At 72.1% G+C, this 55,000-nt stretch carries 54 protein-coding genes; 34 read left to right on the top strand and 20 right to left on the bottom strand.

What is annotated here, in order from left to right; all coding sequences use genetic code 11:
- Positions 1–300: 300 nt before the first annotated feature.
- The 5 genes from BLW82_RS04535 (at position 301) to BLW82_RS04515 (ending at position 5,074) form a co-directional block, all read left to right on the top strand.
- Positions 301–1,698, top strand: a complete 1,398-nt coding sequence (locus tag BLW82_RS04535; RefSeq protein ID WP_093497581.1) for a DUF6421 family protein — start codon at positions 301–303, stop codon at positions 1,696–1,698.
- Positions 1,699–1,757: 59 nt separating this feature from the next.
- Positions 1,758–2,507, top strand: a complete 750-nt coding sequence (locus tag BLW82_RS04530; protein ID WP_177232833.1) for an SDR family NAD(P)-dependent oxidoreductase — start codon at positions 1,758–1,760, stop codon at positions 2,505–2,507.
- Positions 2,504–3,574 (top strand): threonine aldolase family protein, encoded by a 1,071-nt coding sequence (locus tag BLW82_RS04525; RefSeq protein ID WP_093497579.1) that lies wholly within the window; start codon positions 2,504–2,506, stop codon positions 3,572–3,574. The genes BLW82_RS04530 and BLW82_RS04525 overlap by 4 nt, the downstream gene beginning before the upstream one ends.
- Before the next feature lie 191 nt (positions 3,575–3,765).
- Entirely contained in the window at positions 3,766–4,362 is a 597-nt protein-coding gene (locus BLW82_RS04520) for a transglutaminase domain-containing protein (protein ID WP_093497578.1), read from the top strand.
- 10 nt (positions 4,363–4,372) lie between these two features.
- On the top strand, positions 4,373–5,074 hold the full coding sequence (locus tag BLW82_RS04515; RefSeq protein ID WP_093497577.1) for a B3/B4 domain-containing protein: 702 nt from the start codon (positions 4,373–4,375) through the stop codon (positions 5,072–5,074).
- A 3-nt stretch (positions 5,075–5,077) separates the two neighbouring features.
- Here the strand turns inward: BLW82_RS04515 and BLW82_RS04510 are convergent, their stop codons facing one another.
- Positions 5,078–5,806 carry a lysophospholipid acyltransferase family protein gene (locus BLW82_RS04510; RefSeq protein ID WP_093497576.1) on the bottom strand — a complete coding sequence of 243 codons (729 nt, stop codon included), beginning with the start codon at positions 5,804–5,806 and terminating at the stop codon, positions 5,078–5,080.
- A 188-nt stretch (positions 5,807–5,994) separates the two neighbouring features.
- Complete coding sequence (locus tag BLW82_RS04505; protein WP_093497575.1) at positions 5,995–6,411, bottom strand: DUF4395 domain-containing protein; 417 nt, start codon at positions 6,409–6,411, stop codon at positions 5,995–5,997.
- Positions 6,412–6,516: 105 nt separating this feature from the next.
- Here BLW82_RS04505 and BLW82_RS04500 point away from each other — a divergent pair, with 105 nt between their 5' ends.
- From BLW82_RS04500 to BLW82_RS04485, 4 genes are all read left to right on the top strand, one after another.
- Positions 6,517–6,930, top strand: a complete 414-nt coding sequence (locus BLW82_RS04500) for a TlpA family protein disulfide reductase (RefSeq protein ID WP_093497574.1) — start codon at positions 6,517–6,519, stop codon at positions 6,928–6,930.
- Positions 6,931–7,138: 208 nt separating this feature from the next.
- Positions 7,139–7,648 carry a flavin reductase family protein gene (locus BLW82_RS04495; RefSeq protein ID WP_093497573.1) on the top strand — a complete coding sequence of 170 codons (510 nt, stop codon included), beginning with the start codon at positions 7,139–7,141 and terminating at the stop codon, positions 7,646–7,648.
- A gap of 241 nt (positions 7,649–7,889) precedes the next feature.
- Positions 7,890–8,678: an electron transfer flavoprotein subunit beta/FixA family protein gene (locus tag BLW82_RS04490; protein WP_093497572.1), complete on the top strand. Its 789-nt coding sequence runs from the start codon at positions 7,890–7,892 to the stop codon at positions 8,676–8,678.
- A gap of 52 nt (positions 8,679–8,730) precedes the next feature.
- Complete coding sequence (locus BLW82_RS04485; RefSeq protein WP_093497571.1) at positions 8,731–9,693, top strand: electron transfer flavoprotein subunit alpha/FixB family protein; 963 nt, start codon at positions 8,731–8,733, stop codon at positions 9,691–9,693.
- Between the two features lie 77 nt (positions 9,694–9,770).
- On the opposite strand, the gene BLW82_RS04480 is transcribed toward BLW82_RS04485, so the two are convergent.
- Positions 9,771–10,733: an endonuclease/exonuclease/phosphatase family protein gene (locus BLW82_RS04480; RefSeq protein ID WP_093497570.1), complete on the bottom strand. Its 963-nt coding sequence runs from the start codon at positions 10,731–10,733 to the stop codon at positions 9,771–9,773.
- A 196-nt stretch (positions 10,734–10,929) separates the two neighbouring features.
- On the opposite strand from BLW82_RS04480, the gene BLW82_RS04475 reads away from it, so the two are divergent.
- Both BLW82_RS04475 and BLW82_RS04470 read left to right on the top strand, forming a co-directional pair.
- Entirely contained in the window at positions 10,930–12,234 is a 1,305-nt protein-coding gene (locus tag BLW82_RS04475) for a DUF6986 family protein (RefSeq protein ID WP_093497569.1), read from the top strand.
- Between the two features lie 166 nt (positions 12,235–12,400).
- On the top strand, positions 12,401–14,179 hold the full coding sequence (locus BLW82_RS04470; protein WP_093507852.1) for a serine/threonine-protein kinase: 1,779 nt from the start codon (positions 12,401–12,403) through the stop codon (positions 14,177–14,179).
- On the opposite strand, the gene BLW82_RS04465 is transcribed toward BLW82_RS04470, so the two are convergent.
- Complete coding sequence (locus BLW82_RS04465; protein ID WP_093497568.1) at positions 14,125–14,922, bottom strand: hypothetical protein; 798 nt, start codon at positions 14,920–14,922, stop codon at positions 14,125–14,127. The genes BLW82_RS04470 and BLW82_RS04465 overlap by 55 nt on opposite strands.
- Before the next feature lie 189 nt (positions 14,923–15,111).
- Positions 15,112–16,197, bottom strand: coding sequence for a LacI family DNA-binding transcriptional regulator (locus BLW82_RS04455; protein WP_177232832.1), 1,086 nt, complete (start codon positions 16,195–16,197; stop codon positions 15,112–15,114).
- Between the two features lie 213 nt (positions 16,198–16,410).
- Between BLW82_RS04455 and BLW82_RS04450 the strand changes: the two genes are divergently transcribed.
- Positions 16,411–17,364: an ROK family protein gene (locus tag BLW82_RS04450; RefSeq protein ID WP_093497566.1), complete on the top strand. Its 954-nt coding sequence runs from the start codon at positions 16,411–16,413 to the stop codon at positions 17,362–17,364.
- A 101-nt stretch (positions 17,365–17,465) separates the two neighbouring features.
- On the opposite strand, the gene BLW82_RS04445 is transcribed toward BLW82_RS04450, so the two are convergent.
- Complete coding sequence (locus BLW82_RS04445; protein WP_177232831.1) at positions 17,466–19,484, bottom strand: NPCBM/NEW2 domain-containing protein; 2,019 nt, start codon at positions 19,482–19,484, stop codon at positions 17,466–17,468.
- Between the two features lie 255 nt (positions 19,485–19,739).
- Here BLW82_RS04445 and BLW82_RS04440 point away from each other — a divergent pair, with 255 nt between their 5' ends.
- The 7 genes from BLW82_RS04440 to BLW82_RS04410 all read left to right on the top strand — a co-directional run bounded on the left by BLW82_RS04440 (position 19,740) and on the right by BLW82_RS04410 (position 27,329).
- A complete protein-coding gene (locus BLW82_RS04440) occupies positions 19,740–19,931 on the top strand; it encodes a hypothetical protein (RefSeq protein ID WP_093497564.1) in 192 nt (63 codons plus the stop codon).
- Positions 19,932–20,075: 144 nt separating this feature from the next.
- A complete protein-coding gene (locus BLW82_RS04435; RefSeq protein WP_093497563.1) occupies positions 20,076–21,116 on the top strand; it encodes an NUDIX hydrolase in 1,041 nt (346 codons plus the stop codon).
- 257 nt (positions 21,117–21,373) lie between these two features.
- Entirely contained in the window at positions 21,374–23,191 is a 1,818-nt protein-coding gene (locus BLW82_RS04430; protein ID WP_093497562.1) for an ABC transporter family substrate-binding protein, read from the top strand.
- A gap of 71 nt (positions 23,192–23,262) precedes the next feature.
- A complete protein-coding gene (locus BLW82_RS04425) occupies positions 23,263–24,249 on the top strand; it encodes an ABC transporter permease (RefSeq protein WP_093497561.1) in 987 nt (328 codons plus the stop codon).
- Positions 24,242–25,162, top strand: a complete 921-nt coding sequence (locus tag BLW82_RS04420; protein ID WP_093497560.1) for an ABC transporter permease — start codon at positions 24,242–24,244, stop codon at positions 25,160–25,162. The genes BLW82_RS04425 and BLW82_RS04420 overlap by 8 nt, the downstream gene beginning before the upstream one ends.
- Entirely contained in the window at positions 25,159–26,280 is a 1,122-nt protein-coding gene (locus tag BLW82_RS04415) for an ABC transporter ATP-binding protein (RefSeq protein ID WP_256215630.1), read from the top strand. The genes BLW82_RS04420 and BLW82_RS04415 overlap by 4 nt, the downstream gene beginning before the upstream one ends.
- Positions 26,277–27,329 (top strand): ABC transporter ATP-binding protein, encoded by a 1,053-nt coding sequence (locus BLW82_RS04410; protein ID WP_093497559.1) that lies wholly within the window; start codon positions 26,277–26,279, stop codon positions 27,327–27,329. The genes BLW82_RS04415 and BLW82_RS04410 overlap by 4 nt, the downstream gene beginning before the upstream one ends.
- On the opposite strand, the gene BLW82_RS04405 is transcribed toward BLW82_RS04410, so the two are convergent.
- Positions 27,302–28,357, bottom strand: coding sequence for a BUD32 family EKC/KEOPS complex subunit (locus BLW82_RS04405; protein ID WP_093497558.1), 1,056 nt, complete (start codon positions 28,355–28,357; stop codon positions 27,302–27,304). The two genes, BLW82_RS04410 and BLW82_RS04405, sit on opposite strands and share 28 nt — an antisense overlap.
- A 196-nt stretch (positions 28,358–28,553) precedes the next feature.
- The gene (locus BLW82_RS04400; protein ID WP_093497557.1) at positions 28,554–29,909 is read right to left on the bottom strand and encodes a dipeptidase; all 1,356 of its coding nucleotides are present in this window, start codon (positions 29,907–29,909) and stop codon (positions 28,554–28,556) included.
- Positions 29,910–30,142: 233 nt separating this feature from the next.
- Between BLW82_RS04400 and BLW82_RS04395 the strand changes: the two genes are divergently transcribed.
- Entirely contained in the window at positions 30,143–31,429 is a 1,287-nt protein-coding gene (locus tag BLW82_RS04395; RefSeq protein ID WP_093497556.1) for a geranylgeranyl reductase family protein, read from the top strand.
- 12 nt (positions 31,430–31,441) lie between these two features.
- On the opposite strand, the gene BLW82_RS04390 is transcribed toward BLW82_RS04395, so the two are convergent.
- Positions 31,442–31,945, bottom strand: a complete 504-nt coding sequence (locus BLW82_RS04390; RefSeq protein ID WP_093507849.1) for a nitroreductase family deazaflavin-dependent oxidoreductase — start codon at positions 31,943–31,945, stop codon at positions 31,442–31,444.
- A gap of 215 nt (positions 31,946–32,160) precedes the next feature.
- On the opposite strand from BLW82_RS04390, the gene BLW82_RS04385 reads away from it, so the two are divergent.
- Complete coding sequence (locus BLW82_RS04385; RefSeq protein ID WP_093497555.1) at positions 32,161–32,865, top strand: TetR/AcrR family transcriptional regulator; 705 nt, start codon at positions 32,161–32,163, stop codon at positions 32,863–32,865.
- A 103-nt stretch (positions 32,866–32,968) separates the two neighbouring features.
- Here BLW82_RS04385 and BLW82_RS04380 read toward each other — a convergent pair whose 3' ends face one another.
- Positions 32,969–33,463, bottom strand: a complete 495-nt coding sequence (locus tag BLW82_RS04380; protein WP_093497554.1) for an FBP domain-containing protein — start codon at positions 33,461–33,463, stop codon at positions 32,969–32,971.
- Between the two features lie 88 nt (positions 33,464–33,551).
- Between BLW82_RS04380 and BLW82_RS04375 the strand changes: the two genes are divergently transcribed.
- Both BLW82_RS04375 and BLW82_RS04370 read left to right on the top strand, forming a co-directional pair.
- Positions 33,552–34,124 carry a TetR/AcrR family transcriptional regulator gene (locus BLW82_RS04375; protein WP_093497553.1) on the top strand — a complete coding sequence of 191 codons (573 nt, stop codon included), beginning with the start codon at positions 33,552–33,554 and terminating at the stop codon, positions 34,122–34,124.
- Between the two features lie 52 nt (positions 34,125–34,176).
- Complete coding sequence (locus tag BLW82_RS04370; RefSeq protein WP_093497552.1) at positions 34,177–35,397, top strand: GDSL-type esterase/lipase family protein; 1,221 nt, start codon at positions 34,177–34,179, stop codon at positions 35,395–35,397.
- Positions 35,398–35,557: 160 nt separating this feature from the next.
- Here the strand turns inward: BLW82_RS04370 and BLW82_RS04365 are convergent, their stop codons facing one another.
- Positions 35,558–36,679 carry a medium chain dehydrogenase/reductase family protein gene (locus tag BLW82_RS04365; protein WP_371131474.1) on the bottom strand — a complete coding sequence of 374 codons (1,122 nt, stop codon included), beginning with the start codon at positions 36,677–36,679 and terminating at the stop codon, positions 35,558–35,560.
- Positions 36,680–36,893: 214 nt separating this feature from the next.
- On the opposite strand from BLW82_RS04365, the gene BLW82_RS04360 reads away from it, so the two are divergent.
- From BLW82_RS04360 to BLW82_RS04350, 3 genes are all read left to right on the top strand, one after another.
- A complete protein-coding gene (locus tag BLW82_RS04360; RefSeq protein ID WP_093497550.1) occupies positions 36,894–37,556 on the top strand; it encodes a TetR/AcrR family transcriptional regulator in 663 nt (220 codons plus the stop codon).
- Between the two features lie 108 nt (positions 37,557–37,664).
- A complete protein-coding gene (locus BLW82_RS04355) occupies positions 37,665–39,008 on the top strand; it encodes a sensor histidine kinase (RefSeq protein WP_093507848.1) in 1,344 nt (447 codons plus the stop codon).
- Positions 39,005–39,670, top strand: coding sequence for a response regulator transcription factor (locus tag BLW82_RS04350; RefSeq protein ID WP_093497549.1), 666 nt, complete (start codon positions 39,005–39,007; stop codon positions 39,668–39,670). The genes BLW82_RS04355 and BLW82_RS04350 overlap by 4 nt, the downstream gene beginning before the upstream one ends.
- Here the strand turns inward: BLW82_RS04350 and BLW82_RS04345 are convergent.
- Positions 39,631–39,816, bottom strand: a complete 186-nt coding sequence (locus tag BLW82_RS04345) for a DUF6332 family protein (RefSeq protein WP_093497548.1) — start codon at positions 39,814–39,816, stop codon at positions 39,631–39,633. The two genes, BLW82_RS04350 and BLW82_RS04345, sit on opposite strands and share 40 nt — an antisense overlap.
- A gap of 74 nt (positions 39,817–39,890) precedes the next feature.
- Positions 39,891–41,378 carry an MFS transporter gene (locus BLW82_RS04340; RefSeq protein WP_093497547.1) on the bottom strand — a complete coding sequence of 496 codons (1,488 nt, stop codon included), beginning with the start codon at positions 41,376–41,378 and terminating at the stop codon, positions 39,891–39,893.
- Positions 41,379–41,464: 86 nt separating this feature from the next.
- Between BLW82_RS04340 and BLW82_RS04335 the strand changes: the two genes are divergently transcribed.
- Positions 41,465–41,866, top strand: coding sequence for a MarR family winged helix-turn-helix transcriptional regulator (locus BLW82_RS04335; protein ID WP_093497546.1), 402 nt, complete (start codon positions 41,465–41,467; stop codon positions 41,864–41,866).
- Positions 41,867–41,881: 15 nt separating this feature from the next.
- Here BLW82_RS04335 and BLW82_RS04330 read toward each other — a convergent pair whose 3' ends face one another.
- The 3 genes from BLW82_RS04330 to BLW82_RS44835 all read right to left on the bottom strand — a co-directional run bounded on the left by BLW82_RS04330 (position 41,882) and on the right by BLW82_RS44835 (position 43,627).
- Entirely contained in the window at positions 41,882–42,616 is a 735-nt protein-coding gene (locus BLW82_RS04330; RefSeq protein WP_093497545.1) for a maleylpyruvate isomerase family mycothiol-dependent enzyme, read from the bottom strand.
- 140 nt (positions 42,617–42,756) lie between these two features.
- Positions 42,757–43,470: a CPBP family intramembrane glutamic endopeptidase gene (locus tag BLW82_RS04325; protein WP_256215628.1), complete on the bottom strand. Its 714-nt coding sequence runs from the start codon at positions 43,468–43,470 to the stop codon at positions 42,757–42,759.
- A gap of 13 nt (positions 43,471–43,483) precedes the next feature.
- Positions 43,484–43,627, bottom strand: a complete 144-nt coding sequence (locus BLW82_RS44835) for a hypothetical protein (protein WP_218162351.1) — start codon at positions 43,625–43,627, stop codon at positions 43,484–43,486.
- A gap of 91 nt (positions 43,628–43,718) precedes the next feature.
- Between BLW82_RS44835 and BLW82_RS46035 the strand changes: the two genes are divergently transcribed.
- Positions 43,719–45,464, top strand: a complete 1,746-nt coding sequence (locus BLW82_RS46035; RefSeq protein WP_218162350.1) for an alpha/beta hydrolase — start codon at positions 43,719–43,721, stop codon at positions 45,462–45,464.
- A 173-nt stretch (positions 45,465–45,637) separates the two neighbouring features.
- Here BLW82_RS46035 and BLW82_RS04315 read toward each other — a convergent pair whose 3' ends face one another.
- Positions 45,638–46,750: an MFS transporter gene (locus tag BLW82_RS04315; protein WP_093507847.1), complete on the bottom strand. Its 1,113-nt coding sequence runs from the start codon at positions 46,748–46,750 to the stop codon at positions 45,638–45,640.
- Between the two features lie 230 nt (positions 46,751–46,980).
- Positions 46,981–48,375, bottom strand: a complete 1,395-nt coding sequence (locus BLW82_RS04310) for an aminotransferase-like domain-containing protein (RefSeq protein WP_093497542.1) — start codon at positions 48,373–48,375, stop codon at positions 46,981–46,983.
- A 153-nt stretch (positions 48,376–48,528) separates the two neighbouring features.
- Between BLW82_RS04310 and BLW82_RS04305 the strand changes: the two genes are divergently transcribed.
- The 3 genes from BLW82_RS04305 to BLW82_RS04295 all read left to right on the top strand — a co-directional run bounded on the left by BLW82_RS04305 (position 48,529) and on the right by BLW82_RS04295 (position 51,175).
- Entirely contained in the window at positions 48,529–49,752 is a 1,224-nt protein-coding gene (locus BLW82_RS04305) for a Tm-1-like ATP-binding domain-containing protein (protein ID WP_093497541.1), read from the top strand.
- Positions 49,753–49,799: 47 nt separating this feature from the next.
- Positions 49,800–50,624, top strand: a complete 825-nt coding sequence (locus BLW82_RS04300; RefSeq protein ID WP_093497540.1) for a phosphoenolpyruvate hydrolase family protein — start codon at positions 49,800–49,802, stop codon at positions 50,622–50,624.
- Positions 50,625–50,743: 119 nt separating this feature from the next.
- On the top strand, positions 50,744–51,175 hold the full coding sequence (locus tag BLW82_RS04295) for a cupin domain-containing protein (RefSeq protein ID WP_218162349.1): 432 nt from the start codon (positions 50,744–50,746) through the stop codon (positions 51,173–51,175).
- Here BLW82_RS04295 and BLW82_RS04290 read toward each other — a convergent pair.
- The gene (locus BLW82_RS04290) at positions 51,126–51,872 is read right to left on the bottom strand and encodes a TetR/AcrR family transcriptional regulator (RefSeq protein ID WP_093497538.1); all 747 of its coding nucleotides are present in this window, start codon (positions 51,870–51,872) and stop codon (positions 51,126–51,128) included. The genes BLW82_RS04295 and BLW82_RS04290 overlap by 50 nt on opposite strands.
- Before the next feature lie 58 nt (positions 51,873–51,930).
- Between BLW82_RS04290 and BLW82_RS04285 the strand changes: the two genes are divergently transcribed.
- The 3 genes from BLW82_RS04285 (at position 51,931) to BLW82_RS04275 (ending at position 54,134) form a co-directional block, all read left to right on the top strand.
- Complete coding sequence (locus BLW82_RS04285) at positions 51,931–52,608, top strand: class II aldolase/adducin family protein (RefSeq protein ID WP_093497537.1); 678 nt, start codon at positions 51,931–51,933, stop codon at positions 52,606–52,608.
- The gene (locus tag BLW82_RS04280) at positions 52,605–53,534 is read left to right on the top strand and encodes a carbohydrate kinase family protein (protein WP_093497536.1); all 930 of its coding nucleotides are present in this window, start codon (positions 52,605–52,607) and stop codon (positions 53,532–53,534) included. The genes BLW82_RS04285 and BLW82_RS04280 overlap by 4 nt, the downstream gene beginning before the upstream one ends.
- A 204-nt stretch (positions 53,535–53,738) precedes the next feature.
- Positions 53,739–54,134 (top strand): luciferase domain-containing protein, encoded by a 396-nt coding sequence (locus tag BLW82_RS04275; protein WP_177232830.1) that lies wholly within the window; start codon positions 53,739–53,741, stop codon positions 54,132–54,134.
- Between the two features lie 37 nt (positions 54,135–54,171).
- Here the strand turns inward: BLW82_RS04275 and BLW82_RS04270 are convergent, their stop codons facing one another.
- Positions 54,172–54,951, bottom strand: a complete 780-nt coding sequence (locus BLW82_RS04270; protein ID WP_093497535.1) for a DeoR/GlpR family DNA-binding transcription regulator — start codon at positions 54,949–54,951, stop codon at positions 54,172–54,174.
- Positions 54,952–55,000: the final 49 nt, after the last annotated feature.

Genomic DNA, 55,000 nt, shown 5'->3' with positions numbered 1-55,000 from the left:
CCCGTACGTACGCGGGGGATTGGTGTGCCGGGCGCGCGGCGCCTGGCCCGTGCCCCGGTCGGCGGTCACCCGGTGGTGGGCGCGTCCCCCCGCTCATTGACCGGCCGGATCCGTGCGGTCCGCCGGAGCTGACGCCTCGTCACGGGCCGTAGTGAATGTGAGCGCCTTCACGGTTTCGCACAGGAAAAAGCGCGGTGAAGGAGGGATGCCACAGGATAATTTCCCGAGAGCCCCCTTGCTGGGAGAAACCCCGTACGCATACGGTGTGCTTACGGAAGCTTCTCCCGTGGAGGATGGGTCATGACGGAAATTCTTGTGCAGGCGGGTTCGGAGGGACAGGTCTCTCCCGTGACCAGGGTGGTCGAGCACCCGGCGTGGCCCGTGCTCAAGGATGCCGTGGAACGGATCCGGCCATGGCAGTCGAAGGACGGATCGATCGACTTCGAGGCCGAGGGCGCGCCCGCACGGGCCGAGGCCGACGCGGCCGTAGGGCGTGTCGTCGAAGCCGTGGAAGAGCTGTCCCCGCTGCTCCCGCACGACGCCGGCTACCACCAGGCGCTGGTGACGGACCTGCGGCGCTGGGCCGTCGGCGGCTTCCAGGTGCCCGACTTCCTCGACTCGCTGCTCGCCTTCCAGCCCGCCGCGGGCCGCGCGGACGGCCTCCAGCACCTGGTCGTCTTCCCGATGTACACGCAGAACGGCAACCCGGACCGCAACCTGGAGGCGGTCGTGCTCCGCATGGTCTGGCCGGACTGGCTGGCCGAGCTGGAGCGCACCCGGTACGACAACCCGCTCTTCTGCGGCATCAAGTTCGAGGACTTCACGGCCGGCTACGACACCAACTCCGCCGTCCTCTTCCCCGAGACCATCGCCGTACGCGAAGCGCCGGAACGATTCTCCTGGGGCGGCATCTTCTGCGACCGCGAGGCCGCCCGCTTCCGCCGGGTCACCGACGCCGCCGTCGGCATCCTGGGCCTCGAGCTCCCCGAGGACATCGCCGCGATGGTCCACGACCAGAAGCGCTGCGAGGAGGCCTTCGTCCTGTGGGACATGGTCCACGACCGCACCCACAGCCACGGGGACCTGCCGTTCGACCCGTTCATGATCAAGCAGCGCCAGCCGTTCTGGATGTACGGCCTGGAGGAACTGCGCTGCGACCTCACCGCCTTCAAGGAGGCCGTGAAGCTGGCGGCCGACGGCGTCCCGCAGGCCCGGGACGTGCAGTACGCGGTGCTCTTCGACCGCATGTTCCGTTTCCCGGTCACCGGCGACCGGGTCCGCAACTACGACGGGCTCGGCGGCCAGCTGCTCTTCGCCTACCTGCACAAGCACGACGTGGTCCGCTGGACCGACAACAAGCTCGCCATCGACTGGGAGCGCGCCCCGCAGGTCACCAACCAGCTGTGCGCCGAGATCGAGAAGCTGTACAAGGACGGCATCGACCGTCCGAAGCTCGTCCACTGGTTCGCCGGCTACGAGCTGGTCGCCACCTACCTCGCGCCGCACCCGGGCTCCAAGTGGGCCAAGGGCCCGGACGCCCTGGACCTGACCCTGCCGCCGCGCAAGCTCGTGGACGACGTGCTTCCCGACGAGTTTCCGCTGAGCATGTTCTACGAGGCCCTGTCCAAGAAGCTGAAGAACGTGATCGCCGAGACCAAGGGCATCACCGCGGACAGCGCCGAGCCGGTCGCCGCGTGAGCGACCTGCTGCGGAACACTGTTCAGGATCTGCGGAACACTGCTCAAGAGGGGAAGCACATGGCGGGCAACGGGTCTCTCAGTGGTGCGGTGATCGCGGTGGCCGGGGCGGGCGGACCCGCCGGGCACGCGACGCTGGTCAGGCTGGCGGAGGCGGGCGCGACCGTCGTCGGCGCCGACAACAGCCCCGAGCGGCTCGCGGAGGCCGTGGACGCGGCGCGCTACGCGGGCGGCGGCGCCGTGGTCACCGGCGAGACGGTCGACCTGCTCGACCTGGAATCGACCCGGGCCTGGGCCGACCGCATCGAGAAGGACCACGGCCGGATCGACGGCCTGGTCCACCTGGTCGGCGGCTGGCGCGGCAGCGCCACCTTCGCCGAGACCGACCTCGCCGACTGGGACCTGCTGGAGAAGCTGCTGATCCGCACCGTCCAGCACACCTCCCTGGCCTTCTACGACGGCCTGCAGCGCAGCGAGCGCGGCCGGTACGTGCTGATCAGCGCCGCCGGCGCGGCGAAGCCCACCGCCGGCAACGCCGCCTACTCCGCGGCCAAGGCGGCCGCCGAGGCCTGGACGCTCGCCATGGCCGACGGCTTCCGCAAGGCCGGGGGCGAGGCGGGCCCCACCTCCGCTGCTGCCATCCTGGTGGTGAAGGCGTTGGTGCACGACGCGATGCGCGCCGAGCGTCCCAACGCGAAGTTCGCGGGCTTCACGGACGTCAAGGACCTCGCCGAGGCCGTCGAGGGCGTCTGGAGCAGGTCCGCCGCCGAAGTGAACGGAAACCGTCTGTGGCTGACCGAGAAGCCGTGAACCCTCCCAGGACCGACGCGCGTCGCCACCACGACCCGCAGGTCCGCGGTTTCGCCAGTGACAACTACGCCGGAGCCCACCCCGAGGTACTGGCCGCCCTGGCCCTCGCCAACGGCGGCCACCAGGTGGCGTACGGCGAGGACGAGTACACGGAGAACCTCCAGCGGATCGTCCGCAGCCACTTCGGGGCCACGGCGGAGGCCTTCCCGGTCTTCAACGGCACCGGCGCCAACGTCGTCGCGCTCCAGGCGGTCACCGACCGCTGGGGCGCGGTGATCTGCGCCGAGAGCGCGCACATCAACGTCGACGAGGGCGGCGCCCCCGAGCGCATGGGCGGCCTCAAGCTGCTCACCGTGCCCACCCCCGACGGCAAGCTCACCCCGGACCTCATCGACCGGCAGGCGTACGGCTGGGACGACGAGCACCGCGCCATGCCCCAGGTGGTGTCCATCACCCAGAGCACCGAGCTGGGCACCCTGTACACGCCCGACGAGATCCGCGCGATCTGCGAGCACGCCCACGCGCACGGCATGAAGGTGCACCTGGACGGCTCCCGGATAGCCAACGCGGCGGCCTCCCTTGACGTCCCGATGCGTACGTTCACCAACGCCGTCGGCGTGGACATCCTCTCCCTGGGCGGCACCAAGAACGGCGCGATCTTCGGCGAGGCCGTCGTGGTGATCAACCAGGACGCCGTCAGCCACATGAAGCACCTGCGCAAGCTGTCCATGCAGCTCGCCTCCAAGATGCGCTTCGTGTCGGTCCAGTTGGAGGCCCTGCTCGCCAAGGACCTGTGGCTGCGCAACGCCCGGCACGCCAACGAGATGGCCCAGCGGCTCGCCGAGGGCGTACGGGCCGTGCACGGCGTGGAGATCCTCCACCCGGTGCAGGCCAACGGCGTCTTCGCGCGGCTCCCGCACGACGTGAGCCTGCGGCTCCAGAAGCGTTTCCGGTTCTACTTCTGGGACGAGGCGGCCGGGGACGTGCGCTGGATGTGCGCGTTCGACACGACCGAGGAGGACGTGGACGCGTTCGTGGCGGCGCTCAAGGAGGAGATGGCGCGCTGAGGGCTCCGCCGGGGTGACGTGATCTTCCGGCTGCGGCGCCGTCGTGGCTGGTCGCGGCCACGCGGCGGAGCCGCATGTCGACACAGCCCCGCGCCCTTGACGGGGCATCACAGACCCGCTCGCTGCATAGCTATGCGATCACCTGAAAATTCATTGACTCTCGGGTGATCGCATTCCTATGCTCTGCGGGCATGGAGCCGATCCAGAAGTCCGCCGACCTGTCCGCCTACTTGGCCGCTGACGAGGCCATCGACCATCGCCATCCGCTGGTCCTGGATACGGCCGCCCGGCTGGCTGCGGGAGTCGACGACTCGTATGGCTATGCACGCGCCGCATACGAGTTCGTGCGGGACGCCATCCCGCACTCGCAGGACACCGGAGACCTGCGTGTGACCTGGCGGGCCTCGGACGTGCTGGAGCGGCGCACGGGTATCTGTCACGCCAAGGCCCATGCGCTGGCGGCGCTGCTGCGCGCCGAGGACATTCCCACGGCCCTGTGCTACCAGCGCCTCGCGCACGACGATGACGCCGGCGGTCACGTCGTGCACGGTCTGGTCGCCGTCCGCTTCCACGGTGCCTGGCACCGGCAGGACCCGCGCGGCAACACGTCGGGCGTGGACGCGCAGTTCTCCCTCGCCGGCGAACGGCTGGCCTGGGTCCCCGACCCGCAGTCCAATGAGATGGACTATCCGGTCCTGTACGCTGAACCTCACCCGGCCGTGCTCGGCGCGCTCAAGGCGGCGCCCGACCGTCCGTATCTCTGGAAGACGCTCCCCACCGCACTCTGAGGCAACGCCCATGACTCTCACGCTCACCGTGTCCGACGAGGTGCGCGCTCTCGCGCCCGGCTTCACGCACGTCGTCATCGAGGCTCACGGCCTGGTCAACGGGCCCAGCACGGAGGCGAGTTCGGCGCTCCTCGACGACGCGGCCCGTCGGCTGGCCGGACGCCTCGACGGACGTGCCCCGCACGAGGACCCGCACATGGTGGCCTGGCGGGCCGCCTACACGGCCTTCGGCTCCAAGCCGTCCCGCACCCGCAACTCGGCCGAGGCGCTGGCCAAGCGGGCCCTCGCGGACGGCGGCCTGCCCCGGATCAACCTGCTCGTGGACCTCTACAACGCCATCAGCGTCGCCCACCTGATCCCGGTCGGCGGTGAGGACCTCGACCTCGTGCAGGGTGGGATGCGGCTGGTGCGCGCCACGGGCGAGGAGGACTTCGTCACCGTGACCGGGGGCGAGGAGACCGTCGAGCACCCCGATGCCGGCGAGGTCGTGTGGTGCGACGACGCGGGAGTCACCTGCCGCCGGTGGAACTGGCGCCAGGGCCCGCGCACCCGCCTCACGGAGCGGACCACCTCGGCGGTCTTTCTACTGGAGAGCCTCGCCCCGATGCCGGTGCCGGAGGTGGTGGCGGCGGGCGCCGAACTCGCCGAACTGCTGGCGAAGTTCAGCCCGGGCGCCCGTGTCGAGGTGCGCGCGCCGGAGCCGGCGGGCTGAGACTCAGACGGCCTCGGCGGCCTTCAGCTGGTCCAGCGTCGGAGCCGTGCCGCCCAGGTGGGCCGGGAGCCACCAGCTGTCGGACGCGTCCTTCGGGCGGCCGGGGTAGGCACGCTGGGCGGCGTCGAGGAGCTCCTGGACGCGCTCGCGCAGCCGGCGGGTGATGGCGCCCGCGTACTGGTCCCGGGGCGCGTCGACCGGCTCGCCGACCCGGACGGTGATGGGCAGGTGGTCGCGCTTGAAGTTGCGCGGCTGGCCCTTGGTCCAGATGCGCTGGGTGCCCCACAGGGCCATCGGCACGAGCGGGACACCGGCCTCCTGCGCGAGGCGCGCGGCACCCGACTTGAAGCTCTTCAGCGTGAAGGACTGGGAGATCGTGGCCTCCGGGAAGACCCCCACGATCTCACCGGACTTCAGCGAGTCCAGCGCGTGCTGGTAGGCGGCCTCGCCCTGCTTGCGGTCCACCGGGATGTGCTTCATCCCGCGCATCAGCGGGCCGGAGATCCGGTGCCGGAACACCGACTCCTTCGCCATGAACCGCACCAGGCGCTTCTGCGGCAGCGCCGCCAGGCCGTCGAAGACGAAGTCCAGGTAGCTGATGTGATTGCTCACCAGCACGGCGCCGCCCGAGCGCGGGATGTTCTCCGAACCCTGGCAGTCGATCTTGAGGTCCCAGACCTTGAACAGCGTCTTGGCGAAACCGATGACGGGACGGTAGACCAGCTCTGCCATGGGCGGGGCGGACCCTTTCTGCTCTGCCTGGGAAAGGGGCTCCCGGCGGGAAGTTACGGAGCCGTAGGTTTACGGCGTCTCGCAGATCGTGCCCGAAGAACGGACGGGTAGCCAGCCCTGGTGCCCGGGCGTGGCGAGATCCTCGTCACGTTGGGCCCCTTGATCCACCTCGCGCTTTTAACGCTCCTTTACTCCGGGCGGGCCGTCAACCGCCGCATGAGCAGGAACATCTCGCACCCCAGGCAGTACCCGAACGCCGCATTGAGGAAGGCCGCGGCGAGCGCGAGCCCGGTCGCCGCGAGGCCCAACCACGCCGGGCCGAGCGCGAATCCGACCAGACCGAGCCCCGCGAAGACCAGTCCGACCGCCTGTGCGAACCGCGGGGGCTCCGGCGGTTCGAACTCGCTCGGGGCGCCGAGGCGCGGTCGTACGAGCGTCCGGAACGCCCAGCCGTAAGGTGATTTGGTCACTCCGCCGGCCGCGCCGAGCGCGAACGCCAGCGTCTGCCAGGCGAGGATCCAGGGGCTTCGGGTGATGAGGGCGGCGGCCAGTACGACCGTCGTCACGGTCGCCGCGAACCGCGGCCCACGTGCGTCAATGTCCATGAACCAAGGATTCCGCCCCGCGGGCCGGCAGGGGAGTCGGGAATCTTTGCAGTCTCGTGAACGCTTTTCCCTTCGGTGAGCCGTCTCGTGGATCCTTGTCCGGTGATGACCGGACTGGTGGTGTGCGTGGCGGTGCTCGCGGCGGCGAGTGTGTACGGAGTGCTGCACAGGCGGCGGAGCGGGAGGGTACGGGTGCGCGGGCGCGACGACGGCAAACGGCTCGGGGCGGCCGAACTCGGCGGCGAACTGGGCGAACGGGCCACGCTGGTGCAGTTCTCCAGTGCCTTCTGCGCCCCCTGCCGGGCCACCCGGCGGGTGCTGGGCGAGGTCGCCGGGATGGTCCCCGGCGTCACCCACGTCGAGATCGACGCCGAGGCCCGCCTGGACCTCGTACGCGAGCTGGAGATCCTCAAGACCCCCACCGTGCTGGTGCTCGACGCGACCGGCCGGGTGGTGCGCCGGGCCACCGGACAGCCCCGCAAGGCGGACGTCATCGCCGCGCTGGGCGAGGCGGTCTGACGGCCATGACGATGACGGTGAGGCACCTCCCATATCGCGGAACGTACTTGACTGGGCGCACCACCTATCGTCAGCCTGACCGTATGCCTCAGGAACTCCTTCTCTTCGGACGGGTCCACGTGGACCTGGCCCGCACCGCGAGCGCGCGCTGTCCGGGCTGTTGAGCAGCCCCGGACCCGACGATCGCCTCCCGCAGAAGGACAACTCCATGACGGCCATACCCGACCTCGGCGCCCTCCGGCTCGCCTCTCCCGACCTGCTCCGCTCCGCCTTCAGGCGGCACGCGGCCGGTGTGGCGGTGATCACCGCACGCGGCGCCCACGGCCCGGTCGGCTTCACCGCCACCTCCCTCACCTCCGTCTCCGCCGAGCCCCCGATGCTCTCCTTCGGCGTCGGTACGGGCGCCTCCAGCTGGCCCGCGATATCCACCGCCGAGCACATCGGCGTCCACATCCTCGGCGAGCACCAGGCGGAGCTCGCGGCCACCTTCGCGCGCAGCGGCGCCGACCGGTTCGGGTCGCCCACCAGCTGGCGGGACGGCCACGAGGGCGTCCCGGTCCTCGACGACGTGCTGGTGTGGCTGGTGTGCCGGGTCGTGGCGCGGGTGCCGGCCGGTGACCACCGGATCGTGCTCGCCGAGGTGCTCGTAGGCGATCCCTCCCGCGCCGGCCGGCCGCTCCTGTATCACCAGGGCGCCTTCAACGGGCTGCGGGACTGATCACGCGCCACCGGTTCCGCGGATCACGTGCCGCTCGTTCTGCGAACGCGTCGAGTTCCGGTTACGCTGCGTTGCGAAGGTCACAGTTCAAAGCGCTTGCTTAGCGGGAACGAACTGGGTGTACTGATGAGTAATATTTCGTTCGGAGCGCGCGGCCGCCCCGACCGGGATGAGCCGCTTGGGGCGCCTATGCTGCCTGCAAGAGGCAGCCCAGAAAAGACGATGCAGTAGGAGAGCCGGCGTGAGCCTGAGGATCGTTGTCACTGTGAAGTACGTGCCCGACGCCACTGGCGACCGGCACTTCGCCGATGACCTGACCGTCGACCGTGACGACGTGGACGGTCTCCTCTCCGAGCTGGACGAGTACGCGGTCGAGCAGGCGCTGCAGATCGCGGAGAACTCGGACGACGACGTCGAGGTCACCGTGCTGACCGTGGGTCCCGAGGACGCCAAGGACGCGCTCCGCAAGGCGCTGTCCATGGGCGCGGACAAGGCGATCCACGTCGAGGACGACGACCTGCACGGCACCGACGCCATCGGCACCTCGCTGGTGCTGGCCAAGGCGATCGAGAAGGCCGGCTTCGACCTGGTGGTCTCCGGCATGGCCTCCACCGACGGCACCGCCGGCATCGTGCCGGCCCTGCTCGCCGAGCGCCTCGGCGTCCCGCAGGTCACCCTGCTCTCCGAGGTCTCGGTCGAGGACGGCACGGTCAAGGGCCGCCGCGACGGCGACGCCGCGAGCGAGCAGCTGGAGGCCTCCCTGCCGGCGGTCGTGTCCGTCACCGACCAGTCGGGTGAGGCGCGTTACCCGTCCTTCAAGGGCATCATGGCCGCCAAGAAGAAGCCGGTTCAGTCCTGGGACCTGTCCGACCTCGACCTCGAGGCGGAGGAGGTCGGCCTGGAGGGTGCCTGGACCGCGGTCCAGGACGCCACCGCGCGTCCGGCCCGCACCGCGGGCACGATCGTCAAGGACGAGGGCGAGGGCGGCAAGCAGCTCGCCGAGTTCCTCGCGGGCCAGAAGTTCATCTGAGCCCCGCACGCGCCGACCGTCCCTCAACTGATCCAAGCAGGAGAGCATTCCCATGGCTGAAGTCCTCGTCTACGTCGACCACGTGGACGGTGCCGTCCGCAAGCCCACCCTGGAGCTGCTGACCCTCGCCCGCCGCATCGGCGAGCCCGTCGCCGTCGCGCTCGGCAACGGCGCCGCCGACACCGCCGCCGCGCTGGCCGAGCACGGCGCGGTCAAGGTCCTCACTCACGACGCGTCCGAGTACGCCGACTACCTGGTCGTCCCGAAGGTCGACGCCCTGCAGGCCGCCGTCGAGGTCGTCTCCCCGGCCGCCGTGCTGGTGCCGTCCTCCGCGGAGGGCAAGGAGATCGCCGCCCGCCTCGCGCTGCGCATCGGCTCCGGCATCATCACCGACGCCGTCGACCTGGAGGCCGGTGACGAGGGTCCGGTGGCCACCCAGTCGGTGTTCGCCGCGTCCTTCACCACCAAGTCCCGCGTCTCCAAGGGCACCCCGGTCATCACGGTCAAGCCCAACAGCGCCGCCGTCGAGGCCGCCCCGGCCGCCGGCGCGGTCGAGGCCCTCGCGGTGACCTTCTCGGACAAGGCGACCGGCACCAAGGTGACCGGCCGTACCCCGCGCGAGTCGACCGGGCGTCCGGAGCTGACCGAGGCCGCGATCGTGGTCTCCGGCGGCCGCGGCGTCAACGGCGCCGAGAACTTCGCGATCATCGAGGCCCTCGCCGACTCCCTCGGCGCGGCCGTCGGTGCCTCGCGTGCCGCCGTCGACGCCGGCTGGTACCCGCACACCAACCAGGTCGGCCAGACCGGCAAGTCCGTCTCCCCGCAGCTGTACATCGCCAACGGCATCTCCGGCGCGATCCAGCACCGCGCGGGCATGCAGACCTCGAAGACCATCGTCGCCGTCAACAAGGACGCCGAGGCCCCGATCTTCGAGCTGGTCGACTTCGGCGTGGTCGGCGACCTCTTCGACGTCGTCCCGCAGCTGACCGAGGAGGTCAAGGCCCGCAAGGGCTGATCACCGCCGCAGGGCAGTCGAGGCCCCCGCGACCGGCACCGGTCGCGGGGGCCTCGTCGTGCGCGAGCGGCCCCGGTTCAGCGCAGGCTCAGCGAGACCTGCACGGGCAGGTGGTCGCTCGGGAACTGGCCGTGCATCGAGAAGGTGTCCATCGTCGCCCGGTGCGTGGTCACGCCCGGCGAGGTCAGGACCCAGTCGATCCGCTCGCCGTCGGGCTTGAGGCGGTGGTAGCCGTGGAAGGTCGCGTACTGCGGGCCGCGGTGCTCCGCCGCGTCCCAGGTGTCGAGGAGCCCCGAGTCCACCAGGGTGTCGTAGGCCCGGTTCTTGTGGGCGTAGGCGTTGAAGTCGCCGGTCACCACCACGGGCAGCCTCCGGTCGAACTCCGCGATCCGCCTGACCAGGAGCGTGGCGCTGCGCTCGCGGGCGTACTGGCTCTTCTGGTCGAAGTGGGTGTTGGCGACGTAGAACTCCCGCCCGTCGTCGGCCAGGTCGCGGAAGCGGACCCAGGTGACGATGCGGGGGAAGGCGGCGCCCCAGGTGTTGGAGCGGATGACCTCCGGGGTGTCGGAGAGCCAGAAGGTGTAGTGCTCCAGCGGTTCCAGGCGCCGCAGGTCGTAGTAGACGGCCGACGACTCGTCGCGGCTGCCGCCCTCGCGGCCGGTGCCGACCCAGTCGTAGTGCGGTCCGAGGTCGCTGTCGATGTTGCGCAGCTGCTGGTAGAGGCCCTCCTGGGTGCCCATGACCTGGGGCTGTGCGCGGCGCAGGAGTTCGGCCATCACCGGGCGGCGGTCGGCCCAGCTGTTGGGCTCGGCGGTGCCGGCGTACCGCAGGTTGAAGGTCATGACGTCGAGCCGGGGGGCCGGCCGCGCCGGTGCCGCGAGGGTGGCGGCCCGGCGGGCCCGCGAGCCGACGGAGGAGGCGGAGGAGGCGGACGAGGCGGACGAGGTGGTGATCGCGGCGCTGGAGAGGGGCACGGTGACCGCTGCGGCCAACAGGGTCTGCAGTCCCAGCCGGCGGGTGACTCGACGCTGGTTCGGCACGACGGCTCCTTCAGGGAGGCACAAGCCGGACGGGCGGGCGTTGAGCAGTGTGATACCCACGGGTGTGACGAGCGTGAACGTGCCCAGACGGGGGCGTGTCGCCCCGTGGACACGGTGTTGACCGCCCGCGAGACGCCCGGATACCTTCATTCAACGGATTGTTGATTCCGTACAGTGGAAAACAGGAGGGTGTGGGATGGGTCAGGGCCGGCAGGAGAAGGTGGAGACGAGCCTCGCGGGCGCCGTCAGTGAGGAGATCAGCGCCTCCCTCGCACCCGTCGACGCCGAACTGGAGCGCCGCTATCCGGGTGATCCGGGGACCCGTCAGCCCGTCCACACCGTGTACGTCCCCGGCGACGCCTTCACGGCCGGCACGATCCGCTCCTGGGGCGACCGGGCCCTCGCCGCCCTCGACGAACACGCCCCCGACGCCGCCGCCTTCGCCGCCGTCCTCGGCCTGCCCGAAGAGCTCGCCGAGCCCGTCCACTCCCGGGTCCGCGCCAAACTGGAGCGGGAGCCGGTGGAAGACCTGCGCGTCGACTTCGAGGACGGCTACGGCCCCCGCCCCGACGCCGAGGAGGACGAGACCGCCGCCCGCGCCGCCCGGCTCATCGCCGAGGCGTACGCCGAGGGCACCGCGGCGCCGTACATGGGCATCCGGATGAAGTGCATGGAGGCACCGGTGCGCGACCGGGGCATCCGCACCCTCGACATCTTCCTCACCGGGCTGATCGCGGCCGGGGGACTGCCCGCCGGGCTCGTGCTCACCCTGCCCAAGGTGACCTACCCCGAACAGGTCACCGCGATGGCCCGGATCCTGGAGGCCTTCGAGAAGATCCACGGGCTGGAGTCCGGCCGGATCGGGTTCGAGATCCAGATCGAGACCAGCCAGTCCATCCTCGCCACCGACGGCACCGCCACCGTCGCCCGGATGATCCAGGCCGCCGAAGGCCGCGCCACCGGGCTCCACTACGGCACCTTCGACTACAGCGCCTGCCTCGGGGTCTCCGCCGCCCACCAGGCGAGCGACCACCCGGCCGCCGACCACGCCAAGGCGGTCATGCAGGTCGCCGCCGCCGGTACGGGCGTACGCGTCTCGGACGGCTCCACCAACGTCCTGCCGGTCGGCCCGACGGCCCGGGTGCACGACGCCTGGCGGCTGCACTACGGCCTCACCCGGCGCGCCCTCGCCCGCGCCTACTACCAGGGCTGGGACATGCACCCCGGACATCTGCCGACCCGGTACGCGGCCGTGTTCGCCTTCTACCGCGAGGGCCTGGAGCAGGCGGCCGCCCGGCTCGCCCGGTACGTCAACCGCGCCGGGGGCGACGTCATGGACGAGCCCGCCACCGCCAAGGCCCTCAGCGGCTACCTGCTGCGCGGCCTGGACTGCGGCGCCCTCGACAACGGCGAGGTGGCCCGGCTGACCGGCCTGACCCGGGCCGACCTGGAGGCCTTCGCGATGCCCAGGCGCGGCGGTCTGACGGCCTCCGGGAAGTAGCGCGTACCGGTCAAGTCACAGCTTTTCCAGCCGACTTGAACTGACCCTGTCACCGACCCGTACTCTGGTGCGCCATTCACGGACGTTCAGGAACGGGGCTGCGGTGTCGGGTTCGTACGGACAGGCTGACGGGACCGGTCGCCTGCTGGCAGGGCGGTACCGGGTCGTGGCCAGGCTCGGGCGCGGTGGCATGGGTGTGGTGTGGCGCGCCGTCGACGAGGTCCTCGGCCGCGAGGTCGCCGTGAAGGAACTGCGCGCCTACACCGACAGCGCCGCACCCGAACTCGCCGACCTGCGGCTGCGAATGCAGCGCGAGGCGCGGGCCGCCGCCCGGGTACGCCACCCCGGGGTGGTCGTCGTGCACGACATAGCCGAGGTCGACGGCCGCCCGCTCATCGTCATGGAACTGGTCGACGGACCCTCCCTGGACGACCTGCTGCGCGAGCGCGGCACGCTCGGGGCGCAGGAGGCCGCCCGCGTCGGCACCGAGGTCATGGACGCCCTGGCCGCGGCCCACCGGGTCGGCGTCCTGCACCGCGACGTCAAGCCCGGCAACATCCTCCTCGACCGCTCGGGCCGGGTCGTCCTCACCGACTTCGGCATCGCCACCATGGCGGATCCCGGCGACGGCTCGGCCACCCAGCTGACCGGCAGCGGCGAACTCGTGGGTTCCCTGGACTATTTGGCGCCCGAGCGGGCCAAGGGCGCGTCCCCCGGCCCGGCCTCCGACATCTGGGCCCTCGGCGCCGCCCTGTACGCGGCCGTGGAGGGCGCCTCGCCGTTCGGCCGTACGTCCACCTTCTCGACGCTCACCGCGATCGTCGACGAGCCCCTCCCGGAGCCCCGCAGGGCCGGCCCGCTCGCGCCCGTGCTCCGGCGCCTGATGGACAAGGTTCCCGATGCCCGCCCGGACGCCGAGGAGGCCTGCGCGCTGCTCCGGGCGGTGGCGCGGGAAACGGTCCCGGACACGCCGACGACGGCCCTGCGGGAGCGCGCGCCCGAGCGGCCGGAGACCGGCGCCGGGTCGGCGGTACCGCCGGAGGAGGGGCCTGACCCGGGAACCGGGCGGGAGGCCGGTGCGGGGGCCGGCGACGGGCGGGTCCGGAAGTCCGCGGAGGGGCCCCTCCCGGAGCACGCCGGACAGCTCGCCCCGGTGCCCGCCGCCGGACTCGCCACGGGAGCCGGCACCCCGGGCGCCGGGCTGGTGCCCGCCCGAGGATTAGCGCCCGCGCCCCTGACCGGCGCCCCGGACGCACCGACGAGACCCGTCCGGCCGGGCCCCACCCGCCGCCGGGCCCGGGTGCTCGTCGTGGTGGCCGTCGCCGTCGTCCTCACGGCGACCGGGCTCACGGTCGCGTTACGGAACGACAGGGGGCAGTCGGCGAGGACGGACGCCGGGCCGTCCGCCCCGGCGCCGGCCGGCGCCTCCAAGAGCGCCCGCGGCACCGGTGCCAGGCACCCGGACGGCGCCGACCCCCTGGGACAGGGCGCGGAGACGGGCGCCGTACCGGCCGGCAGCGCCACGCACGCCGCCGGGGGCGCACCGACCGGACCGGCGGACGGCGCCTCCGCCACACCCTCCGGAGCACAGACCTCCGGCCCCAGCCCCTCCGACACCGCCTCCGCCACCGCGACGGCCACCGCCCCCGCCACCCCCGTCCCGGTCTGCGCGTCCGCGGGAGACGGCACGTACACCTGCCAGGTGAGCAGCGGCGGCGCCAAGGCCTACACCGCCGACGGCGCCAAGGCCGGCAAGGTCCGCCAGGGCGTCCACGCGTTCTCCTGCCAGACCGACCTGGGCCGCCGGGAGACCCATGGCCGGCGGACCAACGTCTGGTGGGCCCGTACCGACGACGACAAGGGCAACACCGGCGTGTACATCAGCGACGTCTACATCGAGGGCGGCACGAACGACGAGCCGCTCCCCGGACTTCCCGTCTGCTGAGCACGCACGTACCGCTCCAGCCCCGACGCGACCGCCCACTTCCGTTCCGCGAACAGCCGGGTGCCCCGCCCGCACAGCGCCGCGTCGGCTCGCGCCCGCGCGCAGAACTGCTCGGGCGTGCCACCGAACAGCTCTCTCAACTCGGCCGACTCCGCCAGGAGTTCGGTGAGCAGGGCGTGCTCGCCTGGGTGACGGCGGGGCGCGCCGGTGCCGTCGTGCAGCACGCCGTGCCGGTTGACGTACGCGTGCACACCGGGGAGCGTCGTGCCGTCCGCGAGGGTGGCGCGGACGGCCGGGGCGGGCAGCCAGGCCCGCCTGAAGTTCCCGTTCGGCAGCGGTACGCCCTCGCTCGCGTCGATCACCTCCAGCTGCCTCCCGTCCAGCCAGAGGACGAACAACTCCCTTACCGCCGAAGGGGACGCGACCGGGGACGCGGAGACGTAGCCGAGGCGGCTGACGTGCGCGGAGACGCCGACGTCGAGGCCGCACACCCGGGCGCGCACCATGGGAATGGCCCCGGTGACACCGAACTCGGCCATCTTGTGCTGGAGCTGGGCGGGTGAGGCGTTGGAGCCGACCGCGAGCACCGGTACCCGGTCCTCGTCGTGCACCAGACGTCCGAGCGGCAGCAGCCGGTCGCCGTCGAGAAGCCCGGAGTCGGCCGGCCAGGCACCGGGGTAGGTCAGCGGACGGTCCCGGGGTGCCTCGTCGAGACCCAGCTCCGCGAGCGTGCGGCCGGTCACGGGCGGCTCGCACCGGCGTGCGGGCGGCAGTCCGTCGTGCGGCTCGGCGCGGCCGGCCTCCGTCCGGTCGCCGGGCGGCTCGGCGCCGCCTGCGTCCGGCCGGTCTTCCCGCGGCTCGCCTCGGTGAAATCCCGGTCGGGGGCCGTGCGGTGGCGCGGTTCCGTGCGCGTCCGGTCCGTCATGCGCGGCTCAGTCCGCCGGGGCCAGTTCGCCCGAGCCGCGCATGATCAGTCTGGTCGGCAGCTCGATGCGCTCGGGTGCCATGAGGGTGCCGTCCAGCTGACGGAAGAGCCGTTCGGCGGCCGTGCGGCCGAGCAGGGCCGCGTCCTGGGCGACGACCGTGAGGCCCGGGTGCAGCAGTTCGGCGAGTTCGATGTCGTCGAAGCCGACGAGCGCGACCGGGCGGGCCTGCTCGGCGAGGACGCGGATCACGGTGACGGTGACCCGGTTGTTGCCGGCGAAGATCGCCGTGATCGGCTCCGGCCCCGAGAGCATCTCCTCGGCGGCCCGGCGCACCCGCTCCGGGTCCGTCACGCCGAGGGAGGTCCACGCGGCCTCGACGGCTATCCCGGCGTCCTCCATCGCCGCCTGGTAGCCGCGCAACCGCTCGGCCGCCGTGTGGATGTGGGGCATGTCGCCGATGAACCCGATCCGGCGGTGGCCGTGCGCGATCAGGTGGGCGACCCCGTCCCGGGCGCCGCCGTAGCTGTCGGAGAGCACCACGTCGGCCTCGATCCTCCCGGCCGGGCGGTCCACGAACACCGTCGCCACGCCCGCCCTGATCTCGGGCTCCAGGTAGCGGTGGTCGTCCCCGGCCGGGATCACCACCAGGCCGTCCACCCGCCGCGCGCACAGCGCGAGCGCCAGCTCCTGCTCCCGCTCCGGGTCCTCGGCGCTGGAGCCGTTGATGAGCAACGCCCCGTGCGCGCGGGCCACTTCCTCCACCGCGCGGCTGAGCGGGCCGTAGAACGGGTCGGCGAGATCCTCCAGGACCAGGCCGATGCTCGCGGTACGGCCCTTGCGCAGCACCCGCGCGCTGTCGTTGCGGCGGAAGCCCAGCGCGTCGATCGCCTCCTGGACCCGGCGCTCGGTGTCCGGGGTCACCCCGGGCTCGCCGTTGACCACCCGGGACACCGTCTTGAGGCCCACACCGGCCCGCGCCGCCACGTCCTTCATCGTCGGCCGGGTCCCGTAACGGGAGCCGGGGAGACGGTCTGCGCGGCGGGAGGTCTCGGGCACGATGCGGCGTCCTGTCCTGTCGTCCACGGGATGCATGGGCTCACGGATTGTGTCTGGGCTCCTGGGTTTGTATCAGGGATACACAGACTCGTGGGTTTGTATGAGGATGTGGCGTCGAGCATAGAGCCTGGACAACGTTGTCAGATGCAAGGGAGACTGTCCACCGCAATCTCCGGCCTGCGTCCCCACCGCTTGACCGGCCTGTTGTGTCACTCGGCTACTCATGGTTGACGGGGAGAACTGACTCTGATGCACACCGACCTCGTGGCGGCCCTCGACATCGGCGGCACCAAGATCGCCGGCGCGCTGGTGGACGGTCACGGACGGATCCAGGCGCGCGCCCAGCGCGCGACGCCCGCCCAGCAGGACGGCGAGACGGTCATGGGGGCCGTCGAGGAGGTGGTCGGCGAACTCGCCGGTTCACCGCTGTGGGGGCGCGCCCGCTCGCTCGGGATCGGCAGCGCGGGCCCGGTGGACGCCTCCGCCGGCACCGTGAGCCCGGTCAACGTGCCCGGCTGGCGGGATTATCCGCTCGTCGAGCGGGTGCGGGCGGCCGCCGGCGGGCTGCCGGTCGAGCTGATCGGCGACGGCGTCGCCATCACGGCCGCCGAGCACTGGCAGGGCGCGGCCCGCGGCCACGACAACGCGCTGTGCATGGTGGTCTCGACGGGCGTCGGCGGCGGCCTGGTGCTCGGCGGCAGGCTGCACCCCGGCCCGACCGGCAACGCCGGCCACATCGGCCACATCAGCGTCGACCTCGACGGGGACCCCTGCCCCTGCGGGTCGCGCGGCTGTGTCGAGCGCATCGCGAGCGGCCCCAACATCGCCCGGCGCGCGCTGGAGGGCGGCTGGCTGCCCGGTCCGGACGGCGACACCTCGGCGGCGGCGGTGGCGGCCGCGGCCCGGGCCGGCGACCCCGTCGCGGTGGCCTCCTTCGAGCGGGCCGCGCAGGCGCTCGCGGCGGGGATCGCGGCCACCGCGACCCTGGTCGAGATCGACATCGCGGTGATCGGCGGGGGCGTCGGCAAGGCGGGGGACATCCTCTTGACGCCCCTGCGCAAGGCCCTCACCGACTACGCGACGCTCTCCTTCGTCCAGCGCCTCACGGTCGTACCGGCCCAGATGGGCACGGACGCGGGCCTGGTGGGTGCCGCCGCGGCCGCGCTGGCCGCGAGGCCGGACGCGGAGGCGGCGGGGGTCTGACGGCGGTCCGACGGCTTTCGTCGGGCCCTGCAGGAACGTTCAGGTCCGGTCGGCCGGGGTTCAGGCCCGGCCGACCGGACCGGGGACGGACGCGCGGGCACTCAGCAGGTGATGCGCGCGTTCGCCCAGTCCCCGTGGTCGGAGGTGATGCCGTCACCGCCGTCGGTGACGACGAGACGGACCACCTCGGCGCCGGTCACGTCCGCGGTGAGCGGCTGGGCGGCCATGTCGGTGGTGAGCACGCCGGTCGAGGCGACCTCGGTGCCGTCCGCCCAGACCTCGAAGGAGACGGTGCCGTTGGCCGCTTCCTCGTCGTCCACCCCGACGTCCGCGGTGACCTTCTCGCACGCCTTCCCGGTGTAGTAGTCGACCTCGCTCTGCGCGTGGGTGCCGAGCCCCTTGGCGTACACCACCCCGCCGACGGTGATCGGATGTCCGTCGCCCGCGGCGGTCTCCCCGTTGCTCATGTCGCGCTCCACCGGTCCCCAGCCGTTGCTCGTCGACAGCCAGGGCAGGTCGCTGAGGTAGGAGCTTCCGGCCGGCGGTGGGTCCGCGACGGTCAGCGTGAGCGTCGCCGCGCTCTCGGCCCGCGTTCCCGTCGGCGACCGGTAACTCGCCTTCAGGGTGAGGTCGTACGCCCCCCTCGGTGTCCCTTCGGGTGCGCTCACCTTCCAACTGGTGCGCAGGGCACGGCCGGTCGTCAGCGCGGGGGCCTTCGTCGGCGAGGTCGCCCGGACGGTCCAGCCCGCGGGGCCGGTGAGGGACACCGAGACCTTCCCGGCCGCGGTACGGCCGAGGTCGGTGACCGACGTGGTGAGCGCGGACGTGCTGCCCGGCTCGGTGAACGGGCTGCCGTCCAGACCCAGTTCGACGGCCGGCGGGTTGGCTGCCCAGTGCCGGTCGGCCGCGACCCGCACCAGGACCGTGCCGTGCGCCGGGACCAGTGCGGAGATGGTGCCCGCGGTGTTGTAGCTCCGGTGCTGCCACAGGTCGCGCAGGGTGTAGGCGGGGGCCTTCGGCAGGCCGACGGCCCCCGCCGAGGTCGCGATGCGCCGGGGTGAGCCGGACTCGTTGAACAGGGCGACCGCGCGGCTGCCGTCCGCCATCTCCTTGGCGACGACCCAACGCCCGTCCTCCGTGGAGACCACCGTGCCCTGCTTGCCGAGCGGGTCCTGGTCGACGGCGATGACCTCCTTGTTGTCCAGGATGTCGAAGGTCGCAGGAGACGCCTTGCGCAGGTCGGTCCCGATGAGCAGCGGGGCGGCCATGACCGACCACATCGAGAAGTGCGAGCGGTACTCGGTGTCGGTCATCCCGCCGTTGCCGACCTCCAGCATGTCCGGGTCGTTCCAGTGCCCGGGGCCCGCGTACGGCGCGAGCGGCAGGTTCTGCTTCAGGATCGACACCATCGAGCCCCAGCTGTCGCTGATGTCCCCGGTGGTCCGCCACAGCTGGCCGACGTCGGCGGCCCACTCCCAGGGCTTGTTCTCGCCCCATTCACAGATGCTGAGGACGATGGGGCGGCCGGTCGCCCGGAGCGCGTCGCGCATGGTGGTGTACCGCTGTCTTGCGTCCACACCCTGGTTGTTGCAGTTGTCGTACTTGAGGTAGTCGACGCCCCAGTCGGCGAACTGCTGCGCGTCGCTGTACTCGTGCCCGAGGCCGCCCGGGAAGCCGGCCTCGTTGCAGGTCTTGGTGCCGGCGCTGGTGTAGATGCCGAGCTTGAGGCCTTTGCCGTGCACGTAGTCGGCCACGGCCTTGATGCCGTCCGGGAACCGGGCGGGGTCCGGGACCAGCTTGCCGTCGGCGTCCCGTTCGGGCAGCGCCCAGCAGTCGTCGAGGTTGACGTACCGGTAGCCGGCGGCCTTGAGGCCCTTCGCCACGAAGAGGTCGGCGATGCCCTTCACCATGGCCTCGTCGAAGTCCGCGCCGCAGTGCGTGGAGTTCCAGTTGTTGAAACCCATCGGCGGGGTGAGCGCGAGGCCGTCGGCCGGGGCGGGAGAGGTGGGCTTCGGGGCGGCGACGGCGGGTGCGGCGAGGCCCGCCGTACACAGCAGGGCCGCGGCCAGTGCTCCGATCACTTTTCGGCGGGTCGTGCGGGTGTGAGGGTGACGCGTCATTACGTTCCTCCGACTCGCGCATGGTGCGATGACGCCATGTACGCGTCATTGCTCTGTGCGATTACGTTAGAACCCGTCTGACTGTGTTGGAAAGGGAGCGGTGATGATGATTCGATGTTTCGTCGGGAGCCGGCTCGGCCCGGACCTGCTCGGCCCGGATGGTCCGATGTCCAGCCGGTGACCGCCGGGGCTTACCGCTTGCTCCCCTCGCGGGTAAGCCCGTGACCCCCGGCCGTCGGCGCAGTTGAGACGGGCATGAAGAAGCGCAGCATGCTCGCCATCGCCAGCCTGGCCACCGGATTCGTCGTGGCCGCCATCACCCCGTCCCACGCGGCCGACGACGGCCCGCTCGGCGACCTGTACGTGTCGGATGCCCTGGACCACGTCGGCCATGTCGTCGGCGAGGACAGCTTCCAGACCGACCCGGACTTCCTGGGTCAGGAGTAGCCCGGCGAAGACCGAGGGGACGGCAGTGCCGGTGTTCCGGGCGACGGACACCGGCACCGTCGCTTGCGCGCCCTCAACGGGAACTGGTTTCCGTGGCAGTGTGGAGCGGGCAAGCCACAGGGGCCAACAGAAGAGGGGGAGTCCGTGATCGTCTGGGTCAACGGCGCGTTCGGTGCGGGTAAGACCACCGCCGCACGTGAACTGATCGAACTGATCCCGAACAGCACGCTCTTCGACCCCGAGCTCATCGGCGGGGCGCTGACACACCTGCTGCCGGCCAAGCATCTCGCGGAGGTCGGGGACTTCCAGGATCTGCCGATCTGGCGCCGGCTGGTGATCGACACCGCGGCCGCGCTGCTCGCGGAGCTGGGCGGAACCCTGGTGGTACCGATGACGCTGCTGCGCCAGGAGTATCGCGACGAGATCTTCGGTGGCCTCGCCGCCCGCCGGATCCCGGTCCGGCACCTGTGCCTCACCCCGGCGGAAACGATCCTGCGCGAGCGGATAGCCGGCCGGGCGATCCCGTCCGACCTGCCCGACGGGGAGATGCGGATCCGCCAGTGGTCGTACGACCAGATCGAGCCCTACCGCACCGCCCTCGCCTCCTGGATCAGTGCCGACGCGCATCTCGTCGACAGCAGCGCGCTCAGCCCGTACGAGACGGCGGTGCGGGTGGCGGAGGCGGTGGGCAGTGGCGAAGCCGCGGTATGTGACATAGTGCAAACCCCCGAACCCACCGCCGAGACCGTCGCCGCCGGCGTCCTCCTCTTCGACGAGCACAACCGGTTCCTCCTCGTGGACCCCACCTACAAGGCCGGCTGGGAGTTCCCGGGCGGTGTCGTCGAGCCCGGTGAGGCCCCCGCCCGGGCGGGCGTGCGGGAGGTCGAGGAGGAGACCGGGATACGGCTGGAGGAGCTGCCGGGGCTGCTCGTCGTCGACTGGGAGCAGCCCGCGCCGCCCCGCTACGGCGGCCTGCGCCTGCTCTTCGACGGCGGCCGGCTCGACTCCGCCGAGGCGCGGCGGCTGGTGCTGCCGGGGCCGGAGCTGCGGGACTGGCGGTTCGTCACCGAGCAGGAGGCCGCCGACCTGCTGCCCCCGGTGCGTTACGAGCGGCTGCGCTGGGCTCTGCGGGCCCGCGAACGCGGAGCCGCGTTCTATCTGGAGGCCGGTGTCCCGGTCGGTTGACATTCCCTGAGAGTCCGTCAAGTTGCTGCCGCACCAGTGAGGTTGGCGGGGACTTTGGCATTTCGGGGGCGTGTGTAGGGGATTTTGCGCGGGGGGGAAGGTTCCTGGGGGGAAACGAGGGTGAATTGTCGCCGTCCCGGTATGAACAAGAACGTGATGCAGGTACACAGACGTTCTACCGTCGGTGCGCAGCTCAACTTCCTCGCGGCCGCTGGCCGCCGTGCACAAGCCGGCCAACGACCGGCTGAAGGAGGGACATGCGCGCGCACTCTTCGGCCCTCACGAGGGGCCTCGCACTGACCGCCGGGCTCGTCCTGGCGCTCGCCGCCTGCAGCAGCGGAGGAGGCGGCGGTCGCAGCGGCGGGAAGGGCACCTCCGCCGACCTCACCTCCTGCGCCACCCAGGGCAAGGCCGACACCTGCAACTCCGGCGCCACCAAGGCCGGCGGCACGTTCACCTACGTCATCGAGAAGAACATCCAGCAGTGGAATGTGCAGGACACCAACGGGAACACCTTCGAGAACGCCGAAGCGCTGACCCCCGTGCTGCCCCAGATCTACGTCCCGCAGCCGGACTTCGGCGTCAAGCTCAATACCGACCTGGTCACCTCGGCGACCCAGACGAGCGCCGGCCCGCAGACGCTCGTCTACAAGATCAACCCCAAGGCGTCCTGGAACGACGGGACCCCCATCACCGCCGACGACTTCGTCTACTACTGGCGCACCAACGACGGCAAGGACTGCCCGCCGCCGCCCGCCAGCGACTCCACCCAGACCAAGGGCTGCCTCCCGGAGAGCACCGCCGGCTACGACCGCATCAAGTCGGTCACCGGCTCCGACAACGGCAAGACCGTCACCGTGGTGATGGCCAAGCCCTACGCCGACTGGAAGTCCCTGTTCGGCGCGGGCTACCCGTTCTACCCGGCGCACGTCGCCGAGAAGGTCTCCGGCGCCAAGGCGGGGGACGCGGCCCACATGACGGCCGCCCAGATGACCCAGGGCTGGCAGTACTTCCAGAAGAACCCGCCCACCAAGTACGCGACCGCGGGCCCCTACAGGATGACCGAGTGGGTGGACAACGACCACGCCACCTACGAGCCCGACCCGAAGTGGACGGGCAGGAAGGCCACCCTGCAACGGCTGATCTTCAAGGTGATCTCGGACGCCACCCAGGAGCCGATCGCGCTGCGCAACAACGAGGTCCAGGGCATCTACCCGCAGCCCGAGGTCGACCTCGTCAACCAGGTCAAGGCCATCCCCAACGTCACCTACACCATAGGCAGCGGACTGACCTGGGAGCACTTCGACCTCAACCTGCACAACCCGGTGATCGGCAAGTACCTGGCCCTCAGGCAGGCGATGTTCACGGCCATCAGCGTCAAGGACATCATGGCCAAGACGGTCGCCCAGTTCGATCCCGGCGTGAAGCAGCTCTACAACCACAACTTCGTCCCGGGAACGGCCGGTTACAAGGACGTGGTCAGCGCCAGCGGGCAGGGCTCGGGTGACCTCACCAAGGCCAAGAAGTACCTGACCGACGCCAGGTTCACCGGAGTCGGCACCGCACTGAAGACCCCGGACGGCAAGACGGTCGGACCCTTCAGCTGCCGCTACACCACCGGCAACCAGATCCGGCAGAGCGAGTGCCAGATCCTGCAGAGCGACCTCGCCAACCTGGGGATCAAGGTCACGATCAAGCCGATCGGCGCCGCTGACCTCGGCACGGTCCTCGCCGGCCACCAGTACGACATCGTCGTCTTCGCCTGGGTCGCCTCGCCGTTCGCGATCAGCGGTGCCCAGCAGCTGTGGACGACCGGAGCCGGCGGCAACTACGGCGGCTACAGCAACAAGCAGGTCGACTCCCTGATCAGCACGGCCATCGGCGAGACGGACCAGGCCAAGGCCGCCGCCCTGCTCAACCAGGCCGACCAGATCATGGTCAACGACGCCTACGTGCTGCCGCTCTACCAGAAGCCCACCTTCCTCGCGGTGCAGACCCGGTTCGTCAACATGCGCAACAACTCCACCAACGTCGGACCGCCGTACAACGTCGGCGAATGGGGCCTCAAGAAGTAACCCCAGCGACCACTCGGATCCGCATCCGGCCCCGGAGACCCCGGGGCCGGGCCTCCGCGAGAGAAGACCGCATGCTCGCCTACACCGTGCGCCGCATCCTCGTCTCCGTACCCGTCCTGATCGTCTCGACGTTCATCGTCTTCCTGGTCGTCGTCAACTCCGGCGACCCCGTCGCCAATTTCGCCACCTCCCGGCAGCCGCCGCCCAGCAAGGCCGCCGTGACCGCCTTCGCCCGCCACATCCACGCCGACCAGCCGGTCGTGGAACGCTACTGGAACTGGATCACCGGCGTCCTGCACGGCGACTGGGGCCCCTCCGTCCAGTCCAACCTGGACATCGGCCACGACCTGTTCACCCGCTTCCGGGTCACCGTCACCCTGGTCGCCGCCGCCATGCTGCTCGCCCTCGTGATGGCGATCGTCTTCGGCGTGTTCAGCGCGATCCGCCAGTACAGCGTCGCCGACTACACCATCACCTTCCTCGGCTTCCTGTTCCTCGCCATGCCCGTGTTCTGGTTCGCGGTCCTGCTCAAGCAGGCCGGGATCTGGTTCAACCAGGAGACCGGCAGCCAGTTCCTCGGCACCATCGGCGAGAAGTCCCCGTACCTCGAGGTCGACACCACCTGGAACGAGTTCACCGACCGCGTCGGCCACCTCATCCTGCCCACCATCACCCTGGCCCTGGTCTCCTTCGCCTCCTGGACCCGCTACACCCGCGCCGCCATGCTCGAGGTCCTGGACAGCGACTACGTGCGGCTCGCCCGCGCCAAGGGACTGCGCCGCGGCCGGGTGCTCACCCGGCACGCCCTGCGCACCGCGCTGATCCCGCTCGCCACCGTCACCGCCCTCGACATCGCGATCATCCTCGGCGGCGCGGTCATCACCGAGACGATCTTCCAGTGGCACGGCATGGGCGAGATGCTCGTCCAGGCCGCCACCACCCTCGACGTCTACCGGACCATGGCCTGGCTGCTGCTGTCCGCCGTCGTCGTCATCGTCTTCAACCTGTTCGCCGACCTGCTCTACGCCGTACTCGACCCGAGGATCCGCTATGACTGACGTCGGAGCAGTCGGGCCGGCGGCTACCCGCACGCCGGGCGACGACCACGAGTTCACCGTCGTGCAGCGCAGCCAGACACAACTCGTCCTGCGCCGCTTCCTGCGCCACCGGGCCGCCATGATCAGCCTGGTCGTGTTCGTGCTGATCGTGCTGTGGGCGTTCGTCGGCCCGCACTTCTGGCACTACTCGTACGCCAAGTTCACGCCCGACAACTCCCAACCACCCTCCTGGAAGCACCCGTTCGGCACCGACTCCTCGGGGTACGACGCCTACGCCCAAGTGATGCGCGGCACCCAGACCTCCCTGAAGATCGCCATCCTCATCGCCCTCGGCTCCACCCTGGTCGGCGCCGTGTGGGGAGCAGTGGCCGGCTTCTACCGCGGATTCGTCGACGCGTTGATGATGCGCATCGCCGACCTGGTGCTGACGCTCCCGCTGTTCGCGATCGCGCTGGTCATCTCCTCGCGCAGCGGCGGCTCCTGGTACTGGATCGCCGTGGTGATCGCCGGACTGACCTGGGCGTACGTGTCGAGGGTGGTGCGCTCGACCGTACTGTCGCTGCGCGAGAAGGAGTTCGTGGAGGCCGCCCGGGCGCTCGGCGCCTCCGACACCCGGATCATCTTCCGGCACCTGCTGCCCAACGCGCTCGGCCCGATCATCGTGAACGCCACGATCCTGGTCGCCACCGGCATCCTCACCGAGACCGCCCTGTCCTTCCTCGGCTTCGGCGTCCAGCCGCCCGACACCTCCCTCGGACTGCTGGTCGCCCAGGCACAGACCGCGGTCGACACCCGGCCCTGGCTCTTCTACATCCCCGGCGCCTTCATCATCGCCATCGCCCTGACCATCAACTTCATCGGCGACGGCCTGCGCGACGCCTTCGACCCCCGGCAGCAAAGGGTGCGACAGTGACCGACACCGGCAACGGCAAGGGCGGCATCGACAGGGTCGTGGCGAAGGGCGAGGAGTCCGGCGCGGTGCTCGAGGTCGAGGACCTGAACGTGGAGTTCCCGACCGAGGACGGTGCCGTACGCGCGGTGCGCGGCGTCGGCTACCGGCTGGAGCGCGGCGAGGCGCTGGGCATCGTCGGCGAGTCGGGGTCGGGCAAGTCGGTCACCGCCCTCGCCGTGATGGGGCTGCTGCCCGGCTCGGCCCGGGTGCGCGGCTCGGTCCGGTTCGAGGGCACCGAACTGCTCGGCATGTCCGACGCCCGGCTCTCGGACATACGGGGCAGCGGCATCGCCATGGTCTTCCAGGACCCGATGACCTCCCTCAACCCCGTCTACACGGTCGGCTACCAGATTGCCGAGACCCTCCTCAGGCACGACCCGAGGCTCGGCAAGCGCCCGGCCCGCGCCCGCGCCGTCGAACTCCTCGGCACGGTCGGCATCCCGAGCCCCGAACGGCGCGTCGACAGCTATCCGCACGAACTCTCCGGCGGCATGCGCCAGCGGGTCGTCATCGCCATCGCGATCGCCAACGACCCCGACGTGATCATCGCCGACGAGCCCACCACCGCCCTCGACGTCACCGTCCAGGCGCAGATCCTGGAGGCGTTGGAGGCCGCCCGTGCCGAGACCGGCGCCGCGCTCGTCCTGATCACCCACGACCTGGGGGTGGTCGCGGGACACACCGACCGGGTCGCCGTCATGTACGCCGGGCGGATCGTGGAGACCGGCACGGTCGAGGACATCTTCTACGCCCCGCGCATGCCCTACACCCTGGGCCTGCTCGGCTCCCTGCCCCGCCTCGACCGCGAGGAGGACCGCCTGACCCCCATCACCGGCTCCCCGCCCTCGCTGCTCAACCTGCCCCCGGGCTGCCCCTTCGCGCCCCGCTGCCCGATGCGCCGGGAGCCCTGCGACACCACCGAACCCGCCCTGCGCCCGGCCGGCGTCGGCGCGCACCACAGCGCCTGCCACTTCGCCGACGAACTCGTGGACACGGCGGCCGGCGAGGTCTTCGACGCCGTCGGCGCCGACACCGAGGCCCTGGCCCGGTTCGCCGACCTGGAGGACGATGCCCGATGACCGATCCGCTGCCCCCGCTGCCCGGTCACGGCGGCACCGGCGCCCCCGTCCTCCAGGTCCGGGACCTCGTCAAACACTTCCCGGTGATGTCGCGGGGCGTGGTCCGCCGCCGGGTCGGCGACGTGCACGCCGTCTGCGGGGTCTCCTTCGACCTGCACGAGAACGAGACGCTCGGCCTGGTCGGCGAGTCCGGCTCCGGCAAGACGACCGTCTCCCGGACCCTGCTCAACCTGGAGACCGCCACCTCGGGCACGGTGCACTACCAGGGCCGACTGCTGACCGACCTGAGCAGACGTCAGATGCGCCCGCTGCGGCGCGAGTTGCAGATCGTCTTCCAGGACCCCTACGCCTCCCTGGACCCCAGGATCTCCGTCCACGAGATCGTCGCCGAACCCCTGCGCATCCACGGCCGCTACGGGCCGGGCGGCGCCGACGAGGTACGCGAACTGCTGCGCCTGGTCGGCCTCAACCCCGAGCACGGCAACCGCTTCGCGCACGAGTTCTCCGGCGGCCAGCGCCAACGCATCGGCATCGCACGGGCGCTGGCGCTGCGCCCCAAGGTGATCGTGCTGGACGAGCCGGTCTCCGCGCTGGACGTGTCGATCCAGGCGGGCGTCCTCAACCTGCTGATGGACCTGCAGAGCGAACTGGGCCTGTCCTTCCTGTTCGTGGCGCACGACCTCTCCGTGATGCGGCACGTCGCGGGGCGGGTCGCGGTGATGTACCTGGGCCGCCTGGTGGAGATCGCCCCGGCCCGGCAGCTCTTCGCCCGCCCCGCCCACCCCTACACCCAGGCCCTGGTCTCGGCGATCCCGCTGCCTGACCCGCGCAAGGAGCGCGCCCGGAAACGGATCACCGTCCAGGGCGACGTCCCGAGCCCGGTCCGCCCGCCCAGCGGCTGCCGCTTCCGCACCCGCTGCCCCAAGTTCGCGAACCAGCTCACCGACAGCGAGCGCACTGCCTGCGTCGAGCAGGCGCCGGACCTGGTCGACCGGGGCGGCGGCAACCCGGTCGCCTGCCACTACGCGGAGAGCGTGCAGCTGCTGTGACCGTCCGGGTACGGGAACGGCGTCAGCCGGCTCTCCCGCTCCAGCCGCCGGCAGAAGACCTCCATGCCGGCGGCGAGCGGCGCGTGCCGCACCAGCAGGCCGGCGGCGGCCTGCGGGATGCCCTCGGGCCGCGTCCCGCCGGCACAGGCCCGCACGAACTCCGCGCGCTCCTCGCCCCGGTACCCGTACAGGGCGGTGACCAGCCAGATCACCAGGTGGTAGACCGTGTAGGCGCGGTCGTAGTGCCGGTGCCGGCCGAAGAACTCCCGCTCGGCCTGGTCCAGCCGGAAGCGGGAGCTGAGGGAGAGCCCGAAGTCGGTGAGGTACAGCCGCCTGCCGTCGGTGAGGATGTTGCGGAAGTGGGCGTCGAGATGCAGGAGACCGCCGCCCGAGAGGAACGCGGTGAGGTCCTCCAGCCCGCGGGCCGCGAAGGCGCAGGCCGCATCCGCGCGTTCGGTGCGCAGCTCGGCGTCCAGCCAGTCGTGCAGGGTGTGCGGGACGTGCTCCAGGAAGAGGGTGAGGCTCGCGGAGGCGTCCCGCAGGCCCTCGATGCGTGCCCGTAGGCCCGCGGATCCGCCCCAGTAGGCCACCGCCCCGTCGACGTCGGCGAGTTCGCCGGGCAGCGGGGCGGGTGGCTCGGGCAGCACCCGCCAGTGGTGCAGCAGCGGGAGACCGGGGAACCGGCCCGCCAGCACCCAACCCGTCGTCTCCTCGTGCGCGGTCAGCTCCCGCCAGGCCCCGAACCCCGGGGAGCCGATCGCGCCGATGCCGTAGTGGCAGTACGGCGGCAGGCCGAAGAGGTTCTCGGTGGAGCGGGCGTGCCGCGGTTCCCGTTCCCGGTCGGTCAGCGGGATCCGCTTCACGAACACCGGCCTGCCGTCCACCGTGAGCCGCACCGCTCTGCCGCCGATCCCGGTGCCGAGCGGTTCGCCGGCCGCGACCAGCTCGGCCAGTTCGCCGTCGCTCAGCAGGGCCAGGGAGGTCGCGATCCCGGTGTGGGCGGCGATGCGGTGCGCGGTGTCGGTCATCCCTCCATGGTCACCGCGGCGGCCCGTACCTGTCCGCGGATTCCCGCGGCGTCCGTGCCGCGTCCACGGCCACCGGATCCCCGTGGCCGAAGCACACCGTCGCCGCCTCCAGGGCGAGGTCTCTCCGCTGTGGGGGGAGCCGATTCGGCCCGCAGCGGAGGGCGGCGGACCGTGGACGTCCGCCGCCCGGGGCGCGTCAGCCCGCCGCGTAGTTCCGCAGGAACAGCGCCTCCGCCACCGACAGCCGCTCCAGCTCCTCGGGGGACACGCTCTCGTCGACGGCGTGGATCTGCGCCTCCGGCTCGCTCAGGCCGATCAGCAGGATCTCGGCCTGCGGGTAGAGGCCCGCGAGGGTGTTGCACAGCGGGATGGAGCCGCCCTGGCCGGCGTACTGCATCGTCTCGTCCGGGTAGGCGACCGCCATCGCGTCGGCCATCGCCCGGTACGCCGGGCTGGTGGCGTCCGCGCGGAACGGCTGGCCCTGGCCGACCACCTCCGTCCGCACCCGGGCGCCCCACGGCGTGTGCGCCTCCAGGTGGGCCTGCAGCAGCTTGCCGGCCTCGGCCGCGTCCACACCCGGCGGCACCCGGAGGCTGACCAGGGCGCGGGCGGCGGCCTGCACCGACGGGGTGGCGCCGACCACCGGCGGGCAGTCGATGCCCAGCACCGTGACCGCCGGACGGGCCCAGATGCGGTCCGCGACCGAACCGTCACCGATCAGCCCGACACCGTCCAGCACCTTGGCGTCCGCGCGGAACTGCTCCTCGTCGTACTCCAGACCCTCCCACCGCGACTCCGGCCCGAACCCGTCGACCGTCGTGGAACCGTCCTCGGCGCGCAACGAGTCCAGGACGCGGATCAGCGCGGCCAGGGCGTCGGGGGCGGCGCCGCCGAACTGGCCCGAGTGCAGATTGCCCCGCAGCGTGTCGATCTGGATGCGGACCATGGCCATGCCCCGCAGCGTCGTGGTCACCGTCGGCAGCCCCACCCGGAAGTTGCCCGTGTCACCGATGACGATCGCGTCCGCCGTCAGCAGTTCGGGGTGCTGCTCGGCGTACCGCTCCAGGCCGCCGGTGCCCATCTCCTCCGAGCCCTCGGCGATCACCTTGACGTTGACCGGGACGCCGCCGTTCGCCCTGAGCGCGCGCAGCGCCAGCAGGTGCATGATCACGCCGCCCTTGCAGTCGGCGGCACCGCGCCCGTACCAGCGGCCGTCCCGCTCGGTCAGCTCGAAGGGCGGGGTGGTCCAGGCGGCCTCGTCCAGCGGCGGCTGCACGTCGTAGTGCGCGTACAGCAGGACCGTTTTGGCACCCTCCGGGCCCGGCAGATAGCCGTACACCGACTGCGTGCCGTCCGGGGTGTCCAGTACGGCGACGTCCGTGAAGTCCTCGGCGCGCAGTGCGTCGGCCACCCAGTTCGCGGCGCCTTCGCTCTCGCTCTTCGGGAACTGGGCGAAGTCCGCCACCGACTTGAAGGCCACCAGCTCGGCGAGCTCCGCCTTGGCCCTGGGCAGCAGGGCGGCGACGGTCTCGGCGACCGGATTGGAGGACATGGGCACGCTCCTCGTGGGTGCGACGTTGAACTGGTGAGTGGACCGATCCTCCCACAGTGGCCTGCGGCGATCTCCGCCGTAGGATGCGGGGGGACAGGTGAGGGGCGTCGGCCCACGGGCGGACGGATCCTGACCCACGGCTTTACAGGGCCTCCACACAGGGCCTCCACGGCTTGAAACGGCCTCTACGGCTTGATATGGCTTCTACGGCTTGATCGGAGCAGCGGACCATCGTGAGCGGCGAGAATTCTTCGGCGGACGACGTGCAGGCGGACGACGCGCAGCGGGTGTGGGACGTCGTCGTGGTGGGCGCGGGACCCGCGGGTGCCTCGGCCGCCTACGCGGCGGCGGTCGCCGGACGGCGCGTGCTGTTGCTGGAGAAGGCCGAGCTGCCCCGCTACAAGACCTGCGGCGGCGGCATCATCGGCCCCTCGCGGGACGCGCTGCCGCCCGGCTTCGAGCTGCCCCTCAAGGACCGGGTGCACGCCGTCACCTTCTCCAACAACGGACGGTTCACCCGCACCCGCCGCTCCAAGCAGATGATGTTCGGGCTCATCAACCGGCCCGAGTTCGACCAGCAGCTGGTCGAGCACGCCCAGAAGGCGGGCGCCGAGCTGCGCACCGGCGCCGCCGTGCAGCGCGTCGAGCAGCACGGCTCGGCGGTCCCGGACCGACGGACGGTCGCGGTCGTGCTCCAGGGCGGCGAGACCCTGCTGGCCCGCGCGGTGGTCGGCGCCGACGGCAGCGCCAGCCGCATAGGCGCCCACGTCGGGGTGAAGGTCGACCAGGTCGATCTCGGCCTGGAGGCGGAGATCCCGGTGCCCGAGACGGTCGCCGAGGACTGGAAGGGCCGGGTCCTCATCGACTGGGGCCCGATGCCCGGCAGTTACGGCTGGGTCTTCCCCAAGGGCGACACGCTGACCGTCGGCGTCATCTCGGCCCGTGGCGAAGGCGCCGCCACCAAGCGGTACTTGGAGGACTTCATCTCCCGGCTCGGCCTCGCCGGCTTCGAGCCGAGCATCTCCTCCGGCCACCTGACCCGCTGCCGCGCCGACGACTCCCCGCTGTCCCGGGGCCGGGTGCTGGTCTGCGGCGACGCGGCGGGCCTGCTCGAACCGTGGACCCGCGAGGGCATCTCCTTCGCGCTGCGCTCGGGCCGGCTCGCGGGGGATTGGGCGGTACGGATCGCCGAGGCCCACGACGCCGTCGACACCCGCCGCCAGGCGCTCAACTACGCCTTCGCCGTCAAGGCGGGCCTCGGCGTCGAGATGAGCGTCGGCAAGCGGATGCTCGCGGTGTTCGAGCGCCGCCCCGGCCTGTTCCACGCGGCGCTGACCGGGTTCCGTCCGGCCTGGCGGGCGTTCAAGGAGATCACCCAGGGCCGCACCTCCCTCGGCGAGCTCATCCGCTCCCACCCGCTCGCCCAGCGCGCCCTCACCGCCTTCGGCCCGGAGCCTGCGGCGAAGAAGGACGCGCCCACGGAGGAGGGCGCGGCCGACGAGGAAGCCGTCACTTCGTGACCGGGGAAGCCGTCACTTCCTGACGGTGATCCGGAAGACGGGGTGGTCGGCGCCGGCCGCGAGGAGCTCGTCGTCGCAGGACCCGGCCGTCACTCCGGGGAAGTACTGCTTGACCTCCCAGCCCCACCTTTCCAGGTAGGCCCGCAGCACCGGGAGCTTCTCGGCGTCGGGAAGCTCCACCACGGTGAACTCCCGCACCTTCCGCCCCACCCGCAGCTCCCCGCCGCCGGCCGCCCGCATGTTCCGCACCCACTGGGAGTTGCCGCGCGCCGAGACCAGGTACTGGATGCCGTCGTACGTGTGCGGGTTGACCGGGACGCGCTGCATCCTGCCGCTCTTGCGGCCGCGCACGGACAGCTCGGCGCTGCCCGCGAGGCTGATCCCGTGTCGGGCGAGCCAGCCGACGAGGCTGTTCACGCGGACGGCCACCGGGTTGGCCTCGGCGTAGTACGGCTTCGGTCGCGGTTGTGCCTGCTGCTGTGGTTGCGGTTGTGGCTGCGGTTGTGACGAGGACATGGTGACCCCCACTTGGTTTGGCCCGCTTGGGAGAGCGGTGCTCTCCCTCGAGGAACAGTGTGGGCAGATCGGTGATCCAAAGCAAGAGCGGTGCTCTCTTTTTTGAGCGGTGCACTTGCATGTGAGCACCGCTCTGGTACGAGACCAGTGATCCCAAGCGTGTGCGCTGCTCCATAACGTGTGCACTGCTCCGCAGCCGTGACAGACTGCGCCCCATGACCACTCCGCAGGGCGCCCGCGCGCGAGCCAGGATGGAAGTCACCAGCGCCATCAAGGACGAGGCGCGCAGACAGCTCGCGGCCGAGGGTGCGGCCAAGCTGTCGCTGCGGGCGGTGGCGCGCGAGCTCGGCATGGTCTCCTCGGCGCTCTACCGCTACTTCCCCAGCCGCGACGACCTGCTGACCGCGTTGATCATCGACGCATACGACTCCCTCGGCGAGGCCGCCGAGTCCGCCCATGCCGCTGCCGCTGCCGCAGACACCGCGCCCGCGCACCGGTGGGTCGCCGTGTGCGAGGCGGTGCGCGGGTGGGCGCTGGCCCATCCGCACGAGTACGCGCTGATCTACGGCTCGCCGGTGCCCGGCTACTCGGCGCCGGAGACGACCATTCCGCCGGCCGCCCGGGTCGCCCTCGTCCTCGTCGGGATCCTGCGTGAGGCGTTCGAGGGGCGCGGTCTGGCCCGTACCCCCGTGCCCGCGGAACTCGCCCCCGAGGCCCGCCGGATGGCCGACGCGCTGGTGCCCGGCCTGCCGCCGGAGGTGGCGGTGGCCATGGCCGCGGCGTGGGCCCAGCTGTTCGGGCTGGTCGGGTTCGAACTGTTCGGCCAGTTCCAGGGGGTCGTGGAGGAAGCGGAACGGGAACGGTTCTTCCGGCATGCGGCCGCACGGCTCGCCCACGGCGTCGGGCTGGTCTTCCCCTGACCGCGCCAGGTCGGCCGGTCGGCGGGGCGGCCGGTCAGACCGTCACCGGGGTCATGCGGTCATCCGGTCATCGGCCATTGCTGATCGGTCATCCGGCCATCGGTCATCCGGTCACCTTCTCCAGGAACGCGGTGAGGTTTCCGACCGTCCGCCGTACCTTCTCCTCCAGCGTGAGTGACTCCGGCATCCGGCCCCCCACGCCCGCGTCCCGCTTCCCCCGCACGTACAGCGAACAGGCGAGGTCGCTGCAGAGGTAGGCGCCCACGGAGTTGCCCTGCTGCCCGGCCTTCCCCGCCTTGGCGGCGACCATCAGGGAGACGCCTCCGGTGTGCGTGGTCAGGCAGATCGAGCACATGCTGCGCCGGGTCTGCCAGGAGGTGGCGCTCGGGCAGCGCAGCGCCACCGCCCGCGGGTGACCGTCGTCCAGTTCGGTCACCAGGTAGGCGCGGTCGGGTGCCTGGGGATCGCGCCAGCCGAAGTAGTCCAGGTCGGCCCACGGGCGCTCGTCCAGGTCGTGCGGGATGTTCAGGCGTTTCGCCGCGCCCTTGGTGCAGTTCACGAAGGCGGCGCGGATCTCCTGCTCGGTCAGTTGTCGCATGTGGCGCACGCTAATTTGCCTAAAGCTTTTAGGCAAATGCATAATCGCTTCTCGATGACAGTTGAGAAGTGAAGGTGGAGGAGTGGGCGTGGCGCGAGCGGGACTGAGCACGGAGCGGCTGGTCCGGGCCGGAGCCGAGCTGGCCGACGAGGCCGGCTTCGACCAGGTGACCGTCTCGGCCCTGGCCAGACGGTTCGACGTGAAGGTCGCCAGCCTCTACTCGCACGTCAAGAGCTCCCAGGACCTGAAGACGAGGATCGCGCTGCTGGCGCTGGAGGAGCTCGCCGACCGGGCCGCCGACGCGCTGGCCGGCCGGGCCGGCAAGGACGCTCTCGTCGCGTTCGCCGAGGTCTACCGCGACTACGCCCGCACCCACCCCGGCCGCTACACAGCGGCCCGGCTGCGCCTCGACCCGGAGACGGCCGCGGCCAGTGCCGGCGTCCGGCACTCACAGATGACCCGGGCGATCCTGCGCGGCTACGACCTGGCCGAGCCCGACGAGACCCATGCCGTCCGGATGCTCGGCAGCGTCTTCCACGGCTTCGTCGACCTGGAACTGAGCGGCAGCTTCAGCCACAGTGCCCCCGACAGCCAGCAGTCCTGGACCCGCGTACTCGACGCCCTCGACACGCTCCTGCGCAACTGGCCCACACCGGCCTGACCCCCCGGATCCGGCCCCCCTCGTACGGAACGCAAGACGGAACGCAGAGGCGATGAACACCGACTCCCGCTGGATCACCACGCCGATCACCGCCGACCTCCTGCGCGGTGCCCTCGATCTGGAGCGCACGGAACACGGCGTCCTGCCGCACCGGCTCCCGGCCCGGGCCCGCGCCCAGTGCGGCGACCCGCAGCTCGCCATGGTCGAGTCCCAGCCCTCCGGCGTACGACTGGTGTTCCGCACCCGTGCCACCGCCGTCGAACTGGACACCCTCCCCACCAAGCGGCTCTACGTCGGCGCGCCGCCCCGGCCGGACGGCGTGTACGACCTGCTCGTCGACGGCACCCTGGCCGGCCAGGGCAGCGTGTCCGGCGGCACGGTCCAGGTCGTCGACATGACCACCGGGACCATGGAGCTGCGCCCCGGACCGGTCGGCACCCTCAGGTTCACCGGTCTGCCCGGGCGGGAGAAGACCGTCGAGATCTGGCTCCCGCACAACGAGACCACCGAACTGGTCGCGCTGCGCACCGACGCCCCGCTCACCGCCGCGCCCGGCGCCGGCCGCAAGGTCTGGCTGCACCACGGCAGTTCGATCAGCCACGGCTCCGACGCCGCGAGCCCCACCGCCATCTGGCCCGCGCTCGCGGCCGCGCTCGCCGGCGTGGAACTGGTCAACCTGGGGCTGGGCGGCAGTGCCCTGCTCGACCCGTTCACGGCCCGCGCCGTCCGGGACACCCCCGCCGACCTGATCAGCCTCAAGATCGGCATCAACGTCGTCAACGCGGATCTGATGCGGCTGCGCGCCTTCGGCCCCGCCGTGCACGGCTTCCTCGACACCGTCCGGGAGGGGCACCCCACCACCCCGCTGCTGGTCGTCTCGCCGATCCTGTGTCCCATGCACGAGGACACGCCGGGTCCCACCGCGATGGACCTGAGCGCCCTCGGCGCCGGCCGGCTCGCCTTCGTCGCCACCGGCGACCCGGCCGAGCGCGCGAGCGGCAAGCTCACCCTGAACGTCGTCCGGGACGAGCTGTCCCGGATCGTCGCCCAGCGCGCGGCCGAGGACCCGCACCTGCACTACCTCGACGGCCGTGCCCTCTACGGCGAGGCCGACGCCGCCGAACTCCCGCTGCCCGACGGGCTCCACCCGGACGCGGCCACCCACCGCCGGATCGGCGAACGCTTCGCCGGGCTGGCCTTCGCGGACGGCGGCGCCTTCACCGGGAGCGGTGGCGACCGCCGAGCGGGCGAAGGCCGAGCAGCCGGTCGCTGAGTCGGCGGTCGCTGAGCCGTCGGCCTCTGAGCTGGCGGTCTCTGAGTCGGCGGTTTCTGAGCCGTCGGTCGCTGAGTGGGGGTCCCTGAGTCGGCGGTCGCCGAGCGGGAGACCGCTGGGCGGCCGAGGGCGGACCCGGCGGCCGCCCGGTCTGCGGTCCTCATCGCGCCGAGTCGGCCGATGCCCCGTCTCCGGTGTCCGGGACCAGGATCACCTTTCCCGCGACGGTCCCCGACTCGGCAAGCCGCAGGGCCTCGGCGGCCTGGGTCAGGGGCAACCGGGCGGCGATGCGCGCGGTGACCTCGCCACGCTGGAAGGCCTGGAACACCTGGGTGAGGTCGGCGCGCAGCCGGGCCCGGAAGCGGTCCTTGCCGAGGGCGCGGCCCTCCCAGACGTTGAAGAAGCAGGCGTGCCGACCGTTGGGCAGCGCGTTCCACAGCCATACCCGGCCGAGGACCTTCAGCACGGGGAGCTGCTTGGAGCCGGAGTCGTCCCTGGTGGTGGCGCTGCCGTAGGCGACGAGGGTGCCGCCCGGGGCGAGGAGCCGCCAGGAGGCGACGACGCTGCGGCCGCCGAGGTGGTCGAAGACGGCGTCGACACCGCCGGGGGCCAGTTCCCGGACCCGGGCCGACACGTCCTCGGTGCGGTAGTCGACCGGGGTCACGCCCAGTTCCCGCAGTGCGGCGTGGTGACGGGCGGAGGCCGTGCCGATCACCCGAAGGCCGGCTGCCCTGGCGAGCTGGACGAGCACCGTGCCGACGCCGCCGTTGGCGCCGTGCACCAGGATCGTGCCGCCGGTGCGCACCCTGGCCTTGCGGTGCAGCATCTGCCAGGCCGTGATCCCGTTGACGACCAGCGTCTCCGCCTCCGCGGCGCCGACACCGGCGGGTACCTGCACGGCGTCGGCCGCGTCGAGCACGACGTGACTGGCCCAGCCGCCGACCTTCACCAGCGACGCCACCCGCTTGCCGACGAGCTCCGGCGCCACGCCCTCCCCGGCCGTCTGCACAGTGCCGACCAGGTCGTAGCCGGGGACGAAGGGGAACGGCGGCTGGTCGTAGTAGCGGCCGCGGCGCATCTGCTGCTCCGCGAAGGAGACGCCGGTCGCTTCCACACGGACGACGATCTGGCCGGCTGCGGGGGCCGGGATCTCCCGGCGCTCGACGCGAAGGCCGTCCGGCTCCACGACGCCCGGCAGGACGACCTCGACGAGCTGGGTGCTCCTGGCGCCGGTGCTCCCGGTGCTCCCGGTGCTCCCGGCGGTTCCTGCGGTCTCTGCGATTCCCATGACGACGGCCTCCGCGTACAGACAGTGTGGTGTGTAGATGGACTCGCAATCAAGATGCTCTCTCGCTTGCGTTAGAAGCTATAACAAACATGACTGGCCCTAGCTGAAGTGTCAAGGCGTTACTACGAATGGAGTGTTCGTCAGCGTTAGAGCCACTCTCGAAAGTGATAGGTTGAAACGAGGAAGTGCGAGAGGAGCGTGAACGGCCATGGCGGCGGACACGGACGCGACGAGCCCCCGCGAGCGGTACCGGAGCCAGGTGCGGGCGGACATCAAGGCGCGTGCCTGGGAGCAGATCGCCAGGTCGGGCGCGACGGGACTGTCCCTCAACGCGATCGCCAAGGAAGTGGGCATGAGCGGTCCGGCCCTCTACCGCTACTTCGGCAGCCGCGACGAGTTGATCACCGAGCTGATCCGGGACGCCTACCGCAGCCTGGCCGACACCTTCGGTGCCGCTGCCGCAGCCGACGCCGGTATCGACGGCCTCGCCCACGCCCTGCGCCGCTGGGCGCTCGACGACCCCCAGCGCTACTTCCTCGTCTACGGCACGCCGGTCCCCGGCTACCGAGCCCCGGACGACACCACCGGTATCGCCCGGGAGATCATGGCGGCGCTGCTCGACGTCTGTGCGGCGGCCGAGCCCGCGGCGCCCCCGCCGGCCTCCGCCGGGTTCACCGCGCACCTCTCCCAGCACCGCGAGTGGGCCGGTGACCATCCCGCGCCGCCGGGAGTACTGCGCCGGGCGCTGGCCTTCTGGACCCGGATGCACGGGGTGCTCTCCCTCGAACTCGCCGGCCACTTCACGGGCACGGGCTTCGACCCGGCCCGGCTGTTCGACGCCGAGGTGGCCGAGCTGACGGCGGTTCGCTGACACCAGGCCGCCGCCCGCCGCGCGCCACTGCCTACTACGCGGGGAGTACGCGTGATCACCTCGCCGGGCTGACGCTCGCGCGGGGCGACGGCGTCTAGCGTGGCGGTCATGGACGAGCAGCGGGTACGGGAGCGCGGCCCCGCCCGGTGGTGGCACCCGGGCCCCCCGTGGTGGAGCCACCCGGACGCCATCGGCACCAGCACCGGCACCAGCGCTGGCTCCGACACCGGCCCCGGCCCCGGCGCGGGGATTCGACGTCCCCGCCTGCCCTGGCGCTCCACGCTGCTGCTCACCGTCCTCGTGCTGGTGGGCTCGAACTTCGCCGCCCACACCCAGCCCCACCGCGAGCACCTCGACGCCTACGCCCGCCTGCTGCTCCTCGCCACCTGCGCCCTGCTGCTGTGGCGGCACCGGCAGCCGGTGACCGTGGCGTTCGGCACGGCCGGGCTCGCCCTGGCCTACCTCGCGGCGGGCTACCCGTACGGACCGGTCTTCGCGGCGGTCGCCGTGGCCTGCTTCAGCGCCGTCGTCGCCGGGCACCGCCGGGCCGCCTGGGCGGCGCTCGGGATGCTGTGGGCCGGGCATCTGCTGATCTCGCTCTGGCTGTACCGGTGGCTGCCGCCGCCGGGCGACGGGGGTGCCGGCCTCGGCCAGGAGTTGATCATCGCCACCTGGGTGCTGATCATCGTCTCGCTGGCCGAGCTGGTCCGGCTGCGGCGCGAGCAGTGGGCACGGGAACGGGCCGACCGCGCGCAGGCGGCCCGGCGGCGCGCGGACGAGGAACGGCTGCGGATCGCCCGGGAGTTGCATGACGTCCTTGCGCACAGCATCTCGGTCATCAACGTCCAGGCCGGCATGGGGCTCGCGCTCCTCGACTCCGACCCCGAGCAGGCCAGGTCGGCACTCACCACCATCAAGGCGGCCAGCAAGGAGGCACTCGGCGAGGTGCGCCAGGTGCTCGACACCCTGCGCGCCCCGGGAGACGTGCCACGGGCGCCCGCGCCCGGTCTCGGGCGGTTGCCGGAACTGGTGGAACAGGCGGCGAGCGCCGGACTCGCCGTGGACGTGACAGGGAAGCCGCCGCGCCTGGCAGCGGGCGCCGACCTGGCCGCGTTCCGCATCGTCCAGGAGGCCCTCACCAATGTCGTACGGCATTCGGGTTCGCGGCACGCGCGCGTGCGGCTCGAACACGGGGGCGGGGAGCTGCGGTTGCGGATCGACGACGACGGTCCCGCGACCGGTGCGGTCGCGGGCGGCAGCGGGAACGGGCTGGCCGGGATGCGGGAGCGGGCGGCGGCGCTGGGCGGCACGATCGAGGCGGGGCCGCGCGCCGACGGGGGCTTCCGGGTGCTCGCCGTACTCCCCTTCGGCGACCGGGACGCGAGGGGTGCCGGGGATACCGCGGGTGCCAGGGACGACACAGACGACAGGGACGAGAGGGAGGACCGATGATCCGGGTGCTGCTCGCCGACGACCAGTCGCTGGTGCGGGCCGGTTTCCGGGCGTTGCTCGACGCGCAGCCGGACATCGAGGTGACCGGTGAGGCGGCGGACGGTGAGGAGGCGCTGCGCAAGGTGCGTGAACTGCGCCCCGACGTCGTCCTGATGGACATCCGCATGCCGCGTCTGGACGGCCTCGCGGCGACCCGGCGGGTCACCGGCGAACCGGAGCTGGCGGACGTCAAGGTGGTCATGCTGACGACGTTCGAGCTCGACGAGTACGTCTTCGAGGCGATCCGGTCCGGTGCATCCGGCTTCCTGGTCAAGGACACCGAGCCGGACGAACTGGTGCGGGCCGTCAGGGCGGTGGTGGCCGGGGACGCGCTGCTCTCGCCGGGGGTGACGCGGCGGCTGATCGCGGAGTTCGCGGCCCGTTCCAAGCAGCCGGCCGCCGCCGACGTCCTCGCCCGGCTCACCGAGCGGGAGCGGGAGGTGATGGCCCTGGTCGGCATCGGCCTGTCCAACGAGGAGATCGCCCGGCGCCTGGTCGTCAGCCCCCTGACCGCCAAGACCCACGTGAGCCGTACGATGGTCAAGCTGGGCGCCCGCGACCGCGCCCAACTGGTCGTCCTGGCCTACGAGTCGGGGCTGGTACGGCCGGGCTGGCTGGGCTGAGCCGAGTTCTGGAGACGGACCAGCACGCTGACGACCCGGGCGAGGAACGGCACGGACGCGAACACCGCGCTGCAGAGCGCGTATCCGATCTCGACGGTGATCGCGTCCCGTTCGGCCTGACCGCGCCGTCCCCCGTACCTCGTCATCCCCGCAGTCCCGCTGCCGTGTGCCCGGCGGGGCAACAGGGCCCCGCCGGGCACACGTTCGGAGGAGTTCCCGTTCAGTCGCGTGCGGACACGGGCTCCGCCTCCAGGGCGGTCTCCGGAGTGGTGGACTTGGCGATCACGACCGTCTGCTGCGCGCGCCGGGTGCGCAGTCCCGTGAGGGTGATCAGCAGCCCGGCGAGGGCCACGAACGCGACCACCAGGAAGCCGGGACGGTAGCTGTCGAGCACCGCCTGCGGAGTCGCGTGGGCGGGCGCGCCCGCGGTGACCACGGCCGTGACGACCGCCAGGAGGATGGCGCCCCCCACCTGCACGGAGGTGTTGAGCAGCCCGGAGACCATGCCCTGCTCGTGGTCGTCGACGCCGTTGGTGGCCTGGATGTTGAGGGAGGGGAAGACCAGGGCGCAGGCCGCGCCGATCAGGAGCATCGACGGCAGGATCGCCGCCGCGTAGGCCGGGCTCAGGTCGACGCGGAGGAACAGGGCGTATCCGACGACCATGAAGGCGAAGCCCGCCGCGATCAGCCGCGGGGTGCCGAAGCGGTCCACGATCGCGCCGACCTTGGTCGACGACACCGCGACCAGCGCGCCCGCCGGCAGGAAGGCCAGGGCGGTGTGCAGCGCGGACCAGCCGAGCAGGGACTGCATGTAGAGGGTGGTCAGGAACTGGAAGCCGACGTACGAGCCGAAGAAGGCGATCGCGCCGAGCTGGGCGCGGAGCTGGTTGCCCGAGCGCAGCACGCCGAGGCGGATGAGCGGTCCGGGGGAACGGCGTTCGACCTGGACGAAGACGGTCAGCAGGACGGCGACCGCGAGGCAGGAGAGCAGGGTGCGGGCCGATGCCCAGCCCACCTGCGGCGCCTCCACCACGGTGAACACCAGGAGCAGCATGGAGGCGGTGCCGAGGATCGCGCCGGGGATGTCGTAGCCGTTGTGGTCGCGTTCGCGGGAGCTGCGCGGCAGCAGTTTGAGGCCGACGAGGAGCGCGATCAGGGCGATGGGCGCGGGCAGCAGCATGGTGAAGCGCCAGCTGGCCTCGGTGAGCAGGCCGGACAGCACCAGGCCCATGGAGAAGCCGGTGGCCGCGCAGGTGGTGTAGATGGAGAGCGCCCGGTTGCGCAGCGGGCCCTCCGGGAACGTGGTCGTGATGATCGAGAGGCCGGCCGGCGCGGTGAAGGCCGCGCTCAGGCCCTTGATGAAGCGGCTGGCGATCAGCAGCGGGCCCGAGTCGACGAGGCCGCCGAGCAGCGAGGCGACCGCGAAGACACCGAGGGCCACGAGGAACACCTGGCGCCGGCCGAGCAGGTCCGCGGTGCGGCCGCCGAGCAGCAGCAGGCCGCCGTATCCGAGGATGTAGCCGCTGACGATCCATTGCAGCGTCGAGGTGGACAGGTGCAGGTCGGAGCCGATCGACGGCAGGGCGACGCCGACCATGGACACGTCCAGCGCGTCCAGGAACATGGCGGCGCAGAGCACCAGGAGCGTGCCCCAGAGCCGGGGAGTCCAGCGTCCCTCGGCGGCGGGGGCGGTGAGCGGAGAGGTCATGGACCCAGACACTACATGCACATGCATCGAATGCAAACGCATTTAATTACGATGCAACAATCCTGGTTCTCTGCTACGGTGCCCGGATGGCGGCGAAGAAGCCCGAACAGGCACTCGTGGAGCAATGGCGGGACATCCTGGCCCTGCACGCCCGCACCCAGTGCGAGCTGGACCGCGCCCTGCACGGACACGGCCTGTGCGGCAGCGACTTCGAGGTCCTCGACCTGCTCTCGGACGGCCCGGCGGCGGACGGCGTCTGCAGCTTCCGGGTGCAGGAGATCGCCGAGCGGGTGCACCTCAGCCAGAGCGCGCTGTCCCGGCTGATCGCCCGCCTGGAGAAGGACGGCCTGGTCGAGCGGGCCATGTGCCCGGAGGACCGGCGGGGCGTGCGGGTGGCGCTCACCGGCAAGGGGCGTGCGCTGCACGGCGAGGTGCTGCCGGTGCAGCGCGCGGTGCTCACCCGGATGCTGGCCGCCGAGCCGAACTGAGCCCGGCGGGCCGAGTCAGATTCCGGAGTCCGTCCGCCACAGATCGGCCAGTTCCGGGTCGCCGGTCACCTTCGGCACCGGTACCCGGTTCCACAGGGCCAGGTACAACTGGTCGGCGGGACCGGCGAGTTCGGCCGTCGCGTCCGGAGGTGCACCGAGTTCCGTGACCGGCGGCCGCTCCGACAGCAGCACGCTCCAGGCCGCGTCCGCGTCCATCGTGCGCACCCCCAGCACTCGCGGGTGCTCGCTGCGTACCCGGCTTCGGGTGCGGGCGTGGAAGCCGCGCAGCAGTTCGTCGATGCCGTCGACCGCGAAGGCCGTGCCGACCGTGGTCGCCGGGCCGCCGCGTGCCGCCTCGGCGTCGTAGCGGTGGACGGTCGTCTCATGGGCCTGCCGGCGGAGCCAGAAGGCCAGCGGTGAGGGGACGGGGGCAGGGTGGAAGGTCCAGTACGTCACGTCCCGCGGTGCGCCGTCGAGGGTGTCGACGAGCCGGCGGTGGCCGTCCCGGTACCAGGCTGTCAGTTCCGCGCCGTCGATGTCCGGGGGGCCGGGGACAGGCCGGGGCGAGGTCTCCGCGTCGGCGACGATCCCGGCGGCCCACCGGTGGATGGTGCCGGTGTGCCGCAGCAGGTCGCGCACCCGCCAGTCCGGGCAGGTGGGCACCGGGGCGTCGAGCCCCGCGTCCGTGGCGGCCGCGGCCAGCAACCGGCCCTCCCGGTCGAGGATTTCGAGGAACTCAGCAGTCTCCATGCGGCGAGTCTGCCGGATGTGCGGCTGTACCCGCCGCCAAGCGCTCCGCTGGAGCCGGCGCACTGCACCGTTCACCGGCCGCGGCGTCCCCCAGCCTTCAGCCGGGGTGCCCCCAGCGCCCCTCGGGGGGGCGGACCCGCTCAGCGCAGCAGGAACCCCACCGCGTAGCCGAGTGCGTTGACGGCCCAGTGCAGGGCCATCGGTGCCAGCAGGGAGCCGCTGCGGTCGCGCACCCAGCACAGCAGACAGCCCGCCACGGCCGTGAACAGCACGGCGCCGACGTCCACCAGGACCGCCCCGGCGACCGAGTGCCCGAACAGCGAACCCAGGAGCGGCTTGTCCTTGTTGAGGTTCAGGGACGGGAGGATGTGCCAGAGACCGAAGAGCACGGAGGAGAGGACGGCGGCCGTGGTGGCCGTGCGCAGTCGGCACAGCAGCGCGAACAGCACCCCCCGGAACGCGGTCTCCTCCAGCAGGACCGTACCCACCGGCACCGCGACCAGCGCCTTGAAGGTGATCTCCGAACCGCTCAGCGCGTTCGTCCGCTGGTCCGCGAACAGGCCGCGGGTGACCGGGAGCAGGGCCGCGCACAGATAGACCGCGGCGACGATCCCGATCAGGGCCGCTCCCCAGCGCGCCCCGTTCGCGGCGGTGCACCGTCCGAGTCCCAGCTCGGGCCAGCCGCCCCCGGACCAGAACAGCAGCCCCACCAGGACGGCCGAGGTGAGCACCGCGGTGAGCAGGATCCAGGACCCGGCCCAGCGGTTGTCCAGCAGGTTCGCGAGCACCAGCACGGACACCACCGCGGCCACGGCGGTACGGGTGGGGAGCCGGGGAATCCGGGGGAGCGGCATGGCGGGCGGGGTGTCAGAACCCGGCCGTGGCGTGGAGCGGGCGGGCCGCGAGGCGTCCGCCGCCGCGCCCCCGGTCCCGCACGGCACCGACCCCGCTACCCGTCCTCCGCAGCGGGGTGGCGTGCTCGGTGGTCCGGGCCAGGGCCATGCCCACCACGATGGGACACCTCGTGCGGCTTCGCACCTTTTCCCGATCTTCCGGATGCGCGGGCGGGTGCGGTGACCGATCGTGGTCCCGAGGTGGCGAAGTGAGTGGAGCAGGCAGGGCTCTGAAACGTACGAAGGACTGGACCCGGCGGACGGCGGAGCGGGTGCGCCGGCACCTGGGCTCCGACCGGGTGGTCCGGCGGCGGTCGTGCTGGAGCGGGATCGCGGTGGCGGTCCTGTGCTACTGCCTGTCCCTCACCCCGTCCCTGCTCCCGCGGGCCTGGTGGCTGCAGGGGCTCGCGGCCGGCGTCTCGGCGGCCGTCGGCTACGCCGTCGGGGCCGTCCTGGAGGCCCTCGCCCGGCTGCTGCTCCGCTGGGCCGGCGTCCGCATCCGCCGGCGGGTCCGCCGTGCCCTGTGGATCGCCCTGGCCGTGCTCGGCGCCGCCGCCGTGGTCACGGCCACCGCCTGGAGCGTGCGGTGGGAGGGCCAGGTCCGCCGGGCGGTGACCCTGTCCCCGCATCTCGTCTGGTGGCAGTGGGCGCTCGTCCCGGTCGTGGCCGCACTCGTCGCCACGGTGCTGCTCCTGGCCGCCCGGACGGTACGGCTCGGCACCCGCGTCGTCGCCCACGCGTTCGGCACTCTCGTCCCGCGACCCGTCGCCTACGCCACCGGGTCCGTCCTCGCCGCGTTCGTGATCGTCGGAGTCGTCCAGGGCTTCCTGCTGCGTGCCGCACTGGACGCGATCGAGAGCGCCGCGTCCCTCGCCGACCAGGGCACCACCGAGGGCGTCCACCGGCCGGGGCTGCCCACCCTCTCCGGCAGCCCCCGGTCCGCCGCCCGCTGGGACACCCTGGGCGCCAAGGGCCGTGACTTCGTCGGCACCGCCACGCCCCGCGCCGACATCGCCGCCTTCACCGGCCGCCCGGCCGAGGACCCGGTACGGGTCTACGTCGGCCTGCGCTCCGCCGACACCGTCGACGAACGCGCCGCCCTCGCCGTACGCGAACTCGAACGCACCGGCGGTTTCTCGCGCAGGATCCTGGCCGTCATGGGCACCACCGGCACCGGCTGGATCAACGAGCAGGGGAGCAGACCGCTGGAGTACATGTGGGGCGGTGACACCGCCATGGTCGCCATGCAGTACTCCTACCTGCCCAGCTGGGTCTCCGCGCTCACCGAGGACGAGGCCGCCGCCACCGGACGGGCCCTCTTCGACGCCGTCTACGCCAAGTGGCGCACCCTCCCCGCCGATTCCCGCCCCCGGCTGCTCGTCTACGGCGAGAGCCTCGGCTCCTTCTCCATGGAGTCCGCACTGGACGGTTCCCTGCCCACGCTCGTCGCGGAGACCGGGGGCGCACTGTTCGTCGGGCCGACCTACGACAACCCGCTGTGGAAGTCGGTCACCGCGGAACGGCAGCCGGGCAGCCCCGCGTGGCGGCCGGTGGTCGCCGACGGCGCACACGTGCGCTTCGCGCAGGTACCGGCGGACTACGGCATCCCGGACGCGCCCTGGGGCGAGCCCCGCGCGGTCTACCTCCAGAACGGCTCCGACCCCGTCGTCTGGTGGTCGCCCGACCTCGCCTTCCACCGGCCGGACTGGCTGGACCGGCCTCGCGCCCGGGACGTCTCACCTGCGATGCAGTGGTATCCGCTGCTGACGTTCTGGCAGGTGGCCTGCGACCTGGCCGGCGCCGACAGCGTCCCGGACGGCTTCGGCCACCGGTACGGCACCCTGCCGACGAGCGCGTGGGCCGAGATCACGACCCCACCGGACTGGACGTCCGCCGACACGGCGAGACTGGCCGGGACGCTGGAGTCGGTGCGGGAACCGGGACTGCTGGACTGAGACGAGCCGCGACCCGTTGTCGAGGGCGTGGACCAGAATCCGGCCGGCGGCCAGACGTCCGAGAACGTGACGTCGTCCGGTCCTGTGACCTCTTCCGCGGAGAAGCGCGTAGAGGTCGGGCACCGTTCTCCGAGACCCGCGCACGAGCACCGCGAACCGGGCGGTGGCGTCGGTCAGTGCCCCGCCGTGCGCCGGGTCAGGAGGGCGATGGCCGCGGCGGTGGCGGCGAGGGCGGCGACCGTGGTGAGGGCGGTGGGGAGGGAGAGCCAGTCCGCCGTGAAGCCGATGGCGGGCGGTCCCAGGAGCATGCCGCCGTAGCCGAAGGTGGAGGCGATGGCGACGCCGTCGGGGCCGGCCAGTCTGCCCGCGCGTTCGACGGCGACGGGGAAGAGGTTGGCGAGGCCGAGACCGGTGATCGCGAACCCGAGGAGGGCCGCCCACAGGGCCGGGGCGAGTGCGCCGAGCAGCATGCCGGCGGCGGCGGTCGTGCCGCCGAACACCAGCGTGCGCGTCTGGCCCAGGGCCTCGAGCAGCCTCGTCCCGCTGAGCCGGCCGACGGTCATGGCGAGCGCGAAGCAGGAGAAGCCGATGGCGGCCGTGCCGGGTGCGGTGCCCAGGTCCTGCTCCAGGTGAAGGGCGCTCCAGTCGGCCATGGCTCCCTCGCCGTAGGCCGTGCACAGGGCGATCAGACCGAACGTGACGACCAGCAGCCGGGTGCGGGGTGCCAGTCGGCGCGGTGCGGATGTGCCCTGGGGCGCGTCGTCCCCGGGGGTGGCCGGCGGCGGGGTGCGAAGCAGGATGCGGCCCGCGGCAAGGGTGATCAGGAGGCCGACGGCGGTGAGGCTGAGCAGGTGCTGCGTGGGGGTCAGCACGCCGGCGATCAGCGAGCCCAGACCGGAGCCGAGCATGCCGCCCAGGCTGAAGGCGGCGTGGAAACTGGGCATGATGGGGCGCCGCAGGGCTCGTACCAGGTCGACCGCGGCGCTGTTGAACGCGACGTTGATACCGCCGTAGGCGCTGCCGAAGACGAGCAGTACGGCGCCGAGGGCCGGGACCGAGTGAGTGAGCGGGGGCAGGGCGACGCTGAGGCAGAGCAGGACGGCGCAGACGACGGTCACCGGATGGGAGCCGTAGCGGCGGCACAGTCTTCCGGTGAACATCATCGTGATCACGGCCCCGGCCGAGACACCGAGCAGGGCGAGCCCCAGGGCGCCGGCCGAGGCGCCGGTCTGTTCCTTGATGGCGGGGATGCGGACGACCCATCCGGCGAAGATGAAGCCGTCCATGGCGAAGAAGACGGTCAGGGCGACACGGAGTCGGGTGAGGGAGTCCCCGGGCACGGCGTTGTGCGTCCGGGTTTTGTTTATTAGCGGCACAAAATCAGGCTAGGCGAGGGCGAAGGCAGGGACAAGGGCGGGCGGTGGACGGGCACGGCCCCCGGTCACCGGCGGGCGGCCCGGGCCGGGCGTGGTACCCGTCAGGGCGAGCGGGCGGGCCGGGCCGGGCGTGGTACCCGTCAGGGCGAGCGGGTGGCGCGGAGACCGGCGAGGAGCTCGGCCGCGGCGGCGAGCCGGGACTGCGGGTGCCAGACGGGGAGTCGTACGAAGGTGCGGTGCCCGCCGTGCGGAGAGAAGGCCGGACCGGCGGTGAGCCGGATGCCGCGGGCCAGCGCCTGCTGGGCGAGGGCCACGGCGTCCTGACCGGTGTCGGCCCACAGGCCCGAACCGCCGACGGGCGTGCGCCACCGCCAGTGCGGCAGCACCGTGCGCAGCACCTGCTCGGTCACCGCGAACTGCCGGGCCAGGAACTCACGGCGGAGCGCGCGCTGCCGGTCCGCCCGGGGCAGCAGGAGGAGCGCCGCCAGCTGGTCGGCGACCGGCCCGCCGAGGTCGATGCCGCCGCGCAGCGCCGCGAGCCGTCCGACGACCTCCCGGGGCCCGCGCACCCACCCGACCCGGAGCCCGCCCCAGAACAGCTTGGACAGCGTGCCCACGATCAGCAGGCGCTCCGGGTCGGCCGTCCGCTCCAGTCCCGGCAGCGGGTCCGACCGGAACCAGCCCAGCTCGGCCTGCGACTGGTCGTCGACCACGAAGGTGCGGTGCCGGGCCAGGAGGTCCGCGAGGGCCCTGCGCTGCGGCTCCGGCATGTGGACGCCGGTCGGGTTGTGCAGCGCGGTCTGCACGTAGAGGAGGTCCGCGTCGGCGACGGCGGCTTCGAGAAGGTTCAGGTCCACGCCGGCCGGGGTGCAGGGGACGCCCCGCACCCGGCCGCCCGCCCCCGCGAAGGCTTCCAGGGCGCCCCGGTAGCTGGGGTCCTCGACGAGCGTCACGGTGCCCGGCCCGGCGAGGGCGGTCGCGATCAGCCAGACGGCCTGCTGGGAACCAGCGGTCACCAGGATCTGGTCCGCCCGTGTGGGCAGACCCCGCGCCGTGATGCGGGCGGCGAGCGCGGCTCGCAGCTCCGGCAGTCCCGCGGGGTGGTAGCCCGTGCCCAGGAGATGGTGCCTGCGCAGCTGCCGGCCGACCTCAGGCATGACCTCCGCGACCAGCTCGGAGCCGGGCAGCGCCCCGGAGGAGAGGTCGACGACCACCTGGCCGCCGCCGAACGACGTCAGCCGCCCCTCGTCCGGGCGGACGAGGCCGACGGCGCCCCGGACGTACGTGCCCGACCCTCGCGCCGCGGCCAGCCGGCCGCTCGCCATGAGCTCGGCGTACGCCCGCGCGACCGTGCCCCGGGCCACGCCAAGGGCGGCCGCCAGCGCGCGCTGGCCGGGCATGCGCCATCCGGCGGGCAGGTACGAGCCGTCGATCAGCTCGGCGAGAGCGTCCCGGAGTGGGACGCTCACCGACGCCTCACCGCGCCATACCCCGAGCAGCCGCACCACCCGCTCGGCGTCCTCGTCCGTCCGCATCGACCGCTCACCTCCCGGGCCCGGTCCACTCAACCTTGCCGACGCCTGCTCGGTCCTGCTTGGTCCACTCGGCCCCAAGTGGACCAGTGACCAGGCTGCCACCCCGCCACAATTCCTGGCACAGCGCTCGAGGAAGAGCAGGAGGCACGCACGATGGCCACGGTCGTTCTCATCGGCACGATGGACACCAAGGGCGAGGAGTACGCCTGGATCGCGGACCGGGTGCGCGCCCACGGGGCGCACACCGTCACCGTCGACGTCGGCGTGTTCTCGGACCACCCCGCGGACGTCACCGCCGCGGCGGTCGCCCGGACGGGCGACGCCGATCTCACCGCGCTGCGGGAGAGCGGCGACCGGGGGGCGGCGATGACGGCGATGGCCGCCGGCGCCGCTTCGGTGGTCCTCGCCCTGTACGCGGAGGACCGGCTGGACGGTGTGCTCGCCGTCGGCGGTTCCGGCGGTTCGTCGGTCGCGTCCCGGGCGATGCGCGCCCTGCCTGTCGGGGTGCCGAAGCTGCTGGTCTCCACGATGGCCTCGGGCGACGTCTCGCCGTACGTCGGCGAGAGCGACGTGACGCTCATGCACTCGGTCGTGGACGTCGCCGGGATCAACTCCGTCTCCGGACAGGTCTTCGGCAACGCCGCCGCCGCGATCGCCGCGATGGCCGCCGCGCAGGAGGCCCGCCGCACCGCGCCCGCCGCCGAGCGGCGGCCCCTGGTCGGCGTCTCGATGTTCGGCCTGACCACCCCCGCCGCCGACGAGGCACGGGCGGAGCTCACCGGACTCGGCTACGAACCGCTCGTCTTCCACGCCACCGGCGCCGGCGGCCGAGCCCTGGAGAAGCTCGCCCGCGACGGCCGGCTCGCCGGAGTGCTGGACCTCACCACCACGGAACTCGCCGACGACCTGGTGGGCGGGGTGCTGAGCGCGGGCCCGCACCGGCTGGAGGCGGCCGGGGAGCGGGGCATCCCGCAGGTCGTCTCGGTCGGCGCACTCGACATGGTCAACTTCGGGCCGCGGGAGACCGTACCCGCCGGGTTCGACGACCGGAGCTTCCTGGTCCACAACCCGACGGTCACGCTGATGCGCACCACCCCGGAGGAGAACGCCGAACTCGGGCGGCGGATCGGCACGAAGCTGTCCCGTGCCCGCGGGCCGGTCGCGGTGGTCCTGCCGCTGCGCGGGGTGAGCGGCATCGACAAGGAGGACGGCCCGTTCCGCGACGCGGCCGCGGACGCGGAGCTCTTCGCGGCGCTGCACGACGCGCTCACCGGGACGCCCGCCGAGATCATCGAGGTGGACCGGCACATCAACGACCCCGGGTTCGGGCGCGAGGCCGCCCGGCAGCTGCACCGGCTGATCACCTCCGGCCGGTGAGGACCCGACCCGCACCCGCGGGCAGACGACAGGGAAGGAACGCGACCATGGACCGGAGCACGGCGCTCGAACGGCTGCGGAGGACCGTGGCGGCAGGACAGCCGGTCATCGGCGGCGGTGCCGGAACCGGCCTCTCCGCGAAGTCCGCCGAAGCGGGCGGCATCGACCTGCTCATCATCTACAACTCGGGGCGGTACCGGATGGCCGGCCGGGGATCCCTCGCGGGCCTGCTGGCCTACGGCGACGCGAACGCCATCGTCATGGAGATGGCCGACGAGGTGCTCCCCGTGGTCAGGGACACCCCCGTGCTCGCGGGGGTCAACGGCACCGACCCGTTCCGGGTGATGGGCCGCTTCCTCGACCAGGTCCAGGCGGCCGGGTTCACCGGAGTGCAGAACTTCCCCACCGTGGGGCTCATCGACGGGGTCTTCCGCCAGAACCTGGAGGAGACCGGGATGGGCTTCGCGCTGGAGGTCGAGATGATCGCGGCCGCACACGAACGCGGCCTGCTGACCGCGCCGTACGTGTTCGACACCGGCCAGGCCACCGCCATGGCCGAGGCAGGCGCCGACGTCCTCGTCCCGCACATGGGCCTCACCACCAAGGGCACCATCGGCGCACACACCGCGCTCACCCTCGACGAGTGCGTGGAGCGGGTCCAGGCGATGCGGGACGCCGCGGTCGCCGTCAACCCCGGCATCCTCGTGCTCTGTCACGGCGGGCCCATCGCCGAACCCGCGGACGCCCAGTACGTCCTCGCCCGGACGGACGGGGTCGTGGGCTTCTTCGGCGCGAGTTCGATCGAACGCCTGCCCACCGAGACCGGTATCCGCCGGCAGACCGAGGACTTCAAGTCCATCAGCTTCCGATGACCGTTCAGACCGTCAGGACAGTCAGGTTCGTCAAGACCAGTCAAGACCGTCAGGACAGTCAAGGCCGCGACGACTTCCGTGCCGTCGCGCTGCCGACGACTCCGGCGAGGAGAGGAACCGTGAGCGAACTCGAGCCGAGGACCCGTACCGTGCCCGCCGAACTGCCTACCGAGGTCTTCGACTGGGGAAGCATCAAGTGGGGAGTGAGCGCCGGCCTGTTCCCCGGGGCGCCGCTCACCGCGGGCGAGGTGGTCATCAACCCCACGAAGGGGCACGACCTGCACACGCACCCGAACTCCGACGAGGTGCTGTACTTCGTCGACGGCGAGGGCGTCCAGACCGTCGGTGACTCGGGGGAGTTCCCGGTGACGGCGGGGGACTTCGTCTACGTGCCCAGGGGCACGCTGCACTCCACCTTCAACACCGGCTGGCGGCAACTGCGCGTCATCGCGGTCTACACGCCGGGCGGCGCCGAGCAGGCCCTGCGCCAACTGCCGGACTTCACGGCGCTGACCCCGGGCGTCCAGCCGGTCTGGGAACGGGCCCGCTGAGCGGAGCGTCACCCACCGCACCACCTTCCTGCCACCCTTCCTGCCGCCCGTCCCGCCGCCCGTGCCTTCCGGCGAGGGCCGTGAGGTAGCCGCGCAGCATCACCTTCGCCTCGTCGAGGAGGGCGGCGTCGCCCTCGGTGTCGCGGCGGAAGGCCTCCTGGGCGAGCGCGTCGGCGGCGAGGACGGCGGCATGGCAGGCGTGGCCGAGCCCCTCCGTGTCGCCGGCGATGCCGAGCGCGACCAGGACCCGGCGCACCCCGTCGGCCATCCGGCGCTTGTGCTCCCGGTCCGCCGCCCGGGTCCGGTCGGTCAGACCGCTGCCGAACCACAGGGCCCGGAAACCCTGTTCGGTGCGGTAGAGCCCGGCGTAGGTGTCGATCAGCACGCCGACCGGGTCGGCCCAGCGCTCGGTCGCCGCGCTGCGCACGAACTCCTCCATCACCCCTTCGAGCTGGGCGAAGTAGGTGGCGGCCAACGCGTCGATGATCGCGTCCCGGTCGGGCAGGTACTGGTACAGCGAGCCGACCGAGACCCCGGCCTCAGCCGCGACCCGGGTGGTGGTCAGGGCCGGCACGCCCTCCGCGATCAGCACACGCTCGGCCGCCTTGAGAACTCGCGCCAACCGGGCCTTGCTGCGCGCCTGTTGGGGAGTGCGGCGCAGCACGGCCCCGGTCTCCTCGGCCGACGGCCCGCTCACGCGACCACCCCTGAATCTGAACGTGACTTTGTTTCAGGTTTACGTTAGCGTCGCGGCCATGACGGACTCAAGCTCCGCTCTGGTTCAGGAACGGGCCGCGGTGGCGGACGTCTGCCGTCGTCTGGGAGCGGCGGGCCTGCTCATCGGCACGGCGGGAAACGTGAGCGTGTGGGTGGGGGACCGGGTCGCCGTCACCGCGACCGGCGCCGTCCTCGCCCAACTCACGGCGGGCCAGGTGACGGTGGTCGACCTGGACGGCGAGGTCGTCGCCGGGACCCTGCAGCCGACCTCCGAACTCGACCTGCATCTCGGGGTCTACCGGCGCCACGGCGCCGGCGCGGTCGTCCACACCCACGCTCCGATGGCCACTGCCCTCTCCTGCGTCCTCGACGAACTTCCTTGCTTTCACTATCAGTTGCTCGCCATCGGCGGCACCGTGCGGGTGGCGCCGTACGCCACCTTCGGCACCCCGGAACTCGCCGAGTCGGTACTCACCGCGCTCGACGGCCGCAGCGCCGCGCTGATGGCCAACCACGGCTCGGTCGCCGTCGGCCCGACCCTCGACAAGGCCTTCGAGAACGCCCTGCTGCTCGAGTGGGCCTGCGGCGTCTACCAGCACGCGGCGGCTCTCGGAACCCCGCGCGTCCTGGACGAGCGGCAGCAGCTCGCGGTGATCGAGGCCGCGATCGCCCGGAACTACGGCACCACCCGATCGCTTCAGGAGGGCAGGCTATGAGAGTCGTCACGATGGGCGTGCACGTGCTGGACGTGCTGGTCCGGCCGGTGGACGCGATACCCGAGGGGCAGGGCGCCACCCTGGTCGAGGACATCAGGATGACCGCGGCCGGGACCGCCGGCGGGACCGCGCTGAGCCTCGCCAAGCTCGGCGCCACCGTGTTCAGCGCCGGGGCCGTCGGCACCGACGCGACCGGCGACATGTTGGTGCAGCTGCTCGGCAGGGCCGGGATCGACACCGGCTTCCTCGTCCGCCGTACCGACACCGCCACCTCGGCGAGCGTGCTGCCCGTCCGCCCCAACGGCGACCGGCCCTCCCTGCACCTGCTCGGCGCCAACATCACCTACGGCGTCGACGACGTGCCCTGGGACGCCCTCGCCGAGGCCGACCATCTCCACCTCGGCGGCCCGGAGTTGATCGGCGTCGACGCCGCCGCCCGCATCCTGCACTTCGCCAGGGAGCACGGCGTGACGACCTCCGTGGACCTGCTCGCCCCCGGTGTCCTCGGCAGCTTCGAGCAGATCGCGGCCGCGCTGCCGTACGTCGACCACCTGCTTCCCAACGACGACCAGGTCCTGGGTTTCTCCGGCGAGAACGACCTGGTGGCGGGCGCGAAGAAGCTGGTCGGCGCCGGGGCCGGGCTGCTCGCGGTCACCCGGGGCGGCGACGGCGCACTCCTGGTCACCGCCGAGGGCGCCGAGCCGGTGCCCGCCTTCGAGATCGACGTCGTGGACACCACCGGCTGCGGCGACGCCTTCTCGGCCGGATTCGTCTACGGCATCGGCCTGGGCCGCACCCCGCACGCTGCCGCCGTCCTCGGCAACGCCGTGGCGGCCCTGGTCGCCCAGGGCCTCGGCAGCGACCACGGGGACTTCGACCTCGCCGCTGCCGACGCGTTCGCGGTGACGGGTGCCAGGCGCGCGTAGCCCGGGTGCCGGACCCGCAGGGAGCATGACCGTCGGACACGGTCGTCCCCCGCCGCCCCACGGGCACCCTCCGTCCCCCGAACCGCTGAATTCCTACGGATATTCACTCGTCCCGGGCGTCCGTGTTCGGACAGTCCGGCAACAGCTCGGTTAATAACTGCTCGCCGGTTGGTTACCGGAGAGTGAGCGGGCCATGATGGCCCCATGACGTTGGCCTTGCGCGCTCTGGCGCAACTGGCGACCTGGCCCGACCTGGTCCAGGCCGTACCGAGCTGCGGTCTGGGCCAGGCCGTGAGTTCGGCGCAGGGCGAGATCGCGCACTTTCACTCCGACCGCGATGTGGACCTGCGTCTCACCACCCATGCCATCCGGCACTTCGCCAAGGACCTGAAGAGCACGGGAGCGATCCGGATCGTGCCGGGCTCGCAGTGGGTGACCATACGACTCGACGCGGCGAGCGACGTCGACCTGCTGCTCACCCTGGTGAGCGTCGCCCTCCAGGCCCGGCAGAGCTGGCCCGACCCGGCCGACCGGCCCGTCTTCGGCTGCAACGACCAGCGGGGCGCGGGATTCGTCAGCGCGGACACCAGCGGGATGTGACAGCGGATCCCGGTCGCCGGGCCGCACCGGGCCGTGCTCACACGGTCAGGACCCGGATCCCCGCCTCCTCGAACGGGCGTACCGTCTCCGGCTCCGCCGCCGTGTCCGTGACCAGGACGTGCACAAGCTCCGCCGCGCAGATCCGGGCGAACGCCCGCCCGCCCAGCTTGCTGGAGTCCGCGGCGACCACCACGCGGGCCGCCCGCTCGCAGAGCAGCCTGTTGACCGCGGCCTCCCCCTCGTCATGGGCCGCGGCCCCGTGGACGACGTCGAAGGCGACCACTCCGAGCACCGCCACATCGAGGGTGATCTGCCCCAGTACCCCGTCCGCGAGCGGCCCGATGAGCTCGTACGACTGCGGGCGCGCCACCCCGCCCGTCACCACGATCTTGAACTGGGGCCGCACCGCGAGTTCGTTCGCGATGTTGAGCGCGTTCGTGACGACCGTCAGTGCCGGCGTACCGGTGGTGAGGTCTCCGCGTACGGCCAGGGCACGGGCCACCTCGGTGGTGGTCGTACCGCCCGTGAGTCCCACCGTCTCGCCCGGCTCGACGAGGTCCGCCACCGCCTTGGCGATCCGCTGCTTCTCCGAGGCCTGCCGCGCCGTCTTGTAGCGCAACGGCAGCTCGTACGACACCCCGTGCACCACCGCGCCGCCCCGGGTGCGCACCAGCATCTGCTGCTCGGCGAGCTGGTCCAGGTCCCGGCGGATGGTGGCCGCCGAGACCGCCAGCTCGGCCGCCGCCTCCTCGACCTCGAGGCGGCCACGCTCGACCAGCAATTCGAGCAGCGCCTTCCAGCGGGCGTCGCGCGACATCCGCCGCCTCCGTTCCTCGGGCCTTCCGGTGGCTCCCGGTGACCTTAGC

The sequence above is a fragment of the Streptomyces sp. Ag109_O5-10 genome, from assembly GCF_900105755.1.
Classification (GTDB): Bacteria; Actinomycetota; Actinomycetes; order Streptomycetales; family Streptomycetaceae; genus Streptomyces.
The sequence above is the reverse complement of the archived record's forward strand: the minus strand, read 5'-3'. Positions and strand labels throughout refer to the sequence as shown.

Bases quoted from the DNA above. Each gene is read 5' to 3' on its own strand.
- BLW82_RS04360 (WP_093497550.1), top strand. From the start codon at position 36,894: ATGGCGGCGGACACGGACGCGACGAGCCCCCGCGAGCGGTACCGGAGC.
- BLW82_RS04500 (WP_093497574.1), top strand. From the start codon at position 6,517: ATGACCGGACTGGTGGTGTGCGTGGCGGTGCTCGCGGCGGCGAGTGTG.
- BLW82_RS04410 (WP_093497559.1), top strand. From the start codon at position 26,277: ATGACCGATCCGCTGCCCCCGCTGCCCGGTCACGGCGGCACCGGCGCC.
- BLW82_RS04420 (WP_093497560.1), top strand. From the start codon at position 24,242: ATGACTGACGTCGGAGCAGTCGGGCCGGCGGCTACCCGCACGCCGGGC.
- BLW82_RS04425 (WP_093497561.1), top strand. From the start codon at position 23,263: ATGCTCGCCTACACCGTGCGCCGCATCCTCGTCTCCGTACCCGTCCTG.
- BLW82_RS04340 (WP_093497547.1), bottom strand. From the start codon at position 41,378: ATGACCTCTCCGCTCACCGCCCCCGCCGCCGAGGGACGCTGGACTCCC.
- BLW82_RS04270 (WP_093497535.1), bottom strand. From the start codon at position 54,951: ATGTCGCGCGACGCCCGCTGGAAGGCGCTGCTCGAATTGCTGGTCGAG.
- BLW82_RS04405 (WP_093497558.1), bottom strand. From the start codon at position 28,357: ATGACCGACACCGCGCACCGCATCGCCGCCCACACCGGGATCGCGACC.
- BLW82_RS04400 (WP_093497557.1), bottom strand. From the start codon at position 29,909: ATGTCCTCCAATCCGGTCGCCGAGACCGTCGCCGCCCTGCTGCCCAGG.
- BLW82_RS04310 (WP_093497542.1), bottom strand. From the start codon at position 48,375: ATGCGGACGGACGAGGACGCCGAGCGGGTGGTGCGGCTGCTCGGGGTA.
- BLW82_RS04385 (WP_093497555.1), top strand. From the start codon at position 32,161: ATGACCACTCCGCAGGGCGCCCGCGCGCGAGCCAGGATGGAAGTCACC.
- BLW82_RS04455 (WP_177232832.1), bottom strand. From the start codon at position 16,197: ATGCATCCCGTGGACGACAGGACAGGACGCCGCATCGTGCCCGAGACC.
- BLW82_RS04330 (WP_093497545.1), bottom strand. From the start codon at position 42,616: ATGGAGACTGCTGAGTTCCTCGAAATCCTCGACCGGGAGGGCCGGTTG.
- BLW82_RS04535 (WP_093497581.1), top strand. From the start codon at position 301: ATGACGGAAATTCTTGTGCAGGCGGGTTCGGAGGGACAGGTCTCTCCC.
- BLW82_RS04430 (WP_093497562.1), top strand. From the start codon at position 21,374: ATGCGCGCGCACTCTTCGGCCCTCACGAGGGGCCTCGCACTGACCGCC.
- BLW82_RS04300 (WP_093497540.1), top strand. From the start codon at position 49,800: ATGGACCGGAGCACGGCGCTCGAACGGCTGCGGAGGACCGTGGCGGCA.
- BLW82_RS04530 (WP_177232833.1), top strand. From the start codon at position 1,758: ATGGCGGGCAACGGGTCTCTCAGTGGTGCGGTGATCGCGGTGGCCGGG.
- BLW82_RS04315 (WP_093507847.1), bottom strand. From the start codon at position 46,750: ATGGACGGCTTCATCTTCGCCGGATGGGTCGTCCGCATCCCCGCCATC.
- BLW82_RS04350 (WP_093497549.1), top strand. From the start codon at position 39,005: ATGATCCGGGTGCTGCTCGCCGACGACCAGTCGCTGGTGCGGGCCGGT.
- BLW82_RS04305 (WP_093497541.1), top strand. From the start codon at position 48,529: ATGGCCACGGTCGTTCTCATCGGCACGATGGACACCAAGGGCGAGGAG.
- BLW82_RS04495 (WP_093497573.1), top strand. From the start codon at position 7,139: ATGACGGCCATACCCGACCTCGGCGCCCTCCGGCTCGCCTCTCCCGAC.
- BLW82_RS04335 (WP_093497546.1), top strand. From the start codon at position 41,465: ATGGCGGCGAAGAAGCCCGAACAGGCACTCGTGGAGCAATGGCGGGAC.
- BLW82_RS04280 (WP_093497536.1), top strand. From the start codon at position 52,605: ATGAGAGTCGTCACGATGGGCGTGCACGTGCTGGACGTGCTGGTCCGG.
- BLW82_RS04390 (WP_093507849.1), bottom strand. From the start codon at position 31,945: ATGTCCTCGTCACAACCGCAGCCACAACCGCAACCACAGCAGCAGGCA.
- BLW82_RS04285 (WP_093497537.1), top strand. From the start codon at position 51,931: ATGACGGACTCAAGCTCCGCTCTGGTTCAGGAACGGGCCGCGGTGGCG.
- BLW82_RS04440 (WP_093497564.1), top strand. From the start codon at position 19,740: ATGAAGAAGCGCAGCATGCTCGCCATCGCCAGCCTGGCCACCGGATTC.
- BLW82_RS04380 (WP_093497554.1), bottom strand. From the start codon at position 33,463: ATGCGACAACTGACCGAGCAGGAGATCCGCGCCGCCTTCGTGAACTGC.
- BLW82_RS04445 (WP_177232831.1), bottom strand. From the start codon at position 19,484: ATGACGCGTCACCCTCACACCCGCACGACCCGCCGAAAAGTGATCGGA.
- BLW82_RS04450 (WP_093497566.1), top strand. From the start codon at position 16,411: ATGCACACCGACCTCGTGGCGGCCCTCGACATCGGCGGCACCAAGATC.
- BLW82_RS04505 (WP_093497575.1), bottom strand. From the start codon at position 6,411: ATGGACATTGACGCACGTGGGCCGCGGTTCGCGGCGACCGTGACGACG.
- BLW82_RS04475 (WP_093497569.1), top strand. From the start codon at position 10,930: ATGGGTCAGGGCCGGCAGGAGAAGGTGGAGACGAGCCTCGCGGGCGCC.
- BLW82_RS04275 (WP_177232830.1), top strand. From the start codon at position 53,739: ATGACGTTGGCCTTGCGCGCTCTGGCGCAACTGGCGACCTGGCCCGAC.
- BLW82_RS04325 (WP_256215628.1), bottom strand. From the start codon at position 43,470: ATGCCGCTCCCCCGGATTCCCCGGCTCCCCACCCGTACCGCCGTGGCC.
- BLW82_RS04485 (WP_093497571.1), top strand. From the start codon at position 8,731: ATGGCTGAAGTCCTCGTCTACGTCGACCACGTGGACGGTGCCGTCCGC.
- BLW82_RS04510 (WP_093497576.1), bottom strand. From the start codon at position 5,806: ATGGCAGAGCTGGTCTACCGTCCCGTCATCGGTTTCGCCAAGACGCTG.
- BLW82_RS04345 (WP_093497548.1), bottom strand. From the start codon at position 39,816: ATGACGAGGTACGGGGGACGGCGCGGTCAGGCCGAACGGGACGCGATC.
- BLW82_RS04355 (WP_093507848.1), top strand. From the start codon at position 37,665: ATGGACGAGCAGCGGGTACGGGAGCGCGGCCCCGCCCGGTGGTGGCAC.
- BLW82_RS04520 (WP_093497578.1), top strand. From the start codon at position 3,766: ATGGAGCCGATCCAGAAGTCCGCCGACCTGTCCGCCTACTTGGCCGCT.
- BLW82_RS04515 (WP_093497577.1), top strand. From the start codon at position 4,373: ATGACTCTCACGCTCACCGTGTCCGACGAGGTGCGCGCTCTCGCGCCC.
- BLW82_RS04370 (WP_093497552.1), top strand. From the start codon at position 34,177: ATGAACACCGACTCCCGCTGGATCACCACGCCGATCACCGCCGACCTC.